The 57,049-nt window shown below is 42.2% G+C and carries 62 protein-coding genes and 2 riboswitches (2 of these 64 only partly in view); of the genes, 22 read left to right on the top strand and 40 right to left on the bottom strand.

Features of this window, described 5'->3' with window-relative positions:
* From AC0VX1_RS05270 to AC0VX1_RS05260, 3 genes are all read left to right on the top strand, one after another.
* Window positions 1-726, top strand: partial view of a cation diffusion facilitator family transporter gene (locus tag AC0VX1_RS05270; protein ID WP_475470230.1) — the 3' portion only. The gene continues 162 nt to the left of window position 1, outside the view; 726 of the gene's 888 nt are visible here — the last part of the coding sequence; its start codon lies beyond the left edge, outside the window; its stop codon occupies window positions 724-726.
* A 236-nt stretch (window positions 727-962) separates the two neighbouring features.
* Window positions 963-2,072, top strand: a complete 1,110-nt coding sequence (locus tag AC0VX1_RS05265; RefSeq protein WP_475470228.1) for a histidine kinase N-terminal domain-containing protein — start codon at window positions 963-965, stop codon at window positions 2,070-2,072.
* A gap of 274 nt (window positions 2,073-2,346) precedes the next feature.
* Window positions 2,347-3,672, top strand: coding sequence for a hemolysin family protein (locus AC0VX1_RS05260; protein ID WP_063577156.1), 1,326 nt, complete (start codon window positions 2,347-2,349; stop codon window positions 3,670-3,672).
* Between the two features lie 58 nt (window positions 3,673-3,730).
* Here the strand turns inward: AC0VX1_RS05260 and uptA are convergent, their stop codons facing one another.
* From uptA to AC0VX1_RS05240, 4 genes are all read right to left on the bottom strand, one after another.
* Entirely contained in the window at window positions 3,731-4,360 is a 630-nt protein-coding gene (gene uptA, locus AC0VX1_RS05255) for an undecaprenyl phosphate transporter UptA (RefSeq protein ID WP_413022574.1), read from the bottom strand.
* Between the two features lie 162 nt (window positions 4,361-4,522).
* On the bottom strand, window positions 4,523-4,687 hold the full coding sequence (locus AC0VX1_RS05250) for a hypothetical protein (RefSeq protein ID WP_156319568.1): 165 nt from the start codon (window positions 4,685-4,687) through the stop codon (window positions 4,523-4,525).
* A 92-nt stretch (window positions 4,688-4,779) separates the two neighbouring features.
* Entirely contained in the window at window positions 4,780-5,493 is a 714-nt protein-coding gene (locus AC0VX1_RS05245; protein ID WP_475470225.1) for a FixH family protein, read from the bottom strand.
* A 94-nt stretch (window positions 5,494-5,587) separates the two neighbouring features.
* Window positions 5,588-6,160: a YitT family protein gene (locus AC0VX1_RS05240; protein ID WP_222620123.1), complete on the bottom strand. Its 573-nt coding sequence runs from the start codon at window positions 6,158-6,160 to the stop codon at window positions 5,588-5,590.
* A gap of 607 nt (window positions 6,161-6,767) precedes the next feature.
* On the opposite strand from AC0VX1_RS05240, the gene AC0VX1_RS05235 reads away from it, so the two are divergent.
* Window positions 6,768-8,120 (top strand): hemolysin family protein, encoded by a 1,353-nt coding sequence (locus tag AC0VX1_RS05235; protein WP_057275741.1) that lies wholly within the window; start codon window positions 6,768-6,770, stop codon window positions 8,118-8,120.
* A gap of 344 nt (window positions 8,121-8,464) precedes the next feature.
* On the opposite strand, the gene ytvI is transcribed toward AC0VX1_RS05235, so the two are convergent.
* Window positions 8,465-9,508 carry a sporulation integral membrane protein YtvI gene (ytvI, locus tag AC0VX1_RS05230; RefSeq protein ID WP_106026679.1) on the bottom strand — a complete coding sequence of 348 codons (1,044 nt, stop codon included), beginning with the start codon at window positions 9,506-9,508 and terminating at the stop codon, window positions 8,465-8,467.
* Window positions 9,509-9,636: 128 nt separating this feature from the next.
* On the opposite strand from ytvI, the gene AC0VX1_RS05225 reads away from it, so the two are divergent.
* Together AC0VX1_RS05225 and AC0VX1_RS05220 are read left to right on the top strand one after the other, a co-directional pair.
* Complete coding sequence (locus AC0VX1_RS05225) at window positions 9,637-9,840, top strand: hypothetical protein (RefSeq protein ID WP_057275739.1); 204 nt, start codon at window positions 9,637-9,639, stop codon at window positions 9,838-9,840.
* A 667-nt stretch (window positions 9,841-10,507) separates the two neighbouring features.
* The gene (locus AC0VX1_RS05220; RefSeq protein ID WP_034314851.1) at window positions 10,508-10,927 is read left to right on the top strand and encodes a MarR family winged helix-turn-helix transcriptional regulator; all 420 of its coding nucleotides are present in this window, start codon (window positions 10,508-10,510) and stop codon (window positions 10,925-10,927) included.
* A 66-nt stretch (window positions 10,928-10,993) separates the two neighbouring features.
* On the opposite strand, the gene pdxR is transcribed toward AC0VX1_RS05220, so the two are convergent.
* Window positions 10,994-12,385, bottom strand: coding sequence for a MocR-like pyridoxine biosynthesis transcription factor PdxR (gene pdxR, locus AC0VX1_RS05215; RefSeq protein WP_475470221.1), 1,392 nt, complete (start codon window positions 12,383-12,385; stop codon window positions 10,994-10,996).
* Between the two features lie 103 nt (window positions 12,386-12,488).
* Between pdxR and AC0VX1_RS05210 the strand changes: the two genes are divergently transcribed.
* On the top strand, window positions 12,489-13,067 hold the full coding sequence (locus AC0VX1_RS05210; protein WP_413022566.1) for a GNAT family N-acetyltransferase: 579 nt from the start codon (window positions 12,489-12,491) through the stop codon (window positions 13,065-13,067).
* A 46-nt stretch (window positions 13,068-13,113) separates the two neighbouring features.
* Here AC0VX1_RS05210 and AC0VX1_RS05205 read toward each other — a convergent pair whose 3' ends face one another.
* The 3 genes from AC0VX1_RS05205 to AC0VX1_RS05195 form a co-directional block, all read right to left on the bottom strand.
* Window positions 13,114-13,257: a hypothetical protein gene (locus AC0VX1_RS05205; RefSeq protein ID WP_475470219.1), complete on the bottom strand. Its 144-nt coding sequence runs from the start codon at window positions 13,255-13,257 to the stop codon at window positions 13,114-13,116.
* Window positions 13,258-13,332: 75 nt separating this feature from the next.
* Window positions 13,333-13,788, bottom strand: a complete 456-nt coding sequence (locus AC0VX1_RS05200) for a GNAT family N-acetyltransferase (RefSeq protein ID WP_413022573.1) — start codon at window positions 13,786-13,788, stop codon at window positions 13,333-13,335.
* A gap of 17 nt (window positions 13,789-13,805) precedes the next feature.
* Window positions 13,806-14,819: a nitronate monooxygenase gene (locus AC0VX1_RS05195; RefSeq protein ID WP_475471709.1), complete on the bottom strand. Its 1,014-nt coding sequence runs from the start codon at window positions 14,817-14,819 to the stop codon at window positions 13,806-13,808.
* Window positions 14,820-14,963: 144 nt separating this feature from the next.
* Between AC0VX1_RS05195 and trhO the strand changes: the two genes are divergently transcribed.
* Window positions 14,964-15,929 carry an oxygen-dependent tRNA uridine(34) hydroxylase TrhO gene (gene trhO, locus AC0VX1_RS05190; RefSeq protein ID WP_413022564.1) on the top strand — a complete coding sequence of 322 codons (966 nt, stop codon included), beginning with the start codon at window positions 14,964-14,966 and terminating at the stop codon, window positions 15,927-15,929.
* Window positions 15,930-16,231: 302 nt separating this feature from the next.
* Here the strand turns inward: trhO and AC0VX1_RS05185 are convergent, their stop codons facing one another.
* The gene (locus AC0VX1_RS05185; protein WP_268590674.1) at window positions 16,232-16,864 is read right to left on the bottom strand and encodes a superoxide dismutase family protein; all 633 of its coding nucleotides are present in this window, start codon (window positions 16,862-16,864) and stop codon (window positions 16,232-16,234) included.
* A 172-nt stretch (window positions 16,865-17,036) separates the two neighbouring features.
* A complete protein-coding gene (locus AC0VX1_RS05180) occupies window positions 17,037-18,344 on the bottom strand; it encodes a CitMHS family transporter (RefSeq protein ID WP_106026683.1) in 1,308 nt (435 codons plus the stop codon).
* Window positions 18,345-18,544: 200 nt separating this feature from the next.
* Between AC0VX1_RS05180 and AC0VX1_RS05175 the strand changes: the two genes are divergently transcribed.
* From AC0VX1_RS05175 to AC0VX1_RS05165, 3 genes are all read left to right on the top strand, one after another.
* Window positions 18,545-19,756, top strand: coding sequence for an MFS transporter (locus tag AC0VX1_RS05175; RefSeq protein WP_034314861.1), 1,212 nt, complete (start codon window positions 18,545-18,547; stop codon window positions 19,754-19,756).
* A gap of 247 nt (window positions 19,757-20,003) precedes the next feature.
* Window positions 20,004-20,094: riboswitch (cyclic di-GMP riboswitch) on the top strand.
* Between the two features lie 925 nt (window positions 20,095-21,019).
* Window positions 21,020-22,477: a SulP family inorganic anion transporter gene (locus tag AC0VX1_RS05170; RefSeq protein ID WP_336058925.1), complete on the top strand. Its 1,458-nt coding sequence runs from the start codon at window positions 21,020-21,022 to the stop codon at window positions 22,475-22,477.
* Between the two features lie 85 nt (window positions 22,478-22,562).
* Entirely contained in the window at window positions 22,563-22,709 is a 147-nt protein-coding gene (locus AC0VX1_RS05165) for a hypothetical protein (protein ID WP_153246080.1), read from the top strand.
* Window positions 22,710-22,807: 98 nt separating this feature from the next.
* On the opposite strand, the gene AC0VX1_RS05160 is transcribed toward AC0VX1_RS05165, so the two are convergent.
* Window positions 22,808-23,737, bottom strand: coding sequence for a manganese-dependent inorganic pyrophosphatase (locus AC0VX1_RS05160; protein WP_034314865.1), 930 nt, complete (start codon window positions 23,735-23,737; stop codon window positions 22,808-22,810).
* 292 nt (window positions 23,738-24,029) lie between these two features.
* Window positions 24,030-24,210: riboswitch (cobalamin riboswitch) on the top strand.
* Window positions 24,211-24,348: 138 nt separating this feature from the next.
* Between AC0VX1_RS05160 and AC0VX1_RS05155 the strand changes: the two genes are divergently transcribed.
* The 4 genes from AC0VX1_RS05155 (at window position 24,349) to AC0VX1_RS05140 (ending at window position 28,441) form a co-directional block, all read left to right on the top strand.
* Window positions 24,349-26,646 (top strand): ribonucleoside-diphosphate reductase subunit alpha, encoded by a 2,298-nt coding sequence (locus AC0VX1_RS05155; protein WP_475470214.1) that lies wholly within the window; start codon window positions 24,349-24,351, stop codon window positions 26,644-26,646.
* 46 nt (window positions 26,647-26,692) lie between these two features.
* Complete coding sequence (locus tag AC0VX1_RS05150; protein ID WP_061461932.1) at window positions 26,693-27,745, top strand: ribonucleotide-diphosphate reductase subunit beta; 1,053 nt, start codon at window positions 26,693-26,695, stop codon at window positions 27,743-27,745.
* A complete protein-coding gene (locus AC0VX1_RS05145; RefSeq protein ID WP_475470212.1) occupies window positions 27,717-28,154 on the top strand; it encodes a flavodoxin domain-containing protein in 438 nt (145 codons plus the stop codon). The genes AC0VX1_RS05150 and AC0VX1_RS05145 overlap by 29 nt, the downstream gene beginning before the upstream one ends.
* A 119-nt stretch (window positions 28,155-28,273) precedes the next feature.
* Window positions 28,274-28,441: a hypothetical protein gene (locus AC0VX1_RS05140; protein ID WP_155727238.1), complete on the top strand. Its 168-nt coding sequence runs from the start codon at window positions 28,274-28,276 to the stop codon at window positions 28,439-28,441.
* A gap of 68 nt (window positions 28,442-28,509) precedes the next feature.
* Here the strand turns inward: AC0VX1_RS05140 and AC0VX1_RS05135 are convergent, their stop codons facing one another.
* Window positions 28,510-28,707, bottom strand: a complete 198-nt coding sequence (locus AC0VX1_RS05135) for a cold-shock protein (protein ID WP_028393295.1) — start codon at window positions 28,705-28,707, stop codon at window positions 28,510-28,512.
* A gap of 198 nt (window positions 28,708-28,905) precedes the next feature.
* Entirely contained in the window at window positions 28,906-29,397 is a 492-nt protein-coding gene (locus AC0VX1_RS05130; RefSeq protein WP_475470209.1) for a hypothetical protein, read from the bottom strand.
* Between the two features lie 116 nt (window positions 29,398-29,513).
* Between AC0VX1_RS05130 and AC0VX1_RS05125 the strand changes: the two genes are divergently transcribed.
* A complete protein-coding gene (locus AC0VX1_RS05125; RefSeq protein ID WP_475471707.1) occupies window positions 29,514-29,996 on the top strand; it encodes a GNAT family N-acetyltransferase in 483 nt (160 codons plus the stop codon).
* Here AC0VX1_RS05125 and modB read toward each other — a convergent pair.
* Complete coding sequence (gene modB, locus AC0VX1_RS05120; protein WP_095390974.1) at window positions 29,958-30,611, bottom strand: molybdate ABC transporter permease subunit; 654 nt, start codon at window positions 30,609-30,611, stop codon at window positions 29,958-29,960. The two genes, AC0VX1_RS05125 and modB, sit on opposite strands and share 39 nt — an antisense overlap.
* Window positions 30,612-30,858: 247 nt before the next feature.
* Between modB and spx the strand changes: the two genes are divergently transcribed.
* Entirely contained in the window at window positions 30,859-31,254 is a 396-nt protein-coding gene (gene spx / locus AC0VX1_RS05115; protein WP_034314875.1) for a transcriptional regulator Spx, read from the top strand.
* A 54-nt stretch (window positions 31,255-31,308) separates the two neighbouring features.
* Here spx and AC0VX1_RS05110 read toward each other — a convergent pair whose 3' ends face one another.
* From AC0VX1_RS05110 to AC0VX1_RS05090, 5 genes are all read right to left on the bottom strand, one after another.
* Window positions 31,309-32,739 (bottom strand): HAMP domain-containing sensor histidine kinase, encoded by a 1,431-nt coding sequence (locus AC0VX1_RS05110; RefSeq protein ID WP_223255832.1) that lies wholly within the window; start codon window positions 32,737-32,739, stop codon window positions 31,309-31,311.
* A complete protein-coding gene (locus AC0VX1_RS05105) occupies window positions 32,729-33,418 on the bottom strand; it encodes a response regulator transcription factor (protein WP_057275726.1) in 690 nt (229 codons plus the stop codon). The genes AC0VX1_RS05110 and AC0VX1_RS05105 overlap by 11 nt, the downstream gene beginning before the upstream one ends.
* A gap of 273 nt (window positions 33,419-33,691) precedes the next feature.
* Entirely contained in the window at window positions 33,692-34,615 is a 924-nt protein-coding gene (locus AC0VX1_RS05100; RefSeq protein ID WP_328134922.1) for a cation diffusion facilitator family transporter, read from the bottom strand.
* Window positions 34,616-34,821: 206 nt separating this feature from the next.
* Window positions 34,822-34,950, bottom strand: coding sequence for a hypothetical protein (locus AC0VX1_RS05095; RefSeq protein ID WP_255256801.1), 129 nt, complete (start codon window positions 34,948-34,950; stop codon window positions 34,822-34,824).
* 98 nt (window positions 34,951-35,048) lie between these two features.
* Window positions 35,049-35,792 (bottom strand): metallophosphoesterase family protein, encoded by a 744-nt coding sequence (locus tag AC0VX1_RS05090; protein ID WP_475470204.1) that lies wholly within the window; start codon window positions 35,790-35,792, stop codon window positions 35,049-35,051.
* A gap of 215 nt (window positions 35,793-36,007) precedes the next feature.
* Here AC0VX1_RS05090 and AC0VX1_RS05085 point away from each other — a divergent pair, with 215 nt between their 5' ends.
* On the top strand, window positions 36,008-36,154 hold the full coding sequence (locus tag AC0VX1_RS05085; RefSeq protein WP_475470202.1) for a YjcZ family sporulation protein: 147 nt from the start codon (window positions 36,008-36,010) through the stop codon (window positions 36,152-36,154).
* Window positions 36,155-36,199: 45 nt separating this feature from the next.
* Here AC0VX1_RS05085 and AC0VX1_RS05080 read toward each other — a convergent pair whose 3' ends face one another.
* On the bottom strand, window positions 36,200-36,811 hold the full coding sequence (locus AC0VX1_RS05080) for a DedA family protein (protein WP_328134924.1): 612 nt from the start codon (window positions 36,809-36,811) through the stop codon (window positions 36,200-36,202).
* Between the two features lie 347 nt (window positions 36,812-37,158).
* Window positions 37,159-38,124: an NAD(P)H-dependent flavin oxidoreductase gene (locus tag AC0VX1_RS05075; protein WP_413009352.1), complete on the bottom strand. Its 966-nt coding sequence runs from the start codon at window positions 38,122-38,124 to the stop codon at window positions 37,159-37,161.
* 82 nt (window positions 38,125-38,206) lie between these two features.
* Between AC0VX1_RS05075 and AC0VX1_RS05070 the strand changes: the two genes are divergently transcribed.
* Window positions 38,207-38,719, top strand: a complete 513-nt coding sequence (locus AC0VX1_RS05070; protein WP_034314889.1) for a gamma carbonic anhydrase family protein — start codon at window positions 38,207-38,209, stop codon at window positions 38,717-38,719.
* 64 nt (window positions 38,720-38,783) lie between these two features.
* Here AC0VX1_RS05070 and paaX read toward each other — a convergent pair whose 3' ends face one another.
* From paaX to AC0VX1_RS04995, 15 genes are all read right to left on the bottom strand, one after another.
* Window positions 38,784-39,665, bottom strand: a complete 882-nt coding sequence (gene paaX, locus AC0VX1_RS05065; protein ID WP_095391064.1) for a phenylacetic acid degradation operon negative regulatory protein PaaX — start codon at window positions 39,663-39,665, stop codon at window positions 38,784-38,786.
* Window positions 39,666-39,750: 85 nt separating this feature from the next.
* Window positions 39,751-40,527 (bottom strand): enoyl-CoA hydratase-related protein, encoded by a 777-nt coding sequence (locus AC0VX1_RS05060; protein WP_475470199.1) that lies wholly within the window; start codon window positions 40,525-40,527, stop codon window positions 39,751-39,753.
* 67 nt (window positions 40,528-40,594) lie between these two features.
* Complete coding sequence (locus tag AC0VX1_RS05055; RefSeq protein WP_475470197.1) at window positions 40,595-41,803, bottom strand: acetyl-CoA C-acyltransferase; 1,209 nt, start codon at window positions 41,801-41,803, stop codon at window positions 40,595-40,597.
* A complete protein-coding gene (locus AC0VX1_RS05050; protein WP_475470196.1) occupies window positions 41,800-42,672 on the bottom strand; it encodes a 3-hydroxyacyl-CoA dehydrogenase in 873 nt (290 codons plus the stop codon). Before AC0VX1_RS05050 ends, AC0VX1_RS05055 begins: the two co-directional genes overlap by 4 nt.
* 118 nt (window positions 42,673-42,790) lie before the next feature.
* Entirely contained in the window at window positions 42,791-44,311 is a 1,521-nt protein-coding gene (locus AC0VX1_RS05045; protein WP_475470194.1) for an aldehyde dehydrogenase family protein, read from the bottom strand.
* A 23-nt stretch (window positions 44,312-44,334) separates the two neighbouring features.
* Window positions 44,335-45,108, bottom strand: a complete 774-nt coding sequence (locus tag AC0VX1_RS05040; protein WP_475470192.1) for an enoyl-CoA hydratase-related protein — start codon at window positions 45,106-45,108, stop codon at window positions 44,335-44,337.
* A gap of 10 nt (window positions 45,109-45,118) precedes the next feature.
* Window positions 45,119-45,895, bottom strand: coding sequence for an enoyl-CoA hydratase/isomerase family protein (locus tag AC0VX1_RS05035; protein WP_475470190.1), 777 nt, complete (start codon window positions 45,893-45,895; stop codon window positions 45,119-45,121).
* Window positions 45,892-46,197 carry an EthD family reductase gene (locus AC0VX1_RS05030; protein WP_034314904.1) on the bottom strand — a complete coding sequence of 102 codons (306 nt, stop codon included), beginning with the start codon at window positions 46,195-46,197 and terminating at the stop codon, window positions 45,892-45,894. Before AC0VX1_RS05030 ends, AC0VX1_RS05035 begins: the two co-directional genes overlap by 4 nt.
* Window positions 46,198-46,217: 20 nt before the next feature.
* On the bottom strand, window positions 46,218-46,715 hold the full coding sequence (paaD, locus tag AC0VX1_RS05025; protein WP_475470187.1) for a 1,2-phenylacetyl-CoA epoxidase subunit PaaD: 498 nt from the start codon (window positions 46,713-46,715) through the stop codon (window positions 46,218-46,220).
* 24 nt (window positions 46,716-46,739) lie between these two features.
* Window positions 46,740-47,540 (bottom strand): 1,2-phenylacetyl-CoA epoxidase subunit PaaC, encoded by an 801-nt coding sequence (gene paaC, locus AC0VX1_RS05020; RefSeq protein WP_475470185.1) that lies wholly within the window; start codon window positions 47,538-47,540, stop codon window positions 46,740-46,742.
* Window positions 47,530-47,889, bottom strand: coding sequence for a 1,2-phenylacetyl-CoA epoxidase subunit PaaB (gene paaB / locus AC0VX1_RS05015; protein WP_034314912.1), 360 nt, complete (start codon window positions 47,887-47,889; stop codon window positions 47,530-47,532). Before paaB ends, paaC begins: the two co-directional genes overlap by 11 nt.
* A 17-nt stretch (window positions 47,890-47,906) precedes the next feature.
* Window positions 47,907-48,863, bottom strand: a complete 957-nt coding sequence (paaA, locus tag AC0VX1_RS05010; RefSeq protein WP_413009348.1) for a 1,2-phenylacetyl-CoA epoxidase subunit PaaA — start codon at window positions 48,861-48,863, stop codon at window positions 47,907-47,909.
* Between the two features lie 127 nt (window positions 48,864-48,990).
* A complete protein-coding gene (locus AC0VX1_RS05005; RefSeq protein ID WP_475470182.1) occupies window positions 48,991-49,221 on the bottom strand; it encodes a ferredoxin in 231 nt (76 codons plus the stop codon).
* Between the two features lie 49 nt (window positions 49,222-49,270).
* Window positions 49,271-49,411, bottom strand: a complete 141-nt coding sequence (locus AC0VX1_RS05000) for a hypothetical protein (protein ID WP_475470180.1) — start codon at window positions 49,409-49,411, stop codon at window positions 49,271-49,273.
* Window positions 49,412-49,432: 21 nt separating this feature from the next.
* Window positions 49,433-50,761, bottom strand: coding sequence for a phenylacetate--CoA ligase family protein (locus AC0VX1_RS04995; RefSeq protein WP_475470178.1), 1,329 nt, complete (start codon window positions 50,759-50,761; stop codon window positions 49,433-49,435).
* A 263-nt stretch (window positions 50,762-51,024) separates the two neighbouring features.
* Here AC0VX1_RS04995 and AC0VX1_RS04990 point away from each other — a divergent pair, with 263 nt between their 5' ends.
* Genes AC0VX1_RS04990 through AC0VX1_RS04980 form a run of 3 tightly spaced genes read left to right on the top strand, consistent with a single transcriptional unit; the run spans window position 51,025 to window position 53,386 of the window.
* Window positions 51,025-51,378 (top strand): DUF485 domain-containing protein, encoded by a 354-nt coding sequence (locus tag AC0VX1_RS04990; RefSeq protein WP_413022554.1) that lies wholly within the window; start codon window positions 51,025-51,027, stop codon window positions 51,376-51,378.
* Window positions 51,375-52,925 (top strand): solute symporter family protein, encoded by a 1,551-nt coding sequence (locus AC0VX1_RS04985; protein WP_475470176.1) that lies wholly within the window; start codon window positions 51,375-51,377, stop codon window positions 52,923-52,925. The genes AC0VX1_RS04990 and AC0VX1_RS04985 overlap by 4 nt, the downstream gene beginning before the upstream one ends.
* A 14-nt stretch (window positions 52,926-52,939) precedes the next feature.
* The gene (locus AC0VX1_RS04980; RefSeq protein WP_475470174.1) at window positions 52,940-53,386 is read left to right on the top strand and encodes a PaaI family thioesterase; all 447 of its coding nucleotides are present in this window, start codon (window positions 52,940-52,942) and stop codon (window positions 53,384-53,386) included.
* A 277-nt stretch (window positions 53,387-53,663) separates the two neighbouring features.
* Here the strand turns inward: AC0VX1_RS04980 and AC0VX1_RS04975 are convergent, their stop codons facing one another.
* The 3 genes from AC0VX1_RS04975 to AC0VX1_RS04965 form a co-directional block, all read right to left on the bottom strand.
* Entirely contained in the window at window positions 53,664-54,926 is a 1,263-nt protein-coding gene (locus AC0VX1_RS04975; RefSeq protein ID WP_413022552.1) for a pyridoxal-phosphate-dependent aminotransferase family protein, read from the bottom strand.
* 43 nt (window positions 54,927-54,969) lie between these two features.
* Window positions 54,970-55,242 carry a hypothetical protein gene (locus tag AC0VX1_RS04970; protein ID WP_475470172.1) on the bottom strand — a complete coding sequence of 91 codons (273 nt, stop codon included), beginning with the start codon at window positions 55,240-55,242 and terminating at the stop codon, window positions 54,970-54,972.
* Window positions 55,243-56,030: 788 nt separating this feature from the next.
* Window positions 56,031-57,049 carry the final stretch of a malate synthase G gene (locus AC0VX1_RS04965; RefSeq protein WP_475470170.1) on the bottom strand. The gene runs 1,156 nt beyond the window's last position, so 1,019 of the gene's 2,175 nt are visible here — the last part of the coding sequence; its start codon lies beyond the right edge, outside the window — the gene reads right to left on this strand; the stop codon is at window positions 56,031-56,033.

Raw genomic sequence — 57,049 nt, 5'->3', positions numbered from 1 at the left:
GTTTTGATTGGTTTGAAAATTTCAAAGAGACCTCCTGATGATAATCATTCATATGGTCATTTACGGGCGGAAACCGTAGCGTCATTGGTAGCTGCCTTCATCATGATCACTGTGGGCCTTCAGGTTGTTTACAGTGCCATTGAATCCTTCTTTCACCAAGATTCAACAACCGTACCCAGAATGCTGACCGGTTATGTCGCTCTATTCTCTGCAATCTTCATGTACGGAATCTACCGTTATAACCTTACATTAAGTAAAAAAATCAACAGCTCTTCCATCTATGCCGTTGCCCAGGATAATCGTTCCGATGCCCTTGTCAGTGTTGGTGCTTTCATTGGAATCATCGGTACTAAGTTGGGAATCCCTTGGCTGGATGCGATAGCTGCAGCAGTCGTTGGGGTCATCATATGCAAAACGGCCTGGGATATCTTTCGTGATGCGTCCATCTCTTTAACCGATGGTTTCGACGAGCAGCTCCTGCAAAAGATCGGACAAACGATTATATTGACAGAGGGTGTTAAAGACATGAGTGAAATTAAAGCACGGATGCACGGAAGTGAAATCCTGCTCGAAACTACCGTTCATGTCAACCCTCTTTTGACCGTCATTCAAGGTCATGATATTACAGTTAGAATCGAAGAAAATCTTTTGAAGGAATATAATATCCAGCATGTGATCGTACACATCGAACCATATGCATTTCATAAAAAAGGTAACCGTCATTAACTTTACGGATACCTTTTTTTGTTATTTATTCCTGTAATTACTGTAATAAAACTGTGTCAAAAAAAGGTATTTATTGATTGATTGCCGAATATTTATCCAATTGACACATGTTAAAGGAACAGTAATCTGTTATCATGAAAACAAGTTGTAATTATTTTGATATTTTGTGATTTTATTCAAATAGAGCACTTTCTGGGTCAAAAGTAAATTCATTTTCCTACAGTATGGAGGGCAAAATGGTATCTAATCGAGAAATGACCATTCACTTTTTATCTTCTCAAAAAAACAGTATCATTTCCAAATGGAAAGATGAGTTGCTGCATTTACCGGACGGATATCTGGGGTATTTCAAAGGAGAAGTCGAAAATATTTTTAATTTGCTAATGGAGCAGGTTGGAAAATCGGATACTGACATAGACGATGTACTGAAGGTCGTAGGGGAAAAAATTGCGGCTGATCGCGTTACTAAGCAATTGGATATGGAAAATTTCTTTTTCACTGCAACCATCGGGAGATCCGTCATCATAGAGCACATTTTGAATTCCGGAGCACACAAAGAAGAAATATCGGCTCTAATAAAACGGGTAAACGTTTACTTCGATAAACTCATTCATTTTGCATTATCCCATTATACCGAATTGAAAACGATGGAACTTGAAGAACGCTATCAATTCATAAGCCCAAACCATAAAGACCGTTTGACGCTCCTTGGCCAAATGACCTCAAGCTTTGTCCATGAATTCAGAAATCCACTGACTTCCATCATGGGATTCATACAATTATTACAGGCAGAACAACCTGAGATAAAGTACCTTGATATCATTTCAAAGGAATTGGATCAGCTCAATTACCGGATCACGCAATTTCTTAATATTTCCAAAAAGGAGACTTCAACAACACAACCTGATCTATTTTCCATTGCTCAGCTTGTGAATGAGGTGATCGAATTTTTATATCCCAGCATTTTGGAAGTTAATGCTTCCATTACATGCAATATTGCCGAGGATGCCGTAATTTCGGGTTCTAAAGAAGAATTCCGTCAAGTTTTACTAAATATTATATTAAATGCTCTTGATGTGGTTGCAGGGATGCCTTCCCCATCCATTTACATTTCAGGCTCTGAATCGCCACCCGGCATTCTTACTTTAAATATATCGAATAATGGGCCGAAGATACCTGACGACGTCCTGCCGAATATTTTTGAGCCATTCATCACCACAAAAAAAAGAGGAACGGGATTGGGATTATTCGTCTGTAAAGAAATCGTTTTAAAGCATCAAGGAACATTATCCTGTCACTCTACCGACTTCCTAACGACCTTTTCCATACAATTAAAAACTAAATAATGGATAAATATCCTTTTTTCCTTAGGGTTTTAGTGTGAAATTTTTGACTGATTGACGTCCAGTTACTTATACTAATAGGAAGGTTCCACTACTGATCGAGGTGAATGATCCTATAGATTGAAAATAAAAACCAGATTTTATACAAGATAGCGAATTATTTTTCCATCTAACATTTTATATACTAATATCATTTCATTCATTATTGGTTTTGGGAGGTGACTGGGATAATTAAATCGTTCGGCACATCTGGCGATTCAATAAAGTCCCACACTAATTGGACATATTAAGTTTTTTATTTGTCATTATTTTAATTGCTTTAACAGCCTTTTTTGTAGCTTCGGAATTTTCGATCATAAGGGTTCGCAGCTCCAGGATCGATCAACTGATTGAAGAAGGAAACAAAAAAGCCATTGCGGTAAAGAAGGTTACATCCGATCTTGATGAATACCTATCCGCTACACAGCTAGGAATTACCGTTACTGCCCTTGGACTGGGGTGGCTAGGACAACCGACCGTCCTCAAATTGGTTGGGCCCTTATTCAATGCTTTGAATATCCCACAAGAAGTTACAAGCATTCTGACATTTGTCATTTCATTTTCCCTGATTACGTTCCTGAATGTGGTTGTAGGTGAATTGGCTCCAAAGACGGTTGCCATCCAAAAGGCTGAGCAAGTGACCTTGGCAATTGCCGGTCCGCTGATTTTTTTCCATAAGATAGCCTTTCCCTTCATCTGGGCCTTGAATCATTCTTCCCGATTCGTTGTCGGATTATTTGGCTTTAAGCCAGCATCCGAAAGCGAAATAGCCCATACGGAAGAAGAATTGCGTTTCATCCTGTCAGATAGCTATAAAAGCGGGGAGATTAACCAGTCGGAATTTAAATATGTAAATAACATCTTTGAATTCGATGATCGAGTTGCCAAGGAAATCATGGTTCCACGGACAGAAATCATGACCATATCCAAGGATGAAACGGTACAGGAATTCGTCGATGTGGCCAAATTGGAAAAATACACTAGATATCCTGTTGTCGAAGGTGATAAAGACCATGTCATCGGCCTAGTGAACTTAAAGGAAGTTTTCTCGGATCTTATCAAGAACCGGGAAATCCATATCAAAGCGATTGAAAATTACGCTCGTCCGATCATTCGGGTAATGGAAAATATACCAATTCACGATTTGCTGTTAAAAATGCAAAAAGAACGCATTCATATGGCTATTTTGATGGATGAATACGGCGGAACTTCCGGACTTGTCACAGTCGAGGATATCCTCGAGGAAATCGTTGGGGAAATTCGTGATGAATTCGATATCGATGAAGTTGCCTCAATCAGGAAAATTAAAGAAGGACATTATATTTTGGACTCTAAACTTCTTGTAAAGGAAGTGAATGATCTACTTGGCATTCACTTGGAAGAAGATGATGTCGATACTATAGGCGGATGGGTCCTTACTGAAAACTATGATGTGAAGGTAGGGGACATCATGGAAAAAGACGGATTCTGCTTTAAAGTGATTGAAATGGAAGATCACGCCATCCGTTCCATCGAGGTCACCAAAAAGGTCGTACATCTTCCTCTTGAAGGTACCCAAGGTTAATGGATAAAAAACAGCCACGTAAAAGGTTATTTTACGTGGCTGTTTTTTAACGATTTGTTCATTTATCGGGAAACCGTCCCATTTTTTTGACCGTTACGATTGGAGGTGTGCTCTTTTTTTTCCATAAGATATACAGCATGATGAGGATAAAGGAAAAACCAGCAGCCGGTATTAGATAAGGTTCAGTTATTTCCCGGATTTGCTGCCAATTCTCGCCGAGGATCCTTCCTAAGGTCAGGAACAATATGGTCCAAGGTATGACAGCCGCAACCGTATAAAATATAAACTTCCATACTGACATCCTCGCAATTCCGGCAGGGATGGAAATGGCATGGCGAACAACCGGAATGAATCGAGCCGTAAAAACCACGCCCACGCCATACCGCTTAAACCACTCTTCAGCATGTACAATATGATTTTCTTTAATTAGAATATATTTTCCATATTTCAAGAGAAAGGGCCTTCCTCCATAATACCCCGCCCAATAGAGAAATAATTGTGCCATCGTCCCGCCTACCACACCGGCAAGAACAGCTCCCCAAAAATTCATTTTCCCTAGGCCTACCACATAACCACCGTATCCAAGAACAAGCTCACTAGGGATGATTTCAACCATCAGCCCCAATAAAATCCCCATATAGCCCATTTCCGCAAACCAATTCAATATCGTCATAATAAGCTGTGATATCATGCTATCGGACTCCCCTTACCGCTAATTTCAAATTGTTTGTCCTTCTATCCTATTCAGCTCATAACGTTCTATTCGATTTTTCATATCCAGTTTCACAATGCACCACATTCAGGATTGCACAAAAAAAGACCAGCTGCTATGTACTCCGGTCTCTTTACATCAATATTCTTTTAGCTCCCCTTTTTGGGAAATTTGAGAAAAAACAGCGGTAGTGAGTAAGGATGAATCATTTTGTGAAACATTAGTGAAAATCTCCTGCCGTGATTTCGTTTTTTCAATATGAATCCCGAGATCTTTATACTTGTTGATTATTTGATTATTCATGCTTACCCTCCTTTTCTGCTGTACCGTTATCCTTTAACTTCCCATTTAACGAAGTAATAAAACCTGTTTAAACGATTCGATCCAAAAAACAATCAATTGACATGAATGGTTTGCAGTTGGTGTTCATGCACTTCGTCTTTTTCAACATGGACCTGGACCTTATAGGTTCCCGCTTCTTCGAAAGATACCTTATTTAGATATGTTCCATTCCCATCTTCTTCAGCCTTGGTGAAATGACTCTCTTCGCTGCCTTCCTTCCACACCTCGAAATTCACATCTGCATTTGTCAGCGGCTTCCCATTCAATTCAACCGTCGCTTCAAAGTTCGAACTGTTTCCTGCCTTTACAGGGTTACTTTGAAACCCGATAGATACATCCGTACTAGGGTGAACCGATGCACCTTCACTTTCATGTCCTGGAACGACAACTTCCTTTTCAGGCATTACATGAAGGCCTTTAGCCGTTACATGGGACACTACAATATATTTGCCTTGTTCCTCAAAAGTATGCATCACTTGATACATGCCACTTCCAGTATTCTTTGCTTCAAGCATTTCCCGTTTATCCTGTCCGGACTTTCTCACTTCAAATAGCACCTCATCAGCTTCATTCACCAATTGGCTTCCCTGTTTCACTGCCGTTTCAAGAATGACTTCTTTTCCAGGCTCCACTTTCCCTTTAATGACAATTGATGCATCCATCGATACTGGAACAGCACTGTTCACTTCCTTATCCTCTGGCACTTCAGACTCTTGACACCCTGCCAGCATAACTAACAACGCAGTACACATATAAAGTTTTTTCATATGAACTTCCCTTTACTATTTATTAGACTAAAAATCTGTCCTCTTCATATTGCCCATCCTTTCCTTTTTTCAGATTTTTATACATAATTTCACATCAAATGGTTCGCATTACGGTAACTGAAGTCAGCATGCCTACCGCGATGATCGTTAAAAATGAATATAAAAAGATTGAAGTCCCCACAACGCTCAATCCGCAAAGCAGTACACACCCATCAATGAAAAAAATCAGCAGACCTACATTGAGTCCACTTTTCCTGGAAAGGATCTGTGCCAACATATCTGTTCCGCCTGTAGAGGTCCCATACCGAAGCATTAAACCGATTCCAAGTCCAATCAACCCTCCCCCGATTATCGCACTTACATAAATGGGGAGGTTCCATCCTGTGACAGCGTCGGAAAAAATATCGATGCATAAAGAGGAAAAAAGCAAGCCATGCAAGCTGTTCAGGAATAATTTTTTTTCAAAGTACCAAGCATATATATATAATGGAATGCTGCTCAATATCACACCCAGTCCTGTCGGAAGTCCTATATAGTAATGAAAAATCAGCCCAATCCCTATCATGCCGCCATCCAATAAATGATAAGGTATCAGAAAAAAATTGATTCCCACACCTACAAGCATGCTGCCGGCAATGATCGCTGCCATCCGTTCCATGATTTTCATGGCTGCCACCCCCTTTAATTCTTGCATTTAAAACTTGTCTTGGTTTCTATAGAATATGTTTGTACCATCAAAAAAATAATGAAACTGAGCAATTTTTTATGAAACGGTCCTTATTTATCTGAATATTCTATAATATGTTACAATAAAGTAGAGAAAACAGTCAAAAACAGCTAATTATTAGCTCAAACTGATCCTTTACAAGCAATTTACCGGATTTAAGGTGCCGTAAGCTGTTTGACTGAATGATTAACTCTTTCTATAATGAAAGTATTTAAATTAATTAGATTGAGGTGATTTGATGGGGCATTAAAGAATGTTCGTTGTGACGGACAGGCGCTGCTTTGCGTAACGGATATGTGTCCTTTTGGAAAATGGCTGCACTCCTTCAGACAGAAATTCTTCTATTTCCCGTCTACGCATCGCTAATCGGCATATACTATTATTCTCTTCATCACTAAAAGAAATGGGAGTTCAAGCGGCTGCACATCTATGGCCACAGAAGCAATCCCGAAAATATTCAGCACGGCAAAAAAAATATACTTGTATATTTTAAAAATGTAGGAGGTGTACTCCTTATTCGTCTCGAAGGCGAGTTAAGGGAGACTATTTGGACATAATAAACTTGGTTCTTATTGCCATTTTAATTGCTTTAACAGCATTTTTTGTAGCTACGGAGTTTGCGATTGTTAAAGTGAGAAGCACGAGGGTCGATCAATTAATTGAAGAAGGAACGAGGAATGCCATTTCAGCAAAGAAGGTCATCTCCAACCTGGATGAATACCTCTCAACTTGTCAGCTCGGAATTACCGTTACAGCTCTAGGGCTTGGATTCCTTGGGGAACCGACAGTTGAAAGCATTTTGCACCCACTCTTGAATCAATTGAATCTTCCAAATTCAGCTTCACATGCACTCTCGGTTGCAATTGCCTTTTCTTTCATTACGTTCATACATGTCGTTGTTGGAGAATTGGCACCGAAAACATTGGCGATTCAAAAAGCGGAGCAAGTAACATTATTGGTTTCGAAACCTTTAATTGCCTTTAACAAAGTCATGTATCCATTCATCTGGGTACTGAATGGCTCTGCAAGGACGCTTACAAGAATGCTAGGATTAAAAGCGGTTTCCGAACATGATTTGGCTCATACAGAAGAAGAGCTTCGAATCATTGTTTCCGAAAGCTACAAAAGTGGCGAAATTAACCAATCAGAGTTTAAATATGTGAATAAGATTTTTGAATTCGATGATCGGATCGCAAAAGAAATCATGGTTCCACGTACAGAAATTGCAACGGTATCCAAAGATGATACGATCCAGCAGTTTTTCACCGTAATGGCGGAAGAGAATTTTACACGATATCCTGTCATTGATGGTGATAAGGATCATGTTATCGGAATGGTCAATATCAAAGAGCTATTCACTGAAATGATAGACAGAAACAATCAGGCAGCGTCAACGATCGACCGATATGTCCGTCCGATCATCCGTGTCATTGACAGTATCCCGATTCACGATTTACTTTTAAAAATGCAAAAGGAACGGATCCACATGGCCATCCTCATGGATGAATACGGCGGTACCTCAGGTTTGGTTACCGTTGAAGATATCCTTGAAGAAATCGTTGGCGATATCCGCGATGAATTCGACCTGGATGAAGTTCCCGATGTCCGCAAATTAAAAGAAGATCACTACATCATCGATGCCAAGGTATTAGTAAGTGAAGTGAATGATTTACTCGGATTGGATATCAATGATGAAGATATTGATACGATGGGCGGATGGATCCTTACAGAGGATTATGAGGCCAAACAAGGTGATATCCTGACTTATGGTCCCTATAACTTCAGGATAAAGGAAATGGAAGATCACCATATTCGTTATATTGAAATATATAAACAGGCAAAAGTCGTAAGCGAAGTGAAAGAATTCCCGATCATATCACAAACCGAAATCGTTTCATGATAATAACCCCCGTTCCTAATACAATAGGAGCGGGGGTTATTTTTTTTCAACTGGTACATGAAATAAAATAAATACATATTATATAAAACCTGCTTCATTTAACATTGGATGATTACATGAAGTATAGTTCTACCATTATTGTTTCATACTGTTAAAAAAGCGATACTTTTTGAAGGAGTGAAGAATCATGAAACTCATAACCATTTGCCAGCACTGCAAAGGGAAAGGGAAAACCCGTTATCTTCAATTCTTTTCCCGGGACTGCAATCATTGCAACGGTCAAGGTAAAGCGGTAAAAGATATGTCAAATTTAAGAAATCAAGCCAAAAACATCTAATAATCTTTCATATTTTGAAGTTGGTTTTAATGACACCTGCCCTCTTTAGCGTATCATAAACAATCAGTATCGAAGGTCCAAGGAAAAGCCCAAGGAAACCAAGCATCTTAAACCCTAAATATAGACTGACCAACGATGCCAATGGGCTCAACCCCATATTTGCTGAATAGATTTTTGGTTCGATGGTCCTTCTTATGATGGTAATGACCAGGAATAGAATGATGAGGCCAACACCAAGATGATGATTTCCTTGAGCCCAAACGATCGCTGCCCAAGGAACCAGCACAGATCCCGTCCCCAGGATAGGAAGAATGTCCACCACCACTATTAACAGTGCCAATGGAATCATATACTTCACATTTAACAACCATAGTCCTCCATAAGCCATGATGAACGTTATTAAACTCAACAGGATTTGTGCCTTTATGAAGCCTACGGCTGCCATACTTAAATCTTGATAAACTAGCGAAATTTTTTGATAGGTGGATGTCTTTAAATAAAGGACTGCCTTTTTTCTTAATTTAGGCAATTCAAGACTGAATAAGAATAAAGCGATTAAGTAAATTAAAAAGTCAATGAAAAATCCAGGAATGAGTGTCACGAACTGGACCATATCCTGAACAAAGCCCTCTGTGAACCCCTCCAGAGCCATGACTCCCTTTTCCATCGTCTGTTCTACCGATTGAATGAGGTTTGTCGGCAAAGTTTGCGAATACCGTTCCCATTGCCTAATGACTGGCAATATAGCCGTCAAATACACTTCACGTATGAAACCGGGAAATTCTTCCGAATAGACAATGACCTTCTTGATTAATACCGAAAAAGAATAATAAGTGATGCTCATAAGCCCGCCTACATATAAAACAAATGAAATTAACACTGCCCAAAAACGATGCAGCTTTGCCGTTTCACCAATCATGCGGACCAATCCATCCAAAAGAACGGCGGTGAGCAGCGCTAAAATCAACGCCCATGAATACGGAATGACGATTAATATGACTAGAAGGAGTATTCCCCTCCAAAACCAGCGAAAAAAGACGGCGACATTCACTGAACAAACCCTCCTTGCACCTTCCTGTTCTCCTTATATTTATGAAACGGGGACACATATATTTCGCTTATACGTTTTATTTTCTCAATAAGGGGAAAAAGAGATACAAAGAGATGGAGGGATTCACATTGGATAATAAAGATAAAGAAAAGTATCTTGAGGAGCGTAATGATAAATCCAAGGCCTTCAAGAAAAATCAGGAGAAACAGCTGGAACGTGATCAAGTGGTCATGCCCATTGATGATTTACCAATTGATGAAATTAAATATGAACATCAAGAAGAACGAAATAAAAAAGAAACAAAGCACCGCTCCACCAGCGAGAAGTTTTAAACAAAAACCAGCCACTTTTTAGAGGCTGGTTTTTGTTTGCAGGATATACTGCATTCAGCGCGTTTTATACTTTTACCAATTTCGTCGGCACTTATGGACCATTTCAAAGAGTAATATTTCTTCCCATCATATATTACAAGCAGTAGACTAAAAGGGGTCCGGAAAGTGTATCTATCTTTAATTGATGTACCGGCAGCACCTTCAACTCCTCAGGTATGGTTTCTAACTAAATCTTATAACAAAGTTGATTGGAGCGGGTGTTCGGGACTCCTGCGGGAAAAGCGCGTCCAATGGAGACCCTTCAGGTGCAAAAGCGCCGAGGGCCGACCGCCCGCGGAAAGCGAGTGCCTGGAACGGAAATAAACGCCCAAATGGACAAACCACAAAAAAACTGTAGGTAAACATGAATTCTCGACTTTGTCTCCAGGCTGAAATATATTCCATCATGATTGATGCTCTTCTTGTGATTGTGCAGATGCTTCCCCCTTTGTTGTTTGAGATTTGGGAAGACTGAGCTTTCCCTCAATTCATTCATATTGCCAGAATTTTACCCTTCCCCGCTTTGCTTCCAAAAATAAACATTGACTGAAATAAATGATTCTTTACAATAGACTTTTAAGAATTAAAGAATATAATGGACTGGTCGACCATTATAAAGGAGAATCATATGACGAACCCTACTCAATTATTTCATCAATATTTACAAGTATCAAGATCATTAGTCAGCAAAATGAATGAACAAATTACAGCCCTTGAAATTTACCATAATCAGTGGACAATCCTGAATTACTTAAAGAACTGTGGCTATTCCACAATCCCCGATATTTGCAGTTACCTGGATGTAGACAGTGTGATCATCACACGTTCGGTCAACAGCATGGAACAGAATAATATGATTAAACAAGTTCCTGGTAAAGATGAACAGGAAAAACGAATCGAACTGACCCCCCGGGGCAAAGAGGTACATACAAAATGTCTTAAGATTGCAGAAAAAATCGAAGGAAAGGCCTTGGAAGGCATCACTGAAGAAGAACAGGAAGTATTTTTCCAGACGGTTCTTAAAATCCTCAATAATATAAGAAACTAAAATGGGTAGCTTGTATCATTTTTAGAATAAGTGTGAAGCAAGGAATTTCCTTACTTTCCCACCAAACTATAGCCATGCCTTTTTTAAAAGCCGGATTCCAGCTTCGATTTCCCTTTCGGTTAAACCACCGTACCCAATCAAAATAGTCGGATCTTTCACTTTCTTTGAATGATAAACCGATGTTGGGTGGACTTTAACCCCCACACTGGCAGCCCTTTGGATGAGCTCTGCCTCACTGCTGCCGTTTTTTACGTTTAAAAGAACGTGCAATCCTGACTTTTCACCGATTATGGCTACACGATCATGGAAGCTCGCTTCCATTGCGTTCAGCAGCACCTTATTCTTTTTACGATAAATCGTTCGCATTTTATTCAGATGGCGTTCCCAATGTCCATTTTTCATAAAAAGACAGAGCGTTTCCTGAATCAGCCTGGAAACGGTCTGTTTATATCCGATTAACTTCTGCTGAAATCGGCAAGACAACTCCATGGGTAACACCATAAATCCCACCCTGATCGATGGGATGAACGACTTTGAAAACGTGCCTAGGTAGACGACCCTTCCATTTGTGTCCAACCCCTGCAACGACGGAATCGGTTTGCCTGCATGTCGGAATTCCCCGTCATAATCATCCTCAATAATATAACCTTTTTTTTCCACCGCCCAATTCAATAATTCCACCCGTCTAGTTATCGGCATGATCATACCGGAAGGAAATTGATGGGAAGGTGTGACATAGGCTACATCCGCTGTACTCTCTTTCAAGGAGTCCACACTTATTCCACTTTCATCCAAAGGTATGAATTCCGTAACCGCCCCCTCCAGCCTCAGTACCTCCCTTACCCGATGAAAGCCAGGATCTTCTAACCCAAATACCCGCTCATTTCCAAGTAGTAACCGCAGAAGATGGATGAAATACTGGGTACCTGCCCCAATGATGATTTGATCAGCCCCGCAGCGAACTCCTCTTGATTGGAATAGATAGGATGAAATCTCAGCCCTAAGCCCCCATTCACCTTGTGGATCACCGCTCATGAACATTTCCCTTTCCTGTAGATACAACGTATTGTTCAAGCATTTTTTCCATATGGCATGCGGGAAAGAATCCACGTCCACCCGGCCATGATTGTAATCTATCTCATTTCTTTCATTCAGAGGGTCCATTATCCCTTCTGTTACAGGCAACGGCTCATTCAAGGCTGAAATCGGTTCTAAATCGGCTACGTAATAACCTTTCCTTACTTGACTTTCCACATATCCTTCTGCTATCAACTGCTGATAAGCCGTATCAACTGTATTCAGGCCTATCCCTAAATGCAAGGCCAGTTTTCGTTTAGAAGGCAGCTTCATTCCGGCCTTTATTTGTCCATTCTGGATTTCCTTTATAAAGTATTTATACAATTGCACATATAAAGATTCTTTGTTCGTTTTATCTAGGGTTAGAGTGATTTCAAACATTTGGTCCTCCTTCAAACTGGTTCCATAAATTATATCAGCATTGGTCCTTATTGCAGAACCAGAATATTTTTATAATGAAGATATCAATCAAGAGGAGGAAGCTATGGAGCATTTCAAATTATACGGTAAACACGTGATACTCACCCCGATGATGGAACATCATATCGAACCGCTTTACGCCGCTTCCCTGCCATCTGAAATATGGAAATGGAGTGCAACAAAGATTTTGTCATATGAAGAGGCGATCTCCTATGTAAAGGAAGGCATTCGAGCAAGGGAACAGGAACTTCATCATCCATTTGTCGTTATCGATCGGACAGATGATTCGGTAGTTGGCAGCACGAGCTTAAGGAATATTCACTTTCATAATCAATCGCTGGAAATCGGCGCGACTTGGTATCATCCCGACAAATGGCGAACAGCCATTAACACCGAATGTAAGTACTTGTTATTGCAGCATGCTTTTGAAAAGTGGCAAATGAAACGGGTTGAATTCAGGACGGACGAATGCAACAAAAGATCACGTGCCGCAATAACCAGGCTCGGCGCCCTTGAAGAAGGGATTTTGAGGATGGAGAAAAAGCTGCAAGATGGGAGGATTAGGAATACGGTGGTCTATAGTATTCTCGAGCATGAATGGCCCAGGGTGAAAAGGAATTTGGAAGCTTTTTTAGAAAGGTGAATATGAGAAAAAGAGTGCCGTTGTTTTGCACTCTTTTCTCTTGCTGCTATTTTTTATGTGAGTCTTTACGAATTTCCGTTAAAGAATCCTTTTGCCTTTTCGTTGATCGAATGAATTTGAAAATACCAATCGCAAATAAAAATGGCATTAGTAAAGCAAAAAGAAGATAAATCATATCACCAAAGAACAAGTTCATTACCCCCTAAGCAATGCGACGCACACTTTTGTCTGTAAAGCTTTTCCGTCAGACTTGGATGATCCCCGCTTAGTCCAAGCTTTGTGACAAGCGGATCATATCCTGGCACTGAATCCCATTTTCATAAATGGCCTCGGAATAGTTTCTAGTAAAAAAATCCCGATCGACCCCAGTCATTCTAAAACCGCATTTTTGGTAAAGGGCAAGCTGCCCTATCCCCGAATTCCCCGTTCCGATTTCAATCATTTTATATCCCTGTTCCCTTGCATGGCCTATCGCATGTTCAATCAATTGCCTGCCGATTCCTCTTCCATGGTACTGTTCATCGACCGCGATGTTCATTATCTCTATCAGTTCCGGGCCTTTTTGCAGTAAAACACAAACGCCGATCATCCGGTTATCACCCATGGCAACAAAGCACGTTCCGCTTCCCAAATATTCCTCGACCAATTCCCTTGAAGGATCTGCCAAAAGCAATAAATGCATCGGGGGTGGCTCATCCAAGAATAATTCCCTTATCTCCATCAGCATCCAAACCCTCCTCAGTTTAATTCATCCACAAGCAGTTCAACCAATTCCGATGCAGGAAGTTCCCTGCTCAACTTATAACCCTGTCCTGCCCACAAAGCCATCAATTCAGGATTGTTCTTTTGTCCGGCTGCTTTTCGCATTTGTTTGGTCATGTGATGGACATAAGGATAGCCGACCGGTGCAACGCTATCATATTCCGTTAAAAAGTGATTCACCAACCCGCGTGCCCTCCGGCCGCTGAAGGCTCGGGTAACAGCAGTCTTAGTAAATCGGGGATTTCCCAGCGCCGCCTTATGGACCGGACTTGCCCCGCTTTCGGGACAGCGAAGGAAAGCGGTACCCAATTGCGCCGCTGTTGCTCCCGCTTCGAGCACGGCTGCGATATCCTTTCCATGCATCAGTCCGCCCGCGGCAATGATCGGTAAGTCCAGCTCAGCCCCTATCATCCGAATCAATACTAAAAGGCCGTAATCATCTTCTGTGCGGTCATCAAAACTGGCCCGGTGCCCCCCTGCTTCAAACCCCTGCACACATAGAACGTCCGCGCCTGCTCCCGCCGCCTTTTTTGCTTCCTGAAGGTTGGTTACTGTCACTGCTATAAGGGAACCGACATCTTGGAGCTCCCTTATTACATCTTCCGTTGGACATCCAAACGTAAAACTGACGACCGCGACCCCAGTCTCCTTCAATACAACTAGTTTATTTCCCCAATCATCGTCATCACTATCGGCTTTTCCAATCTCAGCCCCAACGCTCTCGGCCTCTTTTTCGATCTTTTCACGATAGCCAGATAATATATTTTCATCCGCCGGCTCGTTGCCTGGCACAAATACATTCACGCCAAAAGGGCGTTCAGTCAACTGACGGGTCTGCCCTATCTCGTCCATCATCTCTTCCGCAGTCTTATAGCCAGCTGCGAGAAAGCCCAATCCTCCTGCATTGGATACAGAAGCCGCAAGCTTTGGAGTGGAAGCTCCTCCTGCCATCGGTGCCTGAATGATTGGATATCTCATTAACTCTTTCAACATTCGATACAACTCCTCTTGATTTTTCTTCATGCCCTTATCATTTTTACGTTTTCTTGGTATAATGATTATCTGTAAGAGAAAAGTGTCTAAATGATCACCCTTTATATCTTGCAAATATAAAACATAGGTGGTAACTAAAAAATGGAAACAAAACCATATAGAGTATTACTTTATTATTTGTATGTACCTATCGAGAATCACGAAGTATTCGCAGCCGAACATCTTGCGGCATGTAAAGCCCTTGAATTGAAAGGCCGTATCTTAGTGGCTTCAGAAGGTATCAACGGAACGGTTTCAGGTACGATTGAACAAACCGACAAATATATGGACATGATGAAAAGCGATCCCCGCTTTGCCGATATCGTGTTTAAAATAGATGAAGCTGAAGGCCATGCTTTCAAAAAAATGCATGTTCGTCCACGCCATGAACTTGTAACGCTTCGCTTGGAAGACGACATCAACCCGAACCAGACGACAGGCAAATACTTGAGCCCGAAGGAATTCTTCGAGCAAATGCAAGATGAAAACACCATCGTCCTTGATGCCAGAAATGACTATGAATTTGATTTAGGACATTTCAGGGGTGCAATCAAGCCAGAAATCACGAATTTCCGTGAACTTCCGGAATGGGTACGGGAAAATAAAGAAATGTTCGAAGGAAAAAAAATCCTAACGTATTGCACTGGCGGTATCCGCTGTGAGAAATTCTCCGGCTGGCTTGTCGAAGAAGGCTTTGAAGATGTAAGCCAGCTGCACGGCGGCATCGCAACATACGGGAAGGATCCCGAAGTCCAAGGTGAGCTATGGGATGGCCAAATGTATGTTTTCGATGAAAGGATTGCCGTACCTATCAATCAAAAGGAACATGTCATTGTCGGACGCGATATTTATTCCGGCGAACCTTGTGAACGCTATGTCAATTGCGCTAATCCTGAATGCAACAAGAAAATCCTTTGCAGCGAAGAGAATGAACACAAACATATGCGCAGCTGTACCCATGAATGCCGAGTGCATCCGCGTAATCGCTATGTAGTCGAGCATAACCTTTCTGAAGAAGAAGTGGCTGAGAGATTACAGCTAATCGAAGATTCCATTATGGCAAAATGATTTTAGCAAACCCGAATCAGTGGACATGATCCCTGTTCGGGTTTTTTATCGATTAAACCAAATCTTATTTTTCTATATTAAACTTATGCCTTGGATTTCATTCCACTGTAAGAATTAACTTCGATCTTTAATGCCATCTGCTTTTACTGCAATATTACTTCCATTCTTACTTCTATATTACAATAGAAAAAACCTTCTTAATACGTAAAAAGAATGGTTTCCGCTTTTAGATTTTAGCGGTCATCAGTCTTACCTGCATGAAAAGAGCGATTCCTTTTTAGGGGAATCGCTCTTCATTCATGTTATTTTGCATCTGCACTTACAACAATCCCGCAAGCTTGTCTATCGCCTGCATCACCAGTTTTCAAAGTATCTGCATCCGGTCCTTTTTCTCCATTGGCTTCATAGCGGTCAGGAATATTGGCAAAGTTGTCTGGGTTAGCATGAACGATTACAGCCAGCTCTTCTTTCTTCAGTTGGTCTATTGTCATGTTATCCAATGTTGCCGTATATTTTGCTGTCCCATCTTCTTTTACATATAAAGGGGGCATATCACCTGCGTGTTTAGAATGCGTTTCATCAGTTGGGTTGAAGTGTCCTCCCGCTGTAGTGAAAGGGCCATCCTTGGCATCCGGCTCACATGCTGCGTTCTCGTGAACATGGAATCCATGGTAGCCTGGCTCAAGACCTTCCAAAGCGGTCTCGATCACTACAGAATTCTCTTCAGCGGTAAAGTTCACCGTTCCAAGTGTTTTACCTTCTACATCTTTAACTTCCGCTTTCACCTGCGGATCAACCTCTGTATCCGTTCCTTGTCCCACTGTAGTCATGTCCTCGGCATTATTATCAGCCTGATTTGAATCATCCGCTGAATTGCATCCATACAGTAAAAAGGCAGCACACATAGGCAGTATAAGCTTTTGTTTATAGTTCATGATAACTTCCCTCCACTCTCTTATATGTATCTTCCTCTTATTACTTTCCACTATTATGGAAGAATAAACAGATAGCGGCATAAATAGGAAAATAGATTACACCAATGAGAGTGAACACCTTACTAAATTCACAGACAAGGATATTACACTATAGCTTAATGGGCTCACATTTTTACAAAGTGATGACCCCGAAAGTAATGGCTGCGATCGTCATGATGATGGTTGTCCCAAACGCCCATTTAAACAGGAATTTTTGATGATCCCCAAAATCCACGCCTACAAGGCCAATCAATATGAATGTTGCAGGCACCAATGGCGATAAGGGGAACCCTGCGGTCGAATGACCTAATAATGCCGCCCTTCCGATTTCTACAGGGGCAATGCCGAAGTTCGATGCCGTTTCACTTATGATTGGCAGAATGCCAAAATAATAGGCATCAGGTGAAAAAATGAACCCCATCGGTATGCTCGTCAGCGCTACCACCAGTGGCAAATGTGCCCCGAGCCACTCCGGAATGACAGTTACGATTGAAGCAGCCATCGAGTCCATCATCTTTGTTTCCGTGAATACACCCGTAAAAATCCCAGCTGCGAAAATGAGTGTACAAATCATCACGAAACTATTGGCATGACTTAAAATCCTTTCCTGCTGTTCTTTTGGGTTCGGAAAGTTAACGAATAGTGCAATCGCAAAAGCTGAGGCAAATAAGATTTGGATCGGCAGCACTTCCATCACCAGTAATACCATCAGTAAAATCGTCAAGAACCAATTAAACCAAAAAAGCCTGGATGTTCCTTGTGGTGCGGATTCAACAGCTGCAGCCTGTTCGCCCATACCAGGTTGGATGTTCGTCTCCAAGGAGCCGACTCCCAATCTCTCCCTTTCCTTTTTGCCAAGTACATATGCCGAAAAAAGCGTCCATAAAAGACCGCAAACCATGACCGGAATAAGAGGAATGAATAACTCCGATACTTCAACCTGAAGGCTCGCGGCCGCCCTGACCAAAGGACCGCCCCATGGAATCATGTTCATGACGCCAGCGGCCAAACCAACGACACAGGCCAATACGAGCCTGTTCATCCCTAATTTGATATAAAGCGGCAGCATGGCCGAAACAGTGATCATGAATGTAGAAGAACCGTCTCCGTCCAAACCTACCAATATGGTTATAATGGCGGTTGCCATGACAACCTTTAGCGGATCTCCTTTTACAAAACTCAGTATTTTAGCGATCATGGGCTCGAATAAACCAACGTCAATCATTAAACCAAAATATAGAATAGCAAAAACGATCATGACTGCTGTCGGTGTCACCTTTAAAATACCCGCAACCATCATATCTCCCATTTCCGAGGCAAACCCACCAATCAGACCAAAAGCTATTGCCGTGAAGATAAAAGCGACAACTACTGATAACCGCTTCGTGATGACCAAGACCAGAAACGTTAAAATCATACAAAACCCTAAAATCGTCAACATGTTTAAAACTCCTTTAATTGGAAAATGTATACCTTTTGTTTATTTGACTTTTCTGAAAAATCAGTATTTTCACATTATACCATTTGCCCATTCATTAAAAAACCTGTTAAACAAATTCGTTTAATAAATTAGTTAATTTCTGTATACTATTATTTAGGAACCCGAAGTTTTTTTCGGAGGAAAGAAGTGTTGTATGTAAAATGAACGCTCATAAAATAGCTAAACGGAACCTTTTCATCATGTGGTTCGCCAATTTCTTCATAGGCGGGAGCATGACGATGGTTCTCCCATTCATATCCTTATACATTGGTACATTCGGAGATTATTCGACTCAATATATCCAGCATTGGTCCGGATGGACTTTTGGAATCACTTTCGTGACAGCCTTTTTATTTTCACCCATTTGGGGACGGATTGGTGACCGGTATGGCAGAAAGAAAATCTTGATTGCCTGCGCCTTTGGGATGGGCCTGTCCATCTTCCTGATGGGATTCGTCGAAAATGTTTGGCAGCTATTCGTCCTAAGGATGTTCACAGGAATATTCACTGGCTTCATTTCCATGTCCCAGGCCTTCATATCAACGCAAACACCAAAAGAAATTGCCGGACGTGTACTGGGAACCTTACAAACGGGAAATATAACCGGTTCCCTTTTCGGACCATTGCTTGGCGGCGTCCTTGCAGACACACTCGGCTATTCAACCGCCTTTAAATTCACCTCCATCACCATTTTCATCTCTGGTCTTCTTGTTTTTGCAACCAAGGAGTACCGAATGGAGCGGCAGGAGGGAACGAAGTCGAGCTATACAAGCAGAGAGGTTCTCTCACATATCTTAAGGAATCCCATCCTGGTGAATGTCATGCTCATCTCCACGCTTGTCCAAGTTGCCCACTTCAGCATCCAGCCCATTCTTTCTTTATACGTTGGTGAGCTGCATGGAACTTCCAATCTTGGTTTTTATTCAGGAATCGCCTTTTCTGCAGCAGGCCTGGGGAATTTATTGATGGCGCGTCACTGGGGCAAGATAGGTGATCGGCATGGACATGTGAAGATACTTGTGCTGCTTCTTTTTCTGACAGCTCTTGTCTACTTGCCCGGTGCCTTCATCAATCATTTTTGGCAGCTTGTCTTTGTACGTTTCATACTAGGCATGGCAATAGGCGGCATCATCCCTGTAAGGATTGCCTACATTCGCCAAGAAGCGCCTGTCGCAATGCAGGGGGAAGTGCTTGGGTACAATACGAGCCTGCGCTTTTTAGGCAATATCATCGGACCCGCAATGGGCGGAATGGTTGCTGGTTTCTACGGATTCTCTGCCGTCTTCATCACGACAAGCACGTTACTCCTCATAGCCGGACTTGTCCTCTATTTCGCGATGCACCGCAATCCGGAGTTGGCCAGATCACATTAATCACATTTTTGGCAAGGAAGCCTGCTTCCATCTGGAAGCAGGCTTTCTCATGTTTAATGCTCATACAGCTGCAGTGCTCGATACTTCTGGAGCTTTTTTATATGGGGAATGATAGAAGAGAAATCAAGGAAAAGAGATTTGAAGGGGTCAGTCATGCCTATCCGTAAAATCCACCAACCCTTATGACACACCCACAAACTGATAAGTATTTTTCCAGCACTTCATAACACATCGAACTTTATGTTAAGATTAATTCAGGCAAATTTTATGAAAGTAAAAGACGCAAAGCCAAGGGCCTAAACCAACAACTTAGTTGTCACGGCAGCCGGGTTGCCGAGATTTTTCTTGAATGGATCACTTTATAATTAATTTTCTTGCCCCTTTTTAATTTGCCTAAAATTAAAACAAGGAGGGTTATATATGTTCTTTCCAACCATTTATTCAGCTACTACGGATGAAAGACACATAGTTAAAGATAAAAATACTTGTGCATGCGGCACAAGATATAATGCATTCGCAATGTTATCCAGAAGCGACCTTCGAAAGATCAGGTTCAAGCATTATAAAGAAGTAACATGTCCTTTATGTAAATCCAGTATCATTGATGAGGAATAGCCTCTTAACACAAGGACGGTTCATACTCCCAAACTTTGATAGCGCTGGCTTTTCATCCTCACCACTTCCATATATGGTAAAACGGGAAAATATCATTCCGTTAAAAAAACTCTCTTACTTCCTGCCCACATATTGACACAGTTAGAGCACGATCTTTTTTTCATTATATGAATGGTAAAGGTACGGTCACCCTATAGGGCTCGATAAGATATAAATCAAGTAAGCGTAGAATGTCATGAATCGGTTCCAATCGGTGGCGTAAAGCTAGCAGGAAAGGGAAATCCATGTTTTTGATTTTTAATTATGAAATAGATCTCTACCGTTTTACTCCACTCCCCCTTAGCGGGAATTTCACAAAAGCCTATAGGGGCCCCTTACGTCAAAATGGCCAAGCCATTAACGGAAATCCCATTCGACTGACTTTATTACAAGCTTGACCTGTATGCATTCGCCTACCTCGATATAATTGACTTCCTTCACATGATATTTTTCTCTCTTAAAGCATTTTCCTTCGTAAGATAAGAAATGAATAGCCCTCGATTTGTCGTTTATATTATCCATATAGATAGAATAAAGGACTCATGCTATAATTTAGTGCGTTAAAAAAGAAATGAACACACATATATAAAAGAAAGAAGGAGTGTTTCTTTGAATACATCTGCATACAAAAAGGAATGGTTCGGCAACGTTAGAGGAGATGTTCTTTCGGGTATTGTCGTTGCCTTGGCATTGATTCCAGAGGCGATTGCCTTTTCGATCATTGCTGGCGTTGACCCAATGGTTGGTCTATATGCCTCATTCTGCATTGCCATCGTCATCTCATTTGTCGGCGGAAGGCCGGGAATGATATCGGCTGCCACTGGCGCAATGGCACTCGTCATGGTCGACCTTGTTAAAGATCATGGCTTGAACTATTTACTTGCTGCAACCATATTGACTGGTTTGCTGCAAATTTTACTAGGGGTTTTAAAAATCGGGAAATTAATGAAGTTCATTCCGAAGCCAGTCATGACTGGTTTTGTGAATTCTTTAGCCATCTTGATTTTCACGGCACAGCTCACCCATTTCGTGGGCGAAACATGGATCATGTATGTCATGACAGCCGTTTCATTAGCTATCATTTATCTTTTTCCGCTGATCACGAAAGTCATACCTTCACCACTTGTCGCCATCATATTCATGACGATCGTTGCAGTTACCACGGGGGCTACGGTGCGGACGGTTGGAGATATGGGGCAATTGACCGAAGCGCTTCCGATGTTCATGCTTCCAGACATCCCTTTGACCTTCGAAACTTTGGCGATCATTTTCCCTTATTCCATTGCCCTTGCGTTTGTTGGACTGCTTGAATCGTTATTGACGGCTCAAATTGTCGATGAGATGACTGACACGGACAGTAATAAGAATAAGGAAGCCAAAGGCCAGGGGATTGCGAATATCATCGCCGGATGTTTTGGCGGCATGGCAGGATGTGCGATGATCGGCCAATCCGGTATCAACATTAAATCTGGTGGAAGGGGCCGGCTTTCGACATTTGTAGCGGGCGCATTCCTTATGGTATTAATCGTGGTATTGAATGATGTCCTTATCAAAATACCGATGGCTGCACTTGTCGCAGTCATGATCATGGTTTCAATCGGGACATTTGACTGGTCTTCCCTAAAGAGGCTCACTAGAGCTCCTAAGTCGGATGCAGCCGTGATGATTGTGACGGTCCTCATTGTCCTTTATACACATGACTTATCAAAAGGCGTATTTGCCGGAGTGCTTTTGAGCATGATTTTCTTCTCGGCTAAAATTTCTAAAGTGGCAGTAGAGAAATCGGCAGACATCCAGGCTAAGAAAATCACTTATCGTATCAGCGGACAAATATTTTTCGCTTCTGTCCAGGACTTTGTTTCAAAGTTCGACTTCAAGGAAAAAGCCGATGCAATCGTCATTGACTTCTCCCATTCCAAGATCTGGGATGCTTCAGCAGTCGGTGCTGTCGATACGGTTATTCTTAAATATCAGCTCTTGGGAATACCTGTCCAAGTCCAAGGACTCGATGAAGAAAGTTCGACATTGCTTGAAAAACTCGCCACCTCAGAAAGTAAAATATCTTAAAGAAGTAAAATTCTGCTGAATAGAAACTTTTCAAACCGACAAAATAGATAACATGAATCATTTCCTTTTGAAAGGAGCGAAAAGCATGACACCCGAGCAGGATTATACGGCAGCAAATCTGTCACCGGATTTATTGAATGAACTGAAAAGCTTTGAAAGCAAACTTGGCGAGGAAGCCAATAAAGAATTGATTGTCATCGCCTATGAAAAAGAAAAGGAATCTTTAAATTAAGAAAAAAGACTCAAACACCCTAAATGGGATGGTTGAGTCTTTTTTTGAATGTACAAAAAAAGGCTGCCCAAGTTTTAATGAGCAACCCTTTTCCTGAATTATTTGCTGAATACGTCGGTTAAGACCGGAACGATTTGTTTTTTACGCGATACAACGCCTTCCAAGACGGCGATGTTATTGTTTAATGAAACGTCATATGCCTTTTCAACCGCATATGCCGCTTTACCAAGGGCCAAGGCAACGGAATCATTAGTCAGGATATCCGTAACGACGAATAGGAACAAGTCCAATTCCTTCACTGCGATGACCGCTTCAATCGCTGCTTCCAATTCTGCTTGCTTAGCAAGGACTTCGTTCGGATCAACGGCATTGACCTGTGCTATTTCCACCTTAGCCATTCCCATGGAGAATTCCTTGGCATCAAGAGTGATGAGCTGGGCAATCGTTTTGTCGCTTAAGTCAGCTCCCGCTTTCAACATTTCCAAGCCATATTTTTCAGCGTCGACACCAGCAATGGCAGCGAGTTCCATTGCTGCTGCAACGTCCTGCTCTGTGCAAGTCGGCGATTTGAACAATAAAGAATCGGAAATGATGGCAGACAGCATAAGACCTGCGATTGCTTTAGGGACTTCAATGCCGTTTTCTTTATAAATTTTATTTAAGATGGTTGCCGTACAGCCAACTGGTTCCGCACGGTAATATAATGGATCGCTTGTTTCAAAGTTAGCGATACGGTGATGGTCGATAACTTCCAACACACGGACTTGGTCAATATCTTCAGCGCTTTGCTGGCGTTCGTTATGATCGACCAGGATTACGCCATCAGCTTCCCCTGCAACTTTTTCCACAAGACGGGGAGCATCGAATTTGAATTGGTCCAATGCATATTGAGTTTCACCATTCACTTCACCCAGACGAACTGGTTCAGCGTTGATACCTAGCTGTTTTTTAAGATCTGCATAAGCGATTGCTGAACAGATTGTGTCTGTATCCGGGTTTTTATGTCCAAAAACTAATACTTTTTCCAAGATTTTATCCCCTTTTTCATAAATATTTTTCCGCGAATCCCCTCAGTGCAATAACGGAGAGCCACCTTTACTAGACACTTTATTTTAACACAAAATCCCGTAAAATCAGCGCTTGATTTATCCATTCCCCCATAAAATCTTTCATTCCCCCACCCTCTTCCATCACTTTGTCAATAGATAAGGGTTGGTTTTTTTCAAATATATTAGTTGAATTATCATCGTATATGGCTTACGATAATATAAGCAGAAATACTAGATATTGATTACATAAACAATTCCAATAACTATATATAGAATTTTTATTATCCAAGGTGCCAGTGATGGCTGAAAAGGGAATCCGGTGTAAACCCGGAACTGTCCCCGCAACTGTAAATGTGACGAAATGAGAAAACCACTGTATAGCTCTCTATACGGGAAGGACTCAAAGTAGGATGATCATGAGTCAGGAGACCTGCCTTGAATTTTTCACGTTTCTTATTCTTCGGGGATTGAGATGATGAAACGATAGTATAACGGCTATTTTTTCATGCCTCTTTTATTCTATCGTTTGATCCGCTCAATTCTTTGGGCGGTTTTTTTATTTTAGCGGAAGTTAACAAGGAGGATTATTAATGACTCAAACATATAACTCTACCATAAGTGAAAATGACACAGAAGCGAAATCCATCCAGCTTGAGATGTTATCGAAGGAATTCGAAGGCCGTCTCGATATGGAAAAGTTCAAAAAGCGTTTTACAAAATGGCTTGATCGCAAAAGTGACTCAACCGAAGAACAGGCTTCAAAAAAACTGATTCAGCTCGCTCTTGAAGGCGTGGATATCGATGCCCCGGATTGGACATTCGTTGCTGCAGCAGAACTGTTGAATACAATGTATAGGGATGCACAAGCCAATCGAGGTTATGAAGGCAAGAGTTATGGCCCGTTCTATGAGCTGATCACAGAACTCTCCCAGCTATCGGAAGGTCAGCGTTATCCCATTTATAAACCAGAACTGCTATCTTCATATACAAAAGCGGAAATTGAGGAATTGGGATCGGTGATCGACCCGGAAAAAGATAAATTATTCTCTTACATAGGCATCTACTTATTGAATGACCGTTATCTGGCCCGCCCAAAAAAGGACAAGGTCTTCGAACTGCCGCAAGAACGTTTCATGATCATCGCGATGGAAATCATGCGAATGGAAAAAACGGAGCACCGCCTGCAACTGATAAAAGAAGCATACTGGGCCATGTCCAACCTTTATATGACCGTTGCGACTCCTACACTCTCCAATGCAGGTAAAACACATGGACAGTTAAGCTCCTGCTTTATCGACGCAATTGAAGATTCCATCGACGGAATTTACCTATCAAACTACGATGCGGCAAAAGTATCTAAATTCGGCGGCGGTGTTGGTCTTTACGTCGGTAAGGTTCGCTCGCTTGGTTCCGATATCCGCGGTTTCTCTGGAAACAGTTCCGGCACGACGCCCTGGATTCGACTATTCAACCAGACAGCTGTAAGTGTCGATCAATTGGGGCAACGTAAAGGTGCCATCGCGATTTACTTGGATGCCTGGCATAAAGATATCATGAGCTTCCTCGATTTGAAGACTCAAAACGGGGATGACCGATTAAAAGCACATGATATTTTTACAGGTGTATGCATACCGGATTTATTCATGGAGGCTGTACGCGACAGAAAAGAATGGTATCTTTTCGATCCACATACCGTTAAGCAAACCCTTGGATTTTCACTTGAAGATCTTTATGACGAAAAGAAAGGCGAAGGAAGCTTCAGGAATCATTATGAACTTGCTGTCGAGGCCGCAGAAAATGGCACGCTTCCAAACTATAGCTTTGAAAAAATCAATGCGATGGACATCATGAAAAGCATCATGATTTCTCAATTAGAAGAAGGCGTACCGTATATGTTCTACCGCGATGAAGTGAATCGGAAGAATCCGAATAAACATAAAGGTATGATTTATTGTTCTAACCTTTGCACGGAAATTGCCCAAAACCTAAGCCCTTCGACGATCACGGATGAATATGAAACAGAAGATGGAGATGTTGTTGTGGTTCGTAAAAGCGGCGATTTCGTTGTCTGCAACCTTTCATCCATTAACTTGCCCCGAGCGGTGGGCAGCGATGTTCTGGAAAGATTGATTCCCATTCAGATCCGTATGCTGGACAATGTCATTGATGTGAATAATCTTCCTGTCAAACAAGCATCCATCTCGAACAAACGGTACCGGGCAATTGGTTTAGGAACGTTTGGATGGCATCATTTACTTGCCACTCAGAATATTTATTGGGAATCGGATGAGGCTGTTCACTATGCCGATGCTTTATACGAAAAGATCGCTTACTTAACAATCAAAGCATCCAACGAGTTGGCCAAGGAAAAAGGATCATACCCATATTTCGAAGGATCGGATTGGCATACAGGGGAATATTTCGAGCTTCGTGACTATACAGATCAAAAATGGCTGGATTTAAAAGCAGACGTGCAGGAGCACGGAACCCGTAATGGCTATTTAATGGCGATTGCCCCCAATTCATCGACAGCCAAAATCGGTAATTCCACGGATGGAATCGATCCTTTGTATGAAATTGAATTTTACGAAGAAAAGAAAAACTTCAAATTCAAGGTGACCGCACCAGGCTTGACGCCAAATACGTATGAATATTATAAAAAGACGCGATTCAATTTGGATCAACTGGAAAGCATCAGGCAAAATGCAGCCCGCCAACGCCATATTGACCAAGCAATCAGCTTTAATCTGTATGTACACAACACAATCAAAGCGAAGGTCCTATTGGATATCCATTTAACGGCGTGGGAATCTGGGTTGAAATCAACGTATTATGTTCGTTCGACTTCTTCCGAATATGACAATGCCTGCGAAAGCTGTTCTAGTTAACGACGATCAAACCCTTAGTAATCTATTCTTAAAGGAGTTTTCACGAATGACCAATCATATAAAAAAGATCCGGATGCTGGAACCAACGCATCCAACAAAGGCAACCGGTGTTTTCAAAGGAGAAGCTTCAGGCTTTCTCCTTTGGAACGATATTCAGTATGAGAAATTCTATGATACCTATACACAGCTCATCAATAACTTTTGGAAGCCTTCGAGCGTGAACATGATTCAGGATAAAAAGCAGTGGGGAGAATTGGACGAAGATATCCAGGACGCTTTTCTTGATATCCTTACGATGATTGCTGGAATGGACAGTCTACAAACGCCTACTTTAGTAGAAATCCTTCGGTATATAAAGGATCCTGCGGCAAAAGCTATCCTGGCAAACATGGCCCAGCAGGAATCCATCCATAATGAATCCTATTCCTATATCCTTGCTTCCCTGATACCGGTAGGCAAGCAAAAACAGCTTTTCGACCGCATTAAAGAACATCCGGAAGTGATTAAGCGTAATCAACCGATCGTAGATGCCTATCAAAAGTTCGTGGATGATCCAAGCCCTCAGCATTTATTCGAGGCACTGATCCATTCAACGAACCTCGAAGGGATTTATTTCTACCTGGCTTTCGCCTTCTATTATAATTTAGGACGCCAGAACCTTATGACCGGCTCGGCTACGATGATATCCTATATCCATCGCGATGAAATGGTCCATTTCGATTTCATTGGCATGCTCGTTCAAATCTTGATGTATGAATATCCAGAGTTAAATAATGAAGAAAACACGAAATTCATCTATAAAACGATTGAAAAAGCCGTCGAACTCGAAAAGGAATGGTCTGAATATATGCTTGAAGATATCCAAACCAAAGCCGATCTCGATTTGGAAGAGTTCAACGAATACATCGAATATATCGCCAACAAACGGCTTCGCATGCTAGGCCTTGAAAACTTGTATAAAGAGTATAGTGAAAACCCGATGCCTTGGATCAAAACGTTCGATGATGAATCCATCGGCCTTACCAAAACCGATTTCTTCGAACAGAAGTCAAGGACTTACAGTCAAGTAAATGCCAGCAATGGGTTCGATGAGCTGTAAAATCGCCATTGTCTATCATTCTGCCGGCGGCAATACAAAAGCGCTTGCCGAAGCCCTCGCTGCCCTTTTACCTGAGGCTTTCCTATATCGAATGAATGAATTCGATTTACGTACATTGCCGGATTACGATGCCTTGATCGTCGGCACCTATACATGGGGCAATGGGGAGCTTCCCGCTAAATCAGCAGCCTTTTATAAAGAACTGGAACAGTTGCCTATTGCTCGCCTGAAAACGGGAGTCTTCGGCACTGGCGAAACCAATTATAATCATTTTTGTGGGGCGGTCGATCATTTCCGGGATATGTTATTTGCCAAAAGCCAGTTATTGGTGACATTGAAGATAGAACAGATGTATCAAGAATCAGACTTGCCCAGACTTCACAAGTTCGCCTCGCTATTCCAGAACTGACTAAAAGGTGATATGCGTTTTCGCATATCACCTTTTAGTATTTTTTTAAAAATTTGTCTCCCTATATCATAGCAGCGGTAAGCATGAAGTATAATGGAATAAAAAGGGGATAATATCCAATGACTGAAAATTTAACCCAGTTCCTGCCTATCCTGTTTATGCTAGTGCTTGTCGTATTCGTTATATTCATCGTTTTTTACCTGGCAGGGCATTTTAATCGTTCTAAACGGATTGAGGAAAAATTGGACAAAGTATTAAGGGAAATGGCCGAAAAAAAAGAAGAATAAACGTGGTTTCCCTTACAGGGGAAAATAAAAAGACTCCAGTATCGGAGTCTTTTTTTATATGCGTTCAATTATTTTTGAACGTTAGCTGCTTGTGGTCCACGAGCGCCTTGCTCGATTTCGAAAGAAACTTCTTGGCCTTCTTCAAGCGTTTTGAAGCCTTCGCCTTGGATAGCTGAGAAATGTACGAATACATCGTCTTGGCCTTCAACTTCGATGAAACCGAAACCTTTTTCTGCGTTAAACCATTTTACTTTACCTTGTACCATGATAGTTCCTCCTGTGTTTGGAAAAATCCATTTTATTACTATTTTTGGTTCTGGATAATGTTTCAAGAGGAATCCTATAACAGTAAATCCTTCTATCAAACTTATTCCGAACAAAAATAATTACTCATATTATATCATGGAAAATCCAAAAAAAACAAGATTATCGCAGTAATTCCACCGACAAATTATCCTAAAATTCTACATATTCCTCTTCTTGCTTTGACGGAAACCTTCGTCCAATAAGTAGCGCTCCGCCTCTACTGGACTCTCGAAACACTCCTCAAGATTCGAGCCTGAATACACGTTCCAAAGCTGATCTTCCCTTTCAAGTGAAAGCTCTTGCTTTTCACGGCCAATCCATGTTCCTTCCAACCTAGCGAACTCGTTTTCCTCTTCTTCGATTTCAACAGGAGGTTCAGAAAGATAATCCATGCTTTTTTGAATCAATTCTTTTAATTCCGCTTCATTATAGTCACGTATATTGATAAATCCTTTACGGTCAGTGTCTTTTTTTCTCATATGCCCTGCGTAAACGAACCCATTTCCATTGGGATGCAAGTGCTGAACGACGATCTTTTTCTCCTGGACGCTATCTGGATAATGGAAGTTCACACGTCCCAATGAAACGTCTTTTCGCTGTAATTCCGGAAAAGTTTCAATGATGCTCAATTTTTCTTCAAATGTTAACAAATTTCTTCCTCATTTCATTAGTTCATATTGTTTGTCGATTATAACACAGACTGATTAGAAACAATAATCCCCCTCTTCCATTATAATGTAATGAAAAGGAGTGATAGGATTTGATCATGAGAATTCGGGACCTGGAATCAGACTATGGCCAGCAGCTATTTAAACTGCAGAAAGAATCCTATAAGGTGGAAGCGGAAATGATCGGTTTTGCCGATATACCTCCTCTATTGGAAACATATGACCAATTCATACATTGCCATGAAACGTTTTTATGCTATTTAAAGGGTGATGCCTTAGCTGGTGCCATATCTTATACAAAAGAGAATGGCCAATTGCTGATTTGCCGAATGGTTGTCCATCCTGATTATTTTCGGCAGGGTATTGCGGACGCATTGTTACATGCTCTCCAATTACTACACGTCGACTTGGAAAAGATATCCGTTTCGACCGGTAAAATGAACATTCCCGCACGAAATCTTTACGAAAAAAACGGATTCACCCATAAAGAGGACGTAGAAGCCGCACCTCGCTTATTCATAAGCATATACGAAAAACAGCATTCATTTTATGTATGTCACGATAAAAAGCATAATGAATGAAATGACAATGATTACGGCAACCCATAGCCAGGCCAATGTCATATTCCCGGAGTCCATGGCGATATAAATCGCGGTCGGTATGGTTTGTGTCTGTCCGGGAATGTTTCCGGCAAACATGAGTGTGGCCCCGAATTCCCCCAACGCACGCGCTGAACTTAGGATGGCACCTGTGACGATCGATTTGACCGCCAATGGGAGGGTTACAAACAGGAATAACCTCCACTCCCCGGCCCCGTCAACCCTTGCTGCATTTTCAATTTCTTCATCTATACCTTCAAAGCCCGTTTTAGCGGATTGGTACATTAGCGGAAAAGCTACCACTGTAGATGCAATGACCGCAGCCCACCATGTGAACATCAGGGGCTGGTCAAAAACCCTTTCAATGAATTGTCCCGGCATTCCATTCTTGCCAAAAATCACGATCAATAAAAAACCAACGACGGACGGCGGCAAAACAAGCGGCAATAAAAACGCTGTTTCCAACAGGACTCTTCCCCTGAATTGCTTTTTAGCCATCATTCGTGCCAGGAAAATTCCTAAAATGAAAACAAGGATACCCGCCAGTCCCGCAACTTGTATCGATAGCCTGACTGGTGACCAAAAATCCCCTGTCATGATACTTCTCTCACACCACTATTAAATATCGTCATATGCAGGTCCTTATTCGGTTTCATTACCCAAACCGTTTCTTTTTCATTAAAGGCAGATTTCATTTCATTTTCTCCCTTTCCTTTTAAAATAACATTTAAGTTTATTTTTCTTGACATCTTGCTGACACAAAGAAACGTTAAAGTAAGAGTATCACAAATATAAAAATAATTTCATTCCAATAAACTTGAAAACTTTGAAGGAGTCGATTTTAATGGTAACAATTTATACTACTCCAAGCAGTTTAGCCTGTCGTAAAGCAAAAGCTTGGCTTAAGAAGAACGAAATTTCCTTTAATGAACGTAACCTATATTCCCAGCCTCTTTCTATAGAGGAAATAAAAGAGATTTTACGTAAAACGGAAGGCGGGACAGATGAAATCATCTCAACCCGTTCCAAAAAATTCAAAAGCCTGAATATCGATATAAATAATACACCGCTTAATGATCTTTGCAAGCTTATTCAAGATAACCCGGATTTACTTCGCCGGCCGATCATTTTCGACCATAAGAACTTGCATGCAGGATATAATGAAGAGGAAATGGGACGCTTCCTTCCAAGGAAGGTCCGTCATGTACAATTATGGCGGGCAATCAGCCAATTAGCTTAATTAGTTAGCATTCTGCATAATAAGAGGGTTGTCCATTACCAGGACAACCCTTTTTTATATTTGATCCGCTTTTTCTATGACAATCGTGAAGATGGTGCCTTGTTCATTGCTATCCTTAAGCACAAGATCTCCCTTTTGCGCTTTTGCGAGCATCTTACTGAATGGCAGTCCCAAACCTAAACCGCGTACCTTCAACTTTTTGTTTTCGCCTCGATAAAATGGTTCGAACACATATTGTTGCTCATGCTTTGGAATCCCCCGCCCGCTGTCCAGAACATCAATGCAGATTCTTTCTTCATCCTTTTCATAAAGATGAATCGCTATTTTGCCTTTGCCGTCAAGTGCATGTCTGGCATTATTCAAAAGGTTAATGACGATTTGCTGCATCCGCAAAGAATCAATTTGACCAAAGACCGGTTCATCAGGAACGCTTATCTCCAAAGCGAACGCTTGATCATCATCTTGGGTCACCTGCCAGCGATAAGCGATTTCCTTGATGAATATATTGATATTCTCTTTTTGCACCCGGATTTTAAAAGCGCCTGCCGATATGGCATTATAATTGAGTAAATCCTCTATCATACCTTGTAAACGCTGAGTTTCCTTTAATGAAATATCGAGGAATTCCTTACTTTGCTCTCCCTTGACGACATCATCTTTCACCGCTTGTATCAGTCCGCTAATGGAAGTGACTGGCGTTTTCAAATCATGGGTTACGCCCGCGAGCAATTCCGCCCGCAACTTCTCCATGACCTTCAATCGATTGGTCATTTCCTTAAATGATTCTATCAGTTCATAGATTTCTTCTTCCTTGATTTCCTCTTCCTCTTTGAAATGGATATCATAGTTGCCTTCACGAACCTGGACCGCGGCGTTAGCTACGTCTTGGATGGGGCGCGAAATCTGCCTGGAAAGAAAATAAATGACGCCCGTTCCGAGAATCAGAAGTCCTCCAATCATTATCGCCAACAAACCATGATCTTGGTTGATTTCCTTCAATGCCCCTTCCTCCTGGGCAATGACCACCCAGCCTCTCGTCTCATCATTGAACGTAATGGGGGATTTGACGACATATACTTTGTTGTCGGAAATCTTGACCTTCTGGACCAACTCCGTATTTTTCATGATGACGTCCGGGAGTTTATTTTCATCCGGATCGATATACAACTGCGGCATCGTATATATGATGGTGGCATCGGGATCGACGATATAGATGATTGGCTGTTGATTCAGATGGAGGATTTTCTCCCGTTCCTCAACAATTTCCGAAAGGATCGGACCAACGACAATCTGGCCATTTTCCTTTATCGCCCGATCGGATGTTTCATCCGCTAAGTACTTTAGAAGGCTGAGCCTATATTCCAAAGCCGTTTTTTCCATCCACCATAAGGAAAAAACAGATAATAATATCAAACCGGAAATCAAGGTCAATACGTATCTCTTTGTCCAATAGCGTTGTAAAGTGGTTCTTTTTTTAGTTTTCATAGACACTCAATTGATACCCCAATCCACGCAATGTTTTTATTTCCCCCTCAGTTACCGGCCATGCATCTATCGCCTTCCTGATACGTTTGATCGCCAGGTCCACCGCACGGTCACTGCCGTCATAATCCATGCCCCACACCTGGTCGAGCAGCTGTTCCCTCGTGAAAATTTGATTAGGGTGCTTAGCGAAAAAAACGAGAAGAGACAAATCACGCGGCGTCAAGTTTATCTCTTCCCCATTCAAATGCACCATATATGACAGATCATCGATGATTAAACTCCCAAACTCGTGTACATGACCATCTTCCGTAACAACCGATGATGATCTTCTTAAAACGGCATGCACCCGGGCCACGACTTCTTCAGCAACGAAGGGTTTGGAGATGTAATCATCCGCACCTGACTTAAATCCCGATAATCTGTAATCGACATCTGTCAGTGCAGTCAACATGATAACCGGACATGTATCGCCCTCCCGAATTTCCTTCAATATATCCCAGCCTTCCTTACCCGGCAGCATGACATCCAGCAGGACAAGGTCTGGCTTCGTTTCTTCAAACACTGGAATGGCCTTTAGCCCATCGTAAACTTGGACTACATCAAAACCTTCCCGCTCCAAATATGCTTTCAATACCATCGATATGGCAATTTCATCTTCTACTACAAGAATTTTTTTCATATATGGATTCCTCCTTCCTGAATTATAGTGGAATTATTTTGTATATGCTAACTATAAAAAAACACCAAGCCTTTTCTCTCAATTTTACCCTTTTTATGTGTCAGGATTATGTTCTCAGTAAAATTAACCGGTATTTTCACTTCGTAACTTTGTGTAAGTGATCTCGATTCATTTTAACAGGAATGCCGCTATGTGATCGTAAAAATCATACAGAAAAACCATAAGCTCCTCATTACACTCTAAAGAGGCTGGCTCTAAACTGAGCCAGCCTTTTCAATTACATGTCTCATGTGGATTGGGACAGCCCGCTTCCTGCCTTTCCACTTGGATCGTACTATGTTCAATTCCAAACTGATCATGAAGTAGTTTTTGCGCTTCTTCTAAAACTGAATCGTGATTACCGTTCTCATCTATGACAACATGGCAGCTCATTGTCAAAAAACCAGAAGTGATCGTCCAGATATGGAGATCATGGACATCGGATACACCATCCAATTTTACCAAGGATGCTTTCACTTCATCCATATCGACTTGATCTGGTGTACCCTCCATCAAGATATGGAAAGAATCCCTCACTACCCTAAAACCGCTGATAATAATTAAAATCGCGACTATGACGCTCGCAATCGGATCTGCAATTCCCCAATCGAAAAAATAAATCAAGAGTGCGGCCGCAATGGCACCCACAGATCCAAGCATATCACCAATGACATGTAAAAAAGCACTTCGCACATTCAGATTGTCTTCCTTATCTCCGCTCATTAAAATCCAGGCGGCAATGACATTAACAAGTAAGCCGATAATTGAAATCATTAGCATTCCCATGCTTTGAACCTCAGGAGGATCCAGGAACCTCTTAATTGCCTCAAAAAAAATGAATACAGATATGATGATCAATGTCAATCCATTCAAGCAAGCAGCAATGATCTCAAACCGTTTATACCCAAACGATTTGGACGATGTCGCTTTCCTTTCCCCCAACCTTATCGCTGTATAACTAAGCCCTAAAGCTGCCGCATCGCTAAGCATGTGACCTGCATCCGACAGTAAAGCCAGACTATTTGTCAAGAATCCCCCAATGACCTCTACTATCATAAATGTGGAGATTAATAAGAAAGATGCCAACAATGCTTTTTTATTGTTAGAATGGTGGTGTCCGTGCCCATGATCATGGGAGTGACCATGATGATGTCCCATGCCATCCCTCCTCTCGATTTGAAACTTATATATAGTATGGGATAAATTCAGAATGGTTTCAAATGATTCACTTCAGGGATTCACTGGCTGCAAAAAGAGCGATCAAACGGGCAGGAAGTGATTTTTTACTAAAAATAAAAATCGGACTTCAACCAATTCAAAGTAAAAATAAACGCTACAGACATTTCCTGCAGCGTTTTCCCCGTTTATTTTTCCTCTTGCATCGTATCATCGACAATGGCATACAGATCCTTATTAAACAATTCATCATTACAGACAAGACTATGCCGTTCCATCTCTTCCTGCTCTTGAATTACCTGTTCATTTTCCTTCATGACCTACCTCCAGCTTCATATTGTTTGCCTATTAGCGTATCCGCAGGCATGTACCTTTATGCTCAACATTTCCCCAACCTTCATCTTTTATAAACGTCTTAGGCCTGCTGCCCGCCATGGAAGGCTTTTATAATGAATTCATGCTCTGGAACTTGTAAGCTTTGGTACGATGACAGGAACGATGTATTATCATAGGCCACTTTTTCAAGCTTTACCTGAATACCCGCATTTTCAATTGAAACAATGGCATAAGGAGCGACTGGTTCGCCATTACAGCCAAGAGAACCAGGGTTCAGGAATATCGTTCGGTCATTTTTATAAAGGTGGATAGGATGATGATGTCCGAAACCTATTAAATCGTGATGCTGATCTTTGAAAAGCATTTCCAAGTTATTTAAACTCGGTTCAACGATTTTACTATATGGATTTTGGCTTATGTGCTCATCCAATTTCTTCGGTTCCATGTGATAATGGGTGAAGTAAACGGAGTGATCATTAATGATATGATGTATGGTTCGAGGCAATTTTTCCAATTCATTTATGAATTTCCGCTGCATCCTTTCAGCTATCCATTCATGATGCTCCTTAACATGAATATGTCCGTCCGGATGCGGCTCCCCGTTAATGATGGCCAGGACAGCTTCATCATGATTTCCAGTTATCATCGATAAATCATTTCTTGAAAATAATAGTTCAAGGACTTCATTTGTATCCGGGCCAATCCCAACCATATCTCCCAAACAATAGAGACGATCTATTTCTTCCCTTTGATCAATATCCCTAAGGACGGCTTTTAACGCTGAAGCATTACCATGCACATCCGTTATAATGGCAAATTTCATGACTTAATTCAGCTCCCTTCCTCCACAATCCACATGGTATATTATAACATTCAAAACGAAATCAAAAAAATATTCGGGCTTAATCCCTTGGTTTGCCCACGCCCATTTTTTATGAATAAGCAAACACTTCGGCCTAGAATACATAGTATGAAGTATTCCCGGTAAAGATGTTTTGCTAGGTATGTAATTCATAATATATATGAGGAGGAAATCAAATGGGTGGAAATGGTAACGAATGTTGTGGCGGCGGTTTCGATAACGGATTCGCATTGCTGATCGTATTATTCATCTTGCTGATCATCATTGGATGCAGTTGGGGATTCGGCGGCGGATTCGGCGGCGGATTCGGCGGCGGCTGCTAATAATGGCATAAATCAAAAAGGCGCCTGTTCATGGCGCCTTTTTTGTTATGGATTGACTTTTATTTTTTCTCTTTGCTTTTGTTTTCGAGTCTTCATAATGAACCAAATGACTATAAGTACAATGGGGATAAGCAAGAAATTCGCATATTGTGAAAAGATGGCTCCCGCCTGCTCCCATCTAGGTCCTAACTTAAACCCTAAATAAACATAAACGCTTGTAACAGGAAGCATCGCCATATAGGTATATAAGATGAATTTCCAAATATTCATTTTCAATATTCCACATGGCAGCGACACGGCGGTACGAATACCTGGTACAAACCGTCCAAAGAAGGCAATTCCCCCACCATACCTTTCAAAGAAGCGGTCAGCTTTGTTCAACTGCTCATCTTTGATTAAAAAGTATTTTCCGAACTTTAATACAAGCGGCCTCCCGCCATACTTGCCTAAGGCATAAAGCGTCAATGGTCCCGTTACCCCACCAAGCGAACCGGCAAGGATAGTCAAGTATAAATTCAAATCACCTTGGTAAACCCAGTATCCTGCCAGTGGCAAAACTATTTCAGCAGGAATGAATTCAAAAGTCAAAGCTAGTAAAACACCGAAATAAGATAAAGATTTAAACGCTTCAATCATATCCATTATTAAAGTTTCCATTGAGGTTTCCCCTTTTCTAACTTTTATTACATATAAAAAGGAGTGCACCAAAATGAATCCGGGCACCCATGATGTCAAAAAGGACATTTTACATTGTATCACAAGTTAACCCGCAATTTTCCCATAATGTTATCCTAAAACAATGTTCTTATGGAGTCCATGTTTTGTTATCGGGCTATTTACTACAGAACTATGCTTGTATGAAGAACGATAATAGAATATCAGATGGCCCCGAAACGAAAAAAACTTGAGGACGAATTGACCTCAAGCATTCGATATAGTTAACCAAGTGAATAGCCCCTAAATAGGTAGATATGTACACATAACAAGATCGGTACCCTTAGTTCTCAAATCATAAAAGGGGCAGAGAGCCTTCTCAATCCATCCTCCATTTGTTTTTTGGCATCTTTCATCATGCCATCAAGTAATTCCTTTACCGTGGGTATATCGTCAATCAATCCGGCAACCTGGCCGCTGTTCATAAAACCATTGGTAACATCCCCATTCATCGCTCCATTAATATGATGGACTTCAGAGGTCATTTCACGATAATTCACAGGAGACAGACCCTGCTTCTCCAGATCCAGCACTTTCTCGGTATATGGGTCCTTCAATACCCTTCTGACCTGTCCAAATGATCTGCCCAAAATTACTGTATCATTGCCCATCGCTTCGATTAGTTTCTGCTTATATGACGGATGGAACGGTGCTTCTTGTGTAGCAATCAGCCTGGTTCCCAATTGGACGCCTGAAGCTCCCAGCATCAATGCAGCTGCCAGCCCCTGCCCATTGCCTATTCCTCCAGCGGCCAGAACGGGAAGCGTCACATGCTTGCTGATTTGCGGAATGAGTGAAAACGTCGTCATTTCCAGGTTCGAGTTGATGCCGGCGGCTTCAAACCCTTCCGCGACCAGCACATCTGCCCCTGCTTCTTGCGCTTTTTGTGCGTGCTTGACCGACGCAACGATGGCAATCACTTTTATATTCTTTTTTTGCAATAGTGGAATGAAAGGGGCAGGATTCCCTGCAGATAAGGAAACTACAGGTATATCATGCTTCAGGACAAGATTCACTAATTCATCTGTATATGGACTAACGTTTATTGGAATGTTCAACGCAAAATTGTTATTGGTTTTATCTTTGGTTTCGAGAATGATGGCTTCTACCTGTTCAGGAGTCATGGTACCGCACCCTATTGTTCCCAGGCCCCCTGCATTGGATACTGCAGCCGCAAGACTTGCATTGCTTATATTCCCCATGCCGCCTTGAATAATTGGATATTTTATCTCAAAAAGTTCACAAATATATTTCACTTTCATCCCTCCCAGTCAATTTAATGTTATACTATATTCATTAGAAAAACAATTCTGACTTTTTAAAAAAAGGAGCGAGACTATGATTATTCCGTACAATAATAAAAAACCATCCATTGATGATACCGTTTTCGTGGCACCCGGCGCTCATTTAATCGGTGATGTTTCGATTGGGAAAGACTCGACCATTTGGTTTAATTCCGTACTGCGCGGTGATGAAGATTCAATTACAATAGGAGAAAAATGCAGTATTCAGGATAATTCCACCATTCATTTATTTGAAGGATGCCCGGTTGTCATTGAAGATGAAGTGACGGTCGGTCACAATGTCATCCTGCATGGCTGTAAAATAGGCAAACGCTCCATTATCGGTATGGGTTCAACGATATTGGATAATGTAGAGATTGGCGAAGAATGCATCGTCGGAGCGAACACACTGATTTCCTCTGGCAAAATCATACCTCCACGTTCACTGGTCATTGGTTCCCCGGGGAAAGTGGTTCGCCGATTGAATGATAAAGATCTTGAATTGATCCAACTTTCCATCGATACATATGTTCAAAAAGGGAAAGACTTCAAAGGGATACTCGATTAATTATTGCAAGGAATTTGAAAAGAGCTCCGGCCAGTCGTCGTTAACGGCTGGCTGAAGCTCTTTTTCACTTAATGATGAGTGGATGGTCCTTGGCATCATAGGTTTCATCTTTCCGGCATAAATCATTGTTTTCCTGAAATACGCTTTCAAAGAAACGGCTTGCTGGTTCAGCCAAGACTTGATAATATTGGCTAAATAAAAGAGCAGCATGATTCCCATTCCACTTAGAAGGCAGAAGTTCCTTTGGCAGGCCCGGATCGATGAATAAAAATTTACGGTATTCATGCACCAAGTTCGTTCGTTCCACAAAACAATCTGCATCGGACATTTCGCCCCTGCTAATGATGCTTTGATGAACGATGAATTGTTTACTGTATTTCTCGATGAATTCTTCATATTTATTTTCAATCTCTTCTAATTGCCAGCTCTTCTCTACAAGCGATTGGTTTTCTTTTGGACCTTTGTACTCCGAGATGAAAAAATCAACATATTCATCTATGTCATATTTCTCGATCAAGCGATTGATTTGCTTCTCCAAATCATTGGGGGAAATCCAGCAACCACTTGAAAAACTGCCAAACCCGCTCCATAATAATTCTTTGCGGAGATCATCCCGTAATTGCCGCTTATCTTCAGGGATCGTGTACATTAAGATGCGCCATTTACCATCCCATTCATTCGGTTTCATCTTATATATGCGATTGGCCGCTTCATCCATTCTCTGCACACCGCGATCAGTCAAAAAATAATAGCTTTTATTTCCCTGCTTCTCTGACTGAATCCACCCTTGCTTGACCATTCGTGAAACGGCTACACGAACGCCCTGCTCATTATGGCCGAATTCCTTTAACAAACGAATTAAACTGCCTATCCAGATTTTACTTCCATAGTTACGGATATAATCGCCGTATATCGTAAAAATCATGGATTGTGTATTAGTACCTATCTTTCTCACCTCGTCCTAACATTGTTACTATTTTCACACGGAAGACATAATAATTATTATATCTATTTAAAATGAAAGCGCAATATTATTCGCCAGTAAATCGCGCTTTTCTCCGTTCACTAAATGCCTGGAGCGCTTCCAATCTATCTTGAGTCGGAATGGTCAATTCATAGGCTTTTCCTTCTATGGCCATTCCCGTTTGCAAGTCCGTATTCATTCCTTGGTCAATCGCATATTTGGCTTGTTTGACTGCAATCGGCCCATTCTTCATGATATTGGCTGCCAATTCCTCACAGGCTGACATTAGACGATCCCTTGGTACGACCTTCAAAAGGATTCCTAATTGACATGCTTCTTCCGCAGTTAATTTTTTAGCGGTGAAGATCAATTCCTTGGCCTTCATTTCCCCAATCAATCTCGGCAGCCGCTGTGTACCGCCTGCTCCCGGAATAATGGCCCAGCTAGTTTCAGTGAGCCCCAAAGAAACACCTTCCGCAGCAATTGCAAAGTCACATGAAAGCAGCCATTCAAATCCTCCCCCCAATGCATATCCATTGACGGCAGCCATTGTCGGCTGCGGAAGCCCTGCGATACTATTAAAAACATCGCGAATCGCTTTAACGTTCCTTCTTACTTCGGCATCATTCAAAGACTTCCTTTCTTTCAAATCCGCTCCCGCGCTGAATGCTTTTTCCCCTGCACCGGTGAAAATGACGACACGGATATCGCCGTCATAATAAACGGCATCGATGACTTGCTGCAGTTCACAAAGTGTCTCATAGTCGAAGCAGTTCAATACGTCGGGCCGATTCACTGTTATATAGCCGATTTGATTTATCACTTTATAAATAACCTTGGACATGAGTCTCCTCCCCTTTTTGAAAAAATGACCCTTATGCAGATAAAGTTAATAAGGGCCATACGCTTAATCATTCTTTATCGATATTTTCTATAATGGCGGATATGCCTTGGCCGACGCCTACACACATCGTCGCAAGGCCATAGCGTACTTTCCGTTTTTTCATTTCGTGGACGAGTGTTGTTAAAATACGCGCCCCGCTTGCACCGAGCGGATGGCCAAAAGCTATTGCCCCGCCGTTGACATTCACTTTCTCCTGATCCAATTTCAATTGGCGGATGCACTCCAAGGATTGGGAAGCGAATGCTTCATTCAATTCCACCAGCCCGATGTCTTCAATCGTCAAACTTGCCCTCTCCAATGCTTTTTTAGTGGCATGAATCGGGCCAAGGCCCATAATGGACGGTTCCAAGCCCGCTACCGCCCCTACAATATATTTGGCCAGAGGCTTCAATCCAAGCTCCCGTGCTTTTTCTGCACTCATCAAAAGCAGTGCCGAGGCTCCATCATTTACACCTGAAGCATTACCGGCGGTTACAGTGCCGCCTTTAAAGATCGGTTTGAGTTTTTCCAGCTTTTCGATGGTCGTGTCAGGACGAGGGTGTTCATCCTTCTCGATAATGACCTCATTCCCTTTTCGATCCGTATATCGAACAGGTACGATTTCATTAATGAAACGCTCATTTTCCACTGCGTTTTTCGCCCTTTTCTGGCTTTGATAAGCGAATTGATCTTGGTCCTCCCTTGAAACAGAAAAACGCAGGGCGACGTTTTCAGCCGTTTGAGGCATGGAATCCGCACCATACATTTCTTTAAGTTTCTCATTCGTGAAACGCCATCCGATCGTTGTATCCTGAAGCTCCATTGAACCCCGCGGAAATTCACTCTCAGGTTTGGCCATGACGTACGGCGCCCTTGTCATGCTTTCAGTACCCCCTGCGATATAAATATCGCCTTCACCGACTGCAATGGAGCGTGCAGCATACATGACGGCATCCAATCCGGATCCACATAAACGATTTATTGTCGTTCCAGCTACATTTACCGGAAGACCAGCTAAGAGGGCGGACATCCGGGCCACGTCGCGATTATCCTCTCCCGCTTGATTTGCATTCCCGAAGATGACATCCTCAATTTGATCAGGCGGCAGCTCTGGATTGCGATCTATCAGCGCCTTGATTACAATTGCGCCGAGGTCATCCGGGCGAACGCTTTTCAATGCGCCTTTATATCTTCCGATAGGTGTTCTCACAGCATCAATGATCACAACATCCTTCATTTCCTCACCAGCTCGCCGTCTTTTGTATAATCGTACACACCTTTACCAGACTTACGGCCGAGCCTGCCAGCTTTAACATACTGTTCAAGGAGGGGAGCCGGGCGGTATTTCTCACCCAGTTTACTATGTAAATATTTTAAATTATTCAAGCGGGCATCCAATCCCACCAAATCACCTAGCTCAAATGGTCCCATTGGGTAATTCAGCCCTAACTTTATTGCCTTATCGATTTCTTCTGGTGTTCCTAAGCCTTCTTGAAGCATAAAGAACGCTTCATTACCTACCAAACAGCTGATCCTGCTTGTAACAAACCCAGGGAATTCATTTATGACCACGGTCTCTTTCCCCATTTTTTCGGCTACCTCTTTTATTATGGCTGCCGTTTCATCGCTTGTTTCAAGACCACGTACAATTTCAACGAGCGGCATTTTTTGTACAGGATTGAAAAAATGCATGGCAATCGTTTTTTCGGGACGCTTTCCATAAGAACCAATTTCCGTCGGACTCATCGTGGAAGTATTGGTTGCAAAGTAACAATCTACTTTTGCATGGATTTCAATCGTTTCGAAGACTGCCCTCTTGATTTCCGCCTTTTCCGGAACTGCCTCTATAATCAAGTCGGCATATGCTGCTGATTCTTTCAGATTGGCAGAATAGGTAAATCTGCTTTTTGCAGCTGCCGCTTCTTCCTCGGTAATCTTTTGGTAGCGCAAACCCTTTTCAAAAATGGAATGGATTTCGTTTCTAGCACTTTCCAAAGCATCCTGATTCACATCCACCAATATTACATTAAAGCCCCCTATTGCTCCTACATAAGCTATTCCCCTGCCCATGACACCAGATCCGACGACCACTAGATTACTAATCATTCGTTCATTCCTCCTTCAAAAATAAATAGGGCTGGCTGTGGGTGAATCAGATAAGCATTCAACCATACCTGAATTACTTTTCCGACATACCGTTCAGCCAGCCGTCTATTTTTTTGTTTTATTGAATTCCAAATGGATTTAACGGACGGCTTCCATGATAGGAAATGATGCTCTTCGTTTCTGTATAAAGATCAAGTGTCTCAATGCAAAGTTCCCGGCCGAATCCTGACTGTTTATACCCTCCGAAAGGTGTTCCAGGAAATGCGGAGAATGGGCAATTCACCATGACGATTCCCGCTTCTATTTGATTCGCCACTCTAGTCGCACGCCCGCCATCTTTTGTCCAAAGGGCTGAACCCAAACCGAATTCCGTATCATTCGCGAGCCTCACAGCTTCTTTTTCATCTTTGAATTTCATTATGACAACGACCGGCCCGAATATTTCCTCTTTCACTACATCCATTTCATGATTGACATTCGCTATGACCGTCGGCTCATACCAATAACCGTTTTCGAAACCTTCAATGACCGCTGGCTTTCCTCCCGTCAGGATCTTCGCTCCATCAGTAATGGCAGATTGGACATAATTGTCGATGACATCCAATTGCCCTTGATCTATGACTGCACCGATGTGTGTTTCTTTGTCGAGCGGATTGCCCAATTTCAATTTTTTCGTCTTTTCTACGAATCTGGCAACGAACTCATCGTATATGTCTTCGTGAACGTATAAACGGGATCTAGCTTCGCAAGACTGTCCAGTATTATAGAAAATTCCATATAATGATCCATCGATGGCTGCCTCAAGGTTTGCATCTTCAAAAACAATATTAGGGGACTTGCCGCCAAGCTCCAATGTGACCCTTTTTAATGTCTGTGAAGCCTTGCCCATAAGATCTCTGCCGATTGGCGTAGAACCCGTGAAGGCCACCTTATTCACTTTCGGATGCTGAACAAGGTAATTCCCTACGTCCGATCCAGGACCTGGAATGATATTGACCACGCCTGAAGGAACACCTGCTTCTAAACAGATTTCCCCTAAAACAATGGCCGTCAGCGGCGTTAACGAGGCTGGCTTAACGATCACTGAACAGCCAACCGCGATTGCAGGTGCAATTTTCCACGCAGCCATCATCATAGGGTAATTCCATGGGATGATTTGGGCACAAACGCCTACTGGCTCTTTTTCCGTATAGTTATGGAATTGACCAGGCACATTATTCACAGAGCCGCGGTGTGCAACTAACGCTCCTGCATAAAACTCGAAATCTTCAATTGCCTGCATGACTTGGCCTTGCGCTGCAGAAATGGATTTGCCGCTGTTCAGGACTTCCAATTCAACCAATTCATTAAAGCGTGAACGCATGATCGCTGCAATTTTGTTCAAAACACGAGACCGTTTGTTAATCGGAGTCCTCTTCCATTTCCCATTATCAAATGCTTCACGTGCAGCTTGAGCAGCTTTTTCTGCATCTTCCTTGGTCGCCTTTGCAACCTTGGCAATGATTTCACCAGTCGCAGGATTGTACGCATCAATTGTGGAACCATCAGAGCTTTCGACTCTTTCCCCATTAATGATCAGATGATAATAATCACGCTTCATTTCCGCTTTTTCAAATGCCGCCTCTTGTACTCTAACCATGTAATCCCACTCCCTTTTCTTTATTACTTGCCTATGAATTGAGCTTTCCTTTTTTCAGTGAATGCTGCCACACCTTCTGCATAATCCTTCGTTAAGCCAGCAATGCGCTGACCCTCCGCTTCTTCTTTTAAGTATTCTTCCAATGAAAGATGATAGGACGCCTCTAAGTATCTTTTGATTAATCCGATTGCCTTCGTTGGTTTGTTTGCGATATTTTCTGCAAAGGCTTTCAATTCCTCGTTCCACTCCTCCACACCGATCACTTTTGTAGCGAGCCCGATATTTTTCGCCTCGCCAGCCGTAACCTTTTCGCCCAATAAAGATAATTCCAGGGCTTTCGCATGACCAACGATTCGCGAAAGGTAATACAGATTCCCCGAATCAGGAATCAATCCGATATTGACAAAGGCATTTAAAAAACTGGCTTTTTCAGAAACAAGCCGAAAATCGCATGCCAGCGCCAGGCTGAAGCCAGCACCTGCAGCCACTCCATTGACTCCTGCAATGATCGGTTTTTCACAGTTTGCTATTTGCTCCATCATCGGACCGTAATCCTCACGCAGCTTCTGGCCTAAATTCATGCCCTCATCAACATCCGATAAATCCTGCCCCGAACAAAATGCCCTGCCTGCCCCAGTAATGATAATGGCCCGGACTTCATCTGCCCCTGCGGATATTTTGATCGCTTTTTGTATTTCCTTATTCATTTGGGACGTAAAGGCATTTAGTTTATCAGGACGGTTCAAAGTAAGCCAAGCCACTCCATTTTCAACACTATATTTGATTGTTTCGTACATAGAGCACCCCTTATCCGCCTTTGAATTTTGGCTCCCTTTTTTCAACAAATGCTTTCATTCCTTCTTTTTGGTCCTCTGATGCGAAAAGGATATAGAAATTCTTACGTTCAAATTGCATGCCCTCATTTAAGGGATAATCAACGGCCTTATTGATGGATTCTTTGATCAGCCTTACAGCTAACGGGGGTTGCTTTGCTATCTTTCTAGCAAAATCAACCGATTCTTCCATTAACAATTCAGGTGCCACGATCTTATTAATGAAACCATATTGCAGGGCTGTCTTTGCCTTTATCCTTTCAGCCGTCAAAATCCATTCAAGTGCCTTCGTCTTGCCTACCAATTTCGTCAATCTTTGGGTTCCTCCTGCACCAGGCATGACCCCTAGTGTCACTTCAGGAAAGGAAAACTGGGTATCGCTAGCGGCAATCAGGAAATCACAGGATAAAGCAAGTTCAAAACCACCGCCGAATACAAAACTTTTCACCGCACCAATCACAGGCTTCTTGACTAGGGTTATTCGGTCCCAATCGGCAAATTGGTTCGTTAACTCCATACTGATTGGATCATCGTTCACCATCTCGTCAATATCAGCTCCAGCGGAAAATGCTTTTCCATTGCCCGATAGCAAAATCACCTTCACTTGCGGGTCCCGGTCGAATTCTTCCATGGTTGAAACTATTTCCCTAACCATTATCCTGTTAAGGGCATTAAGTTGCTTAGGCCGATTTAAAGAGATATAACCAATTCCATCCGAGATTGACGTTTCGATGAATTGAAGCGCATTCATTTTATTTCTTCACCAATCATCATCGTTACAAGTTTCCCGGCAAAGCCCATTAGGTCTTTCCCTGATGCTTTTCCTTCCGGGGAACGCATTCCTTGTTGCAATGCATCATGGTCTTCATAATACATTTCACAAAGAATGTAGTACTCAGAGTCTTTGCCCATTGGGGTCCCTACAATTTTAGTAACCTCCATTTTTTGAAGACCAGGAATTTTTTCCGTTATCGGACCATGTACATTGAAGTAGTGCTCATCGAATTCTTCCTTGTTTTCAGGTTGTTTATAAAGGGCGATTAGTTTTACCATTTTAGAAAACCTCCATTTTATTAGATTATTTTTATCATCGGTTTCATCGCTTCGAACGGATTTTTGCATGCTTTACAATATAAAATGCTGCGGCAGGCCGTTGGACCGAAGATATTTTCCATCGTGACATATGTCGATTCACAATATGGGCAATCCACATGCCATGATCCATCACTTTTCATTTGTCGAGGAGGAGGGGAGATTCCGAAAACCTTCAATCCAGCTTTCCCCTTTTCCGTAATTCGATCGGATGTCCAGGAAGGGGAACGTAAAAATTCCACACTTGCATTTTTTACGGCAGGCAGCTGTTTAAGGGCTGTTTCCACATTTTTTTGAATGATCGACAATGCCGGGCACCCAAGAAAAGTTGGCAGCATTTTTACCGAAACGTCCTGGCCCGAAACAGTCACATCTTGGACCATCCCTAAATCCAGAATACTTACTGTATCGATTTCGGGATCTTTAACGTCTTCCAGGAGCCTATATATTTCTTCTGTGTTTAACTGTACGGTCGCCATGGTACCCCTCCCCTTTTTATTGATTCACCATGAAGCTGCTTTATCGCTTGCGTATACTTCGCTTAACGTTTCTAGCGCCTTTTCCAAATCTTCCGTATGCTGGCCATTGCGGCCATCGCCTCTTGCCATCCCTATTTGAATCGTTGCTGCCAAGCCGACACTTTCAAAAATTGGTGTGATGGCCTCGATCCATTTTTTCTGTAAAACAGCTTCGCCCTCTATCAAGCCGAGCTCCACCATTTCCTCCCCATATTGTCCAAGTGAAAATACGCCAGCAAAATCGGGCATTGTTTTACCGATCGCCGCTTTCATTCTCGAAACCGCTTCCAAGTGACCCGATCCCAGCAATTGGACGAACCAGGTTTTCCAGTGCATCAAATGATAGTAAAGTTCCATCTGTACCTTTTGTGCCACTTCAGCAAGCGGTTCATATGAACATGAATGAAGGGATTGAACCTTAATTGCTTTGGCTTGGGTATAAAAATAATTCCGCACTACCGCAAACGCCCAATCATAATCCGGGTCTTTCATATAGTGACCAGGACCATTGACCAATTCGAGAATGATCGCATTGCGCCGTTCCTTGGCGGGACGGTCATGAGCCAGCTTATCCGCATCCCCTTCACCGAGTTCATCAAGTAACTTATAATAAATGGCTGCATGCCCCATCGTGTCTTGGGATATCGAGGCGGATGCAACATCTTCTTCGATATGCGGTGCGAGTCCCAACCATTCTGCACCACGGTATGAATGGATGAAGTCATCGTCCGCCAGTTGAAGCAGCAATTCCTTGATTGTGATGTCCTTCAATGATTCATTCCTCATTTTTCACACCTCCAGCCCAAGACATTATCTCTTTTTCATCGAGCATTCCCTGCTCATACTTCCGCCATTTTTTCTTTAAATACCCGTACCCTTTTGTGGTCCTGTAGTCTTTATTATCGATACGTTGAAGCGTTTTCTTTTCCTCGGCCGTCATTTTCCGTATATTCCGTCTTTTCACGACCCAGATATCATCAACCGCTTCACGTCTCATGAAGTTTTCTTGTGCCATCATGATGGCGATATCCTCATTCGGGGCGAGCAGGCTGAAGTGGTATTGAACGGGTGATGATTGCGTTTTACGGCTGAATACTTCAAATTCTTCAAAGTAATTTCCTTGTCTAGTTTCCATATCGTCCTCCCCCTCCCTTAAATGACCTTTGGCGCCAATGCCTCTCGTACCCATTTATTTTTTTCATAAGAATTTCTTCGAAGACTTAAGCGATCCTGCGAACGGGGACCTTCATTCCTTGCGTACACTTTCAATTTCCCCCAATCGGGTTGTTGGTAAATCCAGGTTTCAGACTCTTTGTCAAACCTAAGCGATTCATCTGGAATGCTGAAGCCAAGTGAAAGGATCCGCTTCACATATTTGGAAAAAAAAGCTTGTCGAAGTTCTTCATTCGTACTTGTTCTGATTTTGTACTTAATCGTTATATCCTGTTTGGATGTGCCCACTTCATTCTTACTGGGAGGTCCAAAGAAAAGTAATAAAGATTCCCACCAATAATTGATGGAGTCTTGAACCAATTTCCTTTGTTCTTCCGTCCCTTCAGCCAAAGCCATGATTATCGCTTCACCATGCTGCGCGTGAAAAACTTCTTCCGCGCAAATCCTCTGTAATGCCCGGGCATAAGGCCCGTATGAGGCGCCAAGCATGTTCGTCTGGGAAATGATGGCTGCACCATCAACCAGCCAGCCAATCAATCCAGCATCGCCCCAGGATTTGGCTTCCATATGGAAAACATTATGAAACTTTAAATCTCCTTTAAACAAATCTTGCATGAGGTCATCCCGTTTTTTGCTGTAAGGCTTTAGCAAATCCTCGGCGACGCGAAGCAATAACTGCCCATGCCCCATTTCATCCTGCACCTTTGCCATGATTCCAAGTTTCCTATTTAAGGTCGGGGCTTTAGGTACCCATTCCTTTTCTGGAAGCGCCCCCATGATTTCACTGATTCCATGCATCGATATTAATTTGATTAAAGTGCCCCGGTATTCTTCCGGCATCCAATCATCCGCCTCTATCTTTTCTCCCGCTTCGATTCTGGCAATGAATTGATTTAGCTTTTCTTCCCCTGCCATATCATTTAAAAGAACGTTCATCCAAATCACCTCTTTTTTCAAATGTAACGTTTATATAACGTTATTATATTTTACTGTTATACTTTATGCAAGGCTATTCTGTCTTTTTTAAAAATAAAAGGAAATTTTCTGGGTTTCTTTGAATCTTTTAATCCACTAAAACTTTAAAGGGCGAAGTTTCCACTTTGATAGACTCTGTCGGACAACCCTCCACCGCATCATCCAGATCATCAAAGAAACCTTCCGGGACCTCTGCAGTTCCTTCATTTTCATCCAGGATGACAAATGCCACTCCCTCATCATTGTAATCAAAGATTTCAGGTGCAGCGGCACCGCATGCAATGCAGGTTTCTTGATCCACAACTGTATATTTTGACAAGAGGCCCTCCCCCTTCTCCATTTCATGATTGGCTCAATCTTCTCTTCTATTAAGAGATAAACCCATATTTAATCACGATTGCATCCGCTTTATGTATGTCGTTTACTTGTTCGATTTCTTCAGCTCCACTTACTCCAATCAATACTTCAGCTGGAAAGAACTGAACGACAGAATCGTCCGGTTTCCACATCCATATTCATGAGCATGGAATTTACAAACGAATGACTTCATCCTTCCGCTTATCAACGACACGAATCGCTTTTCCTTCTGAACGGGGAATGCTATTTGGGATGTTGACAACAATATCCATCGTGACAAGACATGCGGATTTCAAATGATGCTGAATCGTTTTCCTTAATATCTCTACATTCCCATGCGTTAAGTCTTCTTCAATCTCTTTGTAGAAACCGCTTTCAATTTCAATGTGCAGTTCAACACCATCCATATTTCCCTTCTTAACGAGATGAATCTGATAGTGCGGCACAATTCCCTCCATTTGGAATAACACACGCTCTATTTCAGATGGAAATACATTCACTCCCCTGACTATGATCATATCATCCGTTCTGCCCTTAACACGGGACATTCTAGTTGTCGTACGCCCGCATTTACACGGTTCATGTGTAATTGAGGCGATGTCCCCTGTACGGTAACGAATGATTGGAAGCGCTTCCTTTGTAAGGCTGGTGAATACAAGTTCCCCATCTTCGCCGTCCTCAACCGGTTCAAGCGTGTCCGGGTTAATGACCTCGACAAGAAAATGGTCTTCTGCGATATGGAGTCCATCCTGTGCTTCATGACATTCAATCGCAACTCCCGGCCCCATGATTTCACTCAATCCGTAAATATCGATGGCTTTCAATTTCAGTTTCCTCTCAAGTGTTGCCCTCATTGCCTCCGACCATGGCTCAGCTCCGAAAATTCCGTACTCAAGCCCATTATCAGCAGGATCAATTCCCATCTCTTCCATCTTTTCAGCGATATTCAAAATATAAGTAGGGGTTCCGCAAATGCCTCGCGGTTTAAAGTCATTGATGATCGTAATCTGCCTATCGGTATTCCCCCCTGAAATGGGTACTGTCGCAACTCCTAGCTTTTCTGCTCCACAATGCAAGCCCAGGCCCCCTGTAAACAGACCATATCCATATGCGTTATGGAAAATATCTGACTTGCGGCCTCCTGCAGCTACAATTCCACGTGCGACGATTGTTGCCCAGATTTCCAAATCATTTTTCGTATACCCGACAATTGTAGGCTTTCCGCTCGTTCCGGATGAACCATGAATGCGTGTTACATCCTCCATCGGAACGGCAAATAAACCGAATGGATACTGATCACGAAGCGTCTGTTTTTTTGTAAAGGGAAGCTTTATCACATCGTTTAGAGTTTGAATATCTTCTGGTTCCAGGCCCATCTCCCTAAACTTTTCTCTGTAATAAGGTACATTTTCATAAACATGGCTAATCGTTTTTTTAAGGCGTGCCATTTGTAAACTTTCCATTTCAGCACGCGAAGCCGTTTCAACTTCCGGATTGTACATTTTTTCAGTCCCCCTCAATTTTACTATTGTCCCACCGACATTCATAACAGTAATAAAACGGAGAATAAATTATCGTTATGATTTAGTTCAAGATTAATACGTCATTTCTACGTTGTCAATCATGTTTTTATAATTCAGACAAAATGACTGAATAGACAAAATACTAATTTACTAAATTTTCAGACTATGTTAATTTTAACAATGATATATCATTTTATCAAACACTCGTTTTAAAAACGTACTACATTAAAAGGGGGCTTACTATGGAATCACAGGCTAAAACTGGGCATTCACCATCAGGACATGACAGAGGAAATAAGTATCGTAAATTAATTGAAACGGAAGAATTCAAGGAACTAATCCAAAGAAAAAAAGCTTTCATCGTACCTGTCACTCTCTTCTTTCTTGCTTTTTATTTTGTTCTGCCAATTTTGGCTGCTTATAGCGAAGTGTTGAAAGGCGAAGCCTTCTTCCATATTACTTGGGCTTGGGTATACGCACTCCTCCAATTTGCCGTCGTATGGATAGGGGGAATCGTCTATATAAAAAAAGCAGCAAAGTACGACAAGATGTCGAAACAAATCTTGAATAAATATGAGAAGGAGCTTGGCGAATGAGCATTTTATCCCTCACGCTTTTTTTGGGCATCATCTTGTTAACGCTTACTATAACTTATTACTCTTCTAAGAAGACGAAAAATGCCAGTGATTTTTATACGGCCGGCGGCGGATTGACAGCATGGCAGAATGGATTGGCCGTGGCAGGTGACTTTATGTCAGCCGCATCTTTCCTCGGAATTACGGGGGCAATCGCACTGATTGGTTTTGATGGCTTTTACATGAGCATCGGGAACCTTGTTGCCTTTCTTGTCTTATTGTATCTAGTGTCGGAACCACTACGCAATCTAGATAAGTTTACGCTGGCAGATATGATTTCAGCACGCTTCAAATCAAAAAAAGTGCGAGGGATAGCTGCAGCTAACACACTTGTCATTTCAATCTTTTACATGATTGCCCAACTTGTCGGTGCAGGAGGATTAATTAAACTCTTGCTCGGCATCGATTATTGGCTATCCGTTCTGCTTGTCGGTGTACTGATGACGATTTATGTGATTTTCGGAGGGATGACAGCGACAAGCTGGGTGCAGATCACCAAAGCAGTGCTCTTGCTAGGCGGTTCTAGCGTGTTGACGTTCATCGTTTTTTCGCGTTTTAATTTCAACATTTCAGAGATGTTTCATCATGTCCAAACTGCAACACCGCTCGGAAAGGATTTTTTGGATCCAGGAAATAAATACACCGATGGACTCGACATGATTTCATTCAATATGTCGCTTGTCCTTGGAGCAGCCGGCCTTCCGCATTTACTCGTCCGCTTCTTTACAGTAAAGGACGCAGCTACTGCAAGGAAATCCGTCGTATATTCCACATGGTTTATAGGGGTATTTTTCATCATGACGATTTTCCTTGGTTTCGGGGCTGCATCTTTCGTCGGGTTTGAGCGGATCGTCGATGCAAACCCAGCTGGAAACATGGCCGCTCCACTACTTGCATTAACCATAGGCGGTGAATTTTTATTCGCATTCGTTTCTGCTGTAGCATTTGCCACGATTTTAGCGGTTGTATCAGGCCTTGTTTTAACGTCGGCATCCGCTTTTGCACATGATATATATGGTGAAATCATCAAGGATGGAAATATTACGGGAAAACAGCAAGTACTCGTTGCCCGATTGGCTTCTGTCGGCGTAGCGGTCATTTCGATTCTACTTGCTTTATTCGCACAATCAATGAATGTCGCTTTTCTTTCAGTCCTCGCGCTTGGGATTGCTGCCAGTGCCAATTTACCGATCATCCTTTGCACAATATATTGGAAACGCTTCAACTCTACCGGAGCGATCACAGGAATGTCATTCGGTTTACTCAGCTCCATCATACTGGTCATGCTTAGCCCCAATGTATGGAATCCGGAACCTGGAATGGGGATTTTTACAGGCGATCCCCTCTTCACGATGAGCAACCCGACCATTTTCACCGTGCCGCTCGGCTTTATTGGAGCTTATTTAGGCACAATCTTGTCAAAGGCAAAAGATGAGGAAAACAGGTTTGCTGAAGTACTGTTCAAATCAAACACCGGATATGGGATAAGTTCAGCAAAAGACCATTAAAAAGGGGGATTTCCATGACCGCACATTTAGATAAGGATATTCACGAATTGCATTACGATCAAATCAAACAAGTACTGGTCGACGAACCATATGCTTCTTTTCTAGGGATAAGATTGACGAAACTCGGTCCCGGCACAGCGGAAGCAGAATTGATTCCAAGTGACCACATGTTAAATAGCCACGGAACGGTTCATGGTGCCATTATCTTTTCACTTGCAGATTACGTGTTCGCAGCAGCCAGCAATTCATATGGCAAAGTAGCGGTTGGCGTTTCAAACAACATCAATTTCTTATCAGCTGGCAAACGGGGTGAGATTTTAACTGCCAGAGCGGAAGAGATCAAGAAAAACCATAAACTGGCCTGGTATAAAATAGACGTGTTAAATGAAAGGGAATTGATTGCAACCATGGAAGCGATGGTATTCAGGAAAAATCAATATTTCGTCGACCAAGTTGAATAAGTAACGTTTGAAAGCGGACATGCAATCCATAAGTCCGGTTTCCTCTCCCTTGATTTTCCAAGGATACGTACGAAAAAAAAGGGGGATTCCCGATTGGAATCCCCCTCCCCTATTATAACCCTTCTTTTAGTTATTGACCGCAATACTGGAATCTATCACTATTAACGACTCCCCGCACTCACGTTCACTTATCCCATCCGTCTGATAAGCGATTTTCCCTCTATGCCTTCCCAATGACCATGGCCAGGTTACTGAAATGCACATGTACATCCATTAATCAAAGAGACCGTTGTGATGCTACCATTTCCTCCTTCTTTCCTACATATACATCAAGCGCAGCCTGCAAAGCCTCTCCCCGATTAACTTGGAACCCTTGGCGCAAAAGGACAGCTTCCAAGGAGGCCAATACAAACAGGATGTTTTCTTTCCTGCAACTGAATCCCATAGTCCCGATTCTCCAGATTTTCCCGTGAAGCGGACCAAATGAGGAAGCGATTTCGATGCCAAATTCATTCAACAGCATGACTCTTACAGCTTCACCATCGATTCCTTTTGGAATTTCAATGCAAGTTACACACGGAAGTTTGTTTTTCCCATCCCCGAATAACATTAGTCCCATTGCCTTGATCCCTTCAACGAGAGCTGCTTCGTGGAGTTCATGACGGGCAAAGCGCGTTTCCAGACCTTCTTCGAGCACAAGACGCAATCCTTCACGTAACGCATAAATCATGGAAGTTGCTTCTGTATGATGATTCAAACGACGCGGTCCCCAATAATCCTGCAGCATGCTTAAATCGAAATAATTACTGGCGATCGGACGGCTGAGCGAAACCTGTTGGTTGTCTTCATCTGTGGCAATACCACGTTCCACCTTTTTGCGGGACTGGATGATTTCTTCTATTCGCTCATTATACGTAATCGGTGCCATACCGGAAGGAACCGACAAGCATTTTTGTGTCCCTCCTATCAATCCATCAATACACCATTCATCCACCTTAACATCAGTGCCCCCTATGGAGGCCACCGCATCCACAACAAGCAGGACACCCCATTCACGGCAGGCCCGCCCGATTTCCTTCAAAGGCTGCATACAACCAGTGGAGGTTTCCCCATGCACGATTGCTGTTATTTTTGGGGAGACTTTCTTGATTTCCGCAATGACTGCTTGCGGTTCGAACACTTCACCCCAAGGACATTCCATCGTATGGACTTCAGCTCCGTATCGCTCACAGATTTCCACCAATAAGTGACCGAACCTTCCGAATATAGGAATCAGGACTTTATCCCCCGGCTCAATGATGCTGCATAGAATCGCTTCATTACCGGATCTTGAGGTGCCATCTATCGGGAACGCCCATTTATTTTTCGTTTGAAAAACCAAACGCAGCATTTCCATCACTTCATTCATGATAGTGGTGAATGCAGGATCGAATTGCCCTAATATCGGTGTGCTCATCGCCCTTAAAACACGCGGGTCAACTTCGACCGGTCCTGGTGTCATGATCGTTCTCATCGGTGCATTCAATTCTGAATATGCCATTTTTACCAACTCCTTCAATAGGCTATTTTATAAAGTATTTCAATCAAAAATCCATATCCATCGCAACAGGTTTGACATCCATCCATTGTGAAACCCCAGCTTCATTTCCGCTTTCTTTGCCAGGGAATCGAGAGTCGAAAATGTCCTTACAAAACCTTTCAAAAACCTCTTCCTCTCCGATGCCATCCGGAACATTGAATCCCGAAGCCAGACGACAGCATCCTTCCTTTATGAATGGGAGTGGTGCCCGCATGATCGCTCTTAAATGATTTTCACCGTATAAAGGCGGTGACGCCCCATCCTTGTCCGTTTCCATATGGGAACTGGTCGGAATGATTCCACCGGAGGGACGCCCCATACACTATCAAAATATGTAGTAAGTTTTTTCCCATCCTCAGCTTTCATTGCCTGCTGAGTGCTCATCCTTTCCTTGGAATATAATATCCGGGTCACTCCATTACTCTCTGTTGCCCCGAAAAATGCTAACCATTCTATCATCGAACGCAACATCATCCTTTTCATCTATTAATATTTCGTTTTGATTGCCCATCTTATCGCTTCCCTTCGCAATAGCCTTTGATGTCATGAACATTCACAAAATTTATGTCATCTATTATTTTACTTGCTTTCGCCTTTAACTTCATTGACAATTCTGTTAGTATTTTGGTGTTTTTTTGTGCAAAATAACCAACTGAAAGACAACCAATAATGTATATATATATACAGATTTCTATGATCAAAAGAACTTTTGTTATATCAGCGCCTTATCATATTTCACTGGTGTTTTTTGATAAATTAAGATACTAGTTCTACTTATGCCGGCCAAATTAACTTTTGATGGACTGCGAACCTAAAAAGATGATGTCTAATCTTGTTACATCTAATTCACATATGTTTTATTTGCTTTTTTTCTATTTATAAAGAATTAGACCAAAATGGGGAACAAGTAATCGTGATCACTTGTTCCCCATTTTATCGATTAATCACTTATTTTAATCCGAAGCCCCGTATGAATCACTGGTAGAAGTTAAGATATGACACTATGTTGAGCCTCATGAATTTAATAACATTGCATCCTGGTTGGTCTGAAGACCCAGAAATCACTTAATGTTTACACTTATTTTTCTTCGCTTCAATGCGTCGTCGATGCAGGATAGGCTCAGTATACCCACTTGGTTGGTTATAGCCTTGAAACACTAGGTCGCATGCCGCTTGAAACGCCACTGAGCTGTCGTAATTATCCGCGATACATTGATAGGCTGAATCTCCACTGTTTTGTTCATCCACTACTTTAGCCATTCGTTGTAAAGTCTCCAAAACCTGTCCTTTTGTACAAATTCCGTGGTGAAGCCAGTTAGCGATATGCTGACTCGAAATTCTTAGTGTGGCACGGTCTTCCATCAACCCTACATTGTTGATATCTGGTACTTTGGAACAACCAATTCCTTGTTCTACCCAACGTACAACATAACCGAGGATACCTTGGGCATTGTTATCCAGCTCTTGCTGAATTTCTTCCGGACTCCATTCGGGGTTTTGAGCCACCGGGATTTCCAAAATATCATCACGTAAATTTACTGGATTCTTTTTCAACTCATCTTGCACCTTTTTTACATCCACTTGATGATAATGAAGAGCATGCAATGTCGCTGCAGTCGGTGAAGGCACCCATGCTGTATTCGCCCCCGCTTTCAGATGGCCAATCTTTTGCGTTAGCATTTCCGCCATCATGTCAGGTATTGCCCACATTCCCTTACCAATTTGAGCTCGACCTTGAAAACCGGTTGCTAGACCTACATTGACATTCGATTTTTCATAACCTTGTAGCCATTTTGATCCTTTCATGTTATTTTTGAGGATCATAGGTCCGGCTTCCATAGAAGTATGAATTTCGTCTCCCGTTCGATCTAAGAACCCTGTATTAATAAATGCCACCCTTTCTTTAACTTGGCGGATACAAGCTTTCAAGTTCAATGAAGTTCGGCGTTCTTCGTCCATAACACCAATTTTCAGTGTATTTCGCTGTAGACCAAGCATGTCTTCCACACGATCAAAGAGCTCATTGGCAAAAGCCACCTCTTCGGATCCATGCATTTTTGGCTTAACGATATAAACTGATCCTT

Source organism: Peribacillus sp. QJM3NY_7 (genome assembly GCF_056173225.1).
The sequence above is the reverse complement of the archived record's forward strand: the minus strand, read 5'-3'. Positions and strand labels throughout refer to the sequence as shown.

Coding starts and splice junctions, on each gene's coding strand:
- AC0VX1_RS05265 (WP_475470228.1), top strand. CDS start 963: ATGGTATCTAATCGAGAAATGACCATTCACTTTTTATCTTCTCAAAAA.
- AC0VX1_RS05250 (WP_156319568.1), bottom strand. CDS start 4,687: ATGAATAATCAAATAATCAACAAGTATAAAGATCTCGGGATTCATATT.
- AC0VX1_RS05245 (WP_475470225.1), bottom strand. CDS start 5,493: ATGAAAAAACTTTATATGTGTACTGCGTTGTTAGTTATGCTGGCAGGG.
- AC0VX1_RS05240 (WP_222620123.1), bottom strand. CDS start 6,160: ATGAAAATCATGGAACGGATGGCAGCGATCATTGCCGGCAGCATGCTT.
- AC0VX1_RS05220 (WP_034314851.1), top strand. CDS start 10,508: ATGACGAACCCTACTCAATTATTTCATCAATATTTACAAGTATCAAGA.
- pdxR (WP_475470221.1), bottom strand. CDS start 12,385: ATGTTTGAAATCACTCTAACCCTAGATAAAACGAACAAAGAATCTTTA.
- AC0VX1_RS05210 (WP_413022566.1), top strand. CDS start 12,489: ATGGAGCATTTCAAATTATACGGTAAACACGTGATACTCACCCCGATG.
- AC0VX1_RS05200 (WP_413022573.1), bottom strand. CDS start 13,788: ATGGAGATAAGGGAATTATTCTTGGATGAGCCACCCCCGATGCATTTA.
- trhO (WP_413022564.1), top strand. CDS start 14,964: ATGGAAACAAAACCATATAGAGTATTACTTTATTATTTGTATGTACCT.
- AC0VX1_RS05185 (WP_268590674.1), bottom strand. CDS start 16,864: ATGAACTATAAACAAAAGCTTATACTGCCTATGTGTGCTGCCTTTTTA.
- AC0VX1_RS05180 (WP_106026683.1), bottom strand. CDS start 18,344: ATGTTGACGATTTTAGGGTTTTGTATGATTTTAACGTTTCTGGTCTTG.
- AC0VX1_RS05175 (WP_034314861.1), top strand. CDS start 18,545: ATGAACGCTCATAAAATAGCTAAACGGAACCTTTTCATCATGTGGTTC.
- AC0VX1_RS05165 (WP_153246080.1), top strand. CDS start 22,563: ATGACACCCGAGCAGGATTATACGGCAGCAAATCTGTCACCGGATTTA.
- AC0VX1_RS05155 (WP_475470214.1), top strand. CDS start 24,349: ATGACTCAAACATATAACTCTACCATAAGTGAAAATGACACAGAAGCG.
- AC0VX1_RS05150 (WP_061461932.1), top strand. CDS start 26,693: ATGACCAATCATATAAAAAAGATCCGGATGCTGGAACCAACGCATCCA.
- AC0VX1_RS05145 (WP_475470212.1), top strand. CDS start 27,717: ATGCCAGCAATGGGTTCGATGAGCTGTAAAATCGCCATTGTCTATCAT.
- AC0VX1_RS05140 (WP_155727238.1), top strand. CDS start 28,274: ATGACTGAAAATTTAACCCAGTTCCTGCCTATCCTGTTTATGCTAGTG.
- AC0VX1_RS05135 (WP_028393295.1), bottom strand. CDS start 28,707: ATGGTACAAGGTAAAGTAAAATGGTTTAACGCAGAAAAAGGTTTCGGT.
- AC0VX1_RS05125 (WP_475471707.1), top strand. CDS start 29,514: ATGAGAATTCGGGACCTGGAATCAGACTATGGCCAGCAGCTATTTAAA.
- modB (WP_095390974.1), bottom strand. CDS start 30,611: ATGACAGGGGATTTTTGGTCACCAGTCAGGCTATCGATACAAGTTGCG.
- spx (WP_034314875.1), top strand. CDS start 30,859: ATGGTAACAATTTATACTACTCCAAGCAGTTTAGCCTGTCGTAAAGCA.
- AC0VX1_RS05110 (WP_223255832.1), bottom strand. CDS start 32,739: ATGAAAACTAAAAAAAGAACCACTTTACAACGCTATTGGACAAAGAGA.
- AC0VX1_RS05105 (WP_057275726.1), bottom strand. CDS start 33,418: ATGAAAAAAATTCTTGTAGTAGAAGATGAAATTGCCATATCGATGGTA.
- AC0VX1_RS05100 (WP_328134922.1), bottom strand. CDS start 34,615: ATGGGACATCATCATGGTCACTCCCATGATCATGGGCACGGACACCAC.
- AC0VX1_RS05095 (WP_255256801.1), bottom strand. CDS start 34,950: ATGAAGGAAAATGAACAGGTAATTCAAGAGCAGGAAGAGATGGAACGG.
- AC0VX1_RS05090 (WP_475470204.1), bottom strand. CDS start 35,792: ATGAAATTTGCCATTATAACGGATGTGCATGGTAATGCTTCAGCGTTA.
- AC0VX1_RS05085 (WP_475470202.1), top strand. CDS start 36,008: ATGGGTGGAAATGGTAACGAATGTTGTGGCGGCGGTTTCGATAACGGA.
- AC0VX1_RS05080 (WP_328134924.1), bottom strand. CDS start 36,811: ATGGAAACTTTAATAATGGATATGATTGAAGCGTTTAAATCTTTATCT.
- AC0VX1_RS05070 (WP_034314889.1), top strand. CDS start 38,207: ATGATTATTCCGTACAATAATAAAAAACCATCCATTGATGATACCGTT.
- AC0VX1_RS05060 (WP_475470199.1), bottom strand. CDS start 40,527: ATGTCCAAGGTTATTTATAAAGTGATAAATCAAATCGGCTATATAACA.
- AC0VX1_RS05055 (WP_475470197.1), bottom strand. CDS start 41,803: ATGAAGGATGTTGTGATCATTGATGCTGTGAGAACACCTATCGGAAGA.
- AC0VX1_RS05050 (WP_475470196.1), bottom strand. CDS start 42,672: ATGATTAGTAATCTAGTGGTCGTCGGATCTGGTGTCATGGGCAGGGGA.
- AC0VX1_RS05045 (WP_475470194.1), bottom strand. CDS start 44,311: ATGGTTAGAGTACAAGAGGCGGCATTTGAAAAAGCGGAAATGAAGCGT.
- AC0VX1_RS05040 (WP_475470192.1), bottom strand. CDS start 45,108: ATGTACGAAACAATCAAATATAGTGTTGAAAATGGAGTGGCTTGGCTT.
- AC0VX1_RS05035 (WP_475470190.1), bottom strand. CDS start 45,895: ATGAATGCGCTTCAATTCATCGAAACGTCAATCTCGGATGGAATTGGT.
- AC0VX1_RS05030 (WP_034314904.1), bottom strand. CDS start 46,197: ATGGTAAAACTAATCGCCCTTTATAAACAACCTGAAAACAAGGAAGAA.
- paaD (WP_475470187.1), bottom strand. CDS start 46,715: ATGGCGACCGTACAGTTAAACACAGAAGAAATATATAGGCTCCTGGAA.
- paaC (WP_475470185.1), bottom strand. CDS start 47,540: ATGAGGAATGAATCATTGAAGGACATCACAATCAAGGAATTGCTGCTT.
- paaB (WP_034314912.1), bottom strand. CDS start 47,889: ATGGAAACTAGACAAGGAAATTACTTTGAAGAATTTGAAGTATTCAGC.
- paaA (WP_413009348.1), bottom strand. CDS start 48,863: ATGAACGTTCTTTTAAATGATATGGCAGGGGAAGAAAAGCTAAATCAA.
- AC0VX1_RS05000 (WP_475470180.1), bottom strand. CDS start 49,411: ATGTGGAAACCGGACGATTCTGTCGTTCAGTTCTTTCCAGCTGAAGTA.
- AC0VX1_RS04995 (WP_475470178.1), bottom strand. CDS start 50,761: ATGTACAATCCGGAAGTTGAAACGGCTTCGCGTGCTGAAATGGAAAGT.
- AC0VX1_RS04990 (WP_413022554.1), top strand. CDS start 51,025: ATGGAATCACAGGCTAAAACTGGGCATTCACCATCAGGACATGACAGA.
- AC0VX1_RS04985 (WP_475470176.1), top strand. CDS start 51,375: ATGAGCATTTTATCCCTCACGCTTTTTTTGGGCATCATCTTGTTAACG.
- AC0VX1_RS04980 (WP_475470174.1), top strand. CDS start 52,940: ATGACCGCACATTTAGATAAGGATATTCACGAATTGCATTACGATCAA.
- AC0VX1_RS04975 (WP_413022552.1), bottom strand. CDS start 54,926: ATGGCATATTCAGAATTGAATGCACCGATGAGAACGATCATGACACCA.
- AC0VX1_RS04970 (WP_475470172.1), bottom strand. CDS start 55,242: ATGGAAACGGACAAGGATGGGGCGTCACCGCCTTTATACGGTGAAAAT.